General features: G+C 68.9%; 50 protein-coding genes, 1 tRNA gene and 1 riboswitch. Of the genes, 26 read left to right on the top strand and 25 right to left on the bottom strand.

Features of this window, described 5'->3' with window-relative positions:
- Positions 1-85: 85 nt before the first annotated feature.
- Positions 86-1,210, bottom strand: coding sequence for an NDMA-dependent alcohol dehydrogenase (locus GSI01S_RS17735; RefSeq protein WP_006898017.1), 1,125 nt, complete (start codon positions 1,208-1,210; stop codon positions 86-88).
- Positions 1,211-1,401: 191 nt separating this feature from the next.
- On the opposite strand from GSI01S_RS17735, the gene GSI01S_RS17730 reads away from it, so the two are divergent.
- The 3 genes from GSI01S_RS17730 (at position 1,402) to GSI01S_RS17720 (ending at position 5,937) form a co-directional block, all read left to right on the top strand.
- Entirely contained in the window at positions 1,402-2,397 is a 996-nt protein-coding gene (locus GSI01S_RS17730) for an alpha/beta hydrolase family protein (RefSeq protein ID WP_006898016.1), read from the top strand.
- 73 nt (positions 2,398-2,470) lie between these two features.
- Positions 2,471-4,621 carry an acyltransferase family protein gene (locus GSI01S_RS17725; protein ID WP_006898015.1) on the top strand — a complete coding sequence of 717 codons (2,151 nt, stop codon included), beginning with the start codon at positions 2,471-2,473 and terminating at the stop codon, positions 4,619-4,621.
- Between the two features lie 101 nt (positions 4,622-4,722).
- Positions 4,723-5,937, top strand: coding sequence for an acyltransferase (locus GSI01S_RS17720; RefSeq protein ID WP_006898014.1), 1,215 nt, complete (start codon positions 4,723-4,725; stop codon positions 5,935-5,937).
- Between the two features lie 32 nt (positions 5,938-5,969).
- Here the strand turns inward: GSI01S_RS17720 and GSI01S_RS17715 are convergent, their stop codons facing one another.
- Positions 5,970-6,671, bottom strand: a complete 702-nt coding sequence (locus tag GSI01S_RS17715) for a hypothetical protein (RefSeq protein WP_006898013.1) — start codon at positions 6,669-6,671, stop codon at positions 5,970-5,972.
- A gap of 64 nt (positions 6,672-6,735) precedes the next feature.
- Positions 6,736-7,362, bottom strand: a complete 627-nt coding sequence (locus tag GSI01S_RS17710; protein WP_006898012.1) for a SanA/YdcF family protein — start codon at positions 7,360-7,362, stop codon at positions 6,736-6,738.
- 134 nt (positions 7,363-7,496) lie between these two features.
- Between GSI01S_RS17710 and GSI01S_RS17705 the strand changes: the two genes are divergently transcribed.
- Positions 7,497-8,906, top strand: coding sequence for a WS/DGAT/MGAT family O-acyltransferase (locus GSI01S_RS17705; protein WP_006898011.1), 1,410 nt, complete (start codon positions 7,497-7,499; stop codon positions 8,904-8,906).
- A gap of 237 nt (positions 8,907-9,143) precedes the next feature.
- Here GSI01S_RS17705 and GSI01S_RS17700 read toward each other — a convergent pair whose 3' ends face one another.
- A complete protein-coding gene (locus tag GSI01S_RS17700) occupies positions 9,144-10,556 on the bottom strand; it encodes a hypothetical protein (protein ID WP_006898010.1) in 1,413 nt (470 codons plus the stop codon).
- Between the two features lie 424 nt (positions 10,557-10,980).
- On the opposite strand from GSI01S_RS17700, the gene GSI01S_RS17695 reads away from it, so the two are divergent.
- Positions 10,981-14,235 (top strand): (Fe-S)-binding protein, encoded by a 3,255-nt coding sequence (locus GSI01S_RS17695; protein ID WP_006898009.1) that lies wholly within the window; start codon positions 10,981-10,983, stop codon positions 14,233-14,235.
- Positions 14,236-14,357: 122 nt separating this feature from the next.
- Here GSI01S_RS17695 and GSI01S_RS17690 read toward each other — a convergent pair whose 3' ends face one another.
- Positions 14,358-14,951 carry a hypothetical protein gene (locus tag GSI01S_RS17690; protein WP_006898008.1) on the bottom strand — a complete coding sequence of 198 codons (594 nt, stop codon included), beginning with the start codon at positions 14,949-14,951 and terminating at the stop codon, positions 14,358-14,360.
- 156 nt (positions 14,952-15,107) lie between these two features.
- Positions 15,108-15,527: a hypothetical protein gene (locus GSI01S_RS17685; protein WP_006898007.1), complete on the bottom strand. Its 420-nt coding sequence runs from the start codon at positions 15,525-15,527 to the stop codon at positions 15,108-15,110.
- A gap of 83 nt (positions 15,528-15,610) precedes the next feature.
- Here GSI01S_RS17685 and GSI01S_RS17680 point away from each other — a divergent pair, with 83 nt between their 5' ends.
- The 6 genes from GSI01S_RS17680 to mnhG are packed head-to-tail and all read left to right on the top strand — an operon-like array spanning position 15,611 to position 22,163.
- A complete protein-coding gene (locus tag GSI01S_RS17680) occupies positions 15,611-18,502 on the top strand; it encodes a Na+/H+ antiporter subunit A (RefSeq protein ID WP_006898006.1) in 2,892 nt (963 codons plus the stop codon).
- Positions 18,502-19,161: a Na(+)/H(+) antiporter subunit C gene (locus GSI01S_RS17675; RefSeq protein ID WP_006898005.1), complete on the top strand. Its 660-nt coding sequence runs from the start codon at positions 18,502-18,504 to the stop codon at positions 19,159-19,161. The genes GSI01S_RS17680 and GSI01S_RS17675 overlap by 1 nt, the downstream gene beginning before the upstream one ends.
- The gene (locus GSI01S_RS17670) at positions 19,158-20,795 is read left to right on the top strand and encodes a Na+/H+ antiporter subunit D (protein WP_006898004.1); all 1,638 of its coding nucleotides are present in this window, start codon (positions 19,158-19,160) and stop codon (positions 20,793-20,795) included. The genes GSI01S_RS17675 and GSI01S_RS17670 overlap by 4 nt, the downstream gene beginning before the upstream one ends.
- Positions 20,792-21,577, top strand: a complete 786-nt coding sequence (locus GSI01S_RS17665) for a Na+/H+ antiporter subunit E (RefSeq protein WP_006898003.1) — start codon at positions 20,792-20,794, stop codon at positions 21,575-21,577. Before GSI01S_RS17670 ends, GSI01S_RS17665 begins: the two co-directional genes overlap by 4 nt.
- Complete coding sequence (locus tag GSI01S_RS17660; protein WP_006898002.1) at positions 21,574-21,834, top strand: monovalent cation/H+ antiporter complex subunit F; 261 nt, start codon at positions 21,574-21,576, stop codon at positions 21,832-21,834. The genes GSI01S_RS17665 and GSI01S_RS17660 overlap by 4 nt, the downstream gene beginning before the upstream one ends.
- Positions 21,831-22,163, top strand: coding sequence for a monovalent cation/H(+) antiporter subunit G (gene mnhG, locus GSI01S_RS17655; protein ID WP_006898001.1), 333 nt, complete (start codon positions 21,831-21,833; stop codon positions 22,161-22,163). Before GSI01S_RS17660 ends, mnhG begins: the two co-directional genes overlap by 4 nt.
- Before the next feature lie 26 nt (positions 22,164-22,189).
- On the opposite strand, the gene GSI01S_RS17650 is transcribed toward mnhG, so the two are convergent.
- The 4 genes from GSI01S_RS17650 to napA form a co-directional block, all read right to left on the bottom strand.
- The gene (locus tag GSI01S_RS17650) at positions 22,190-23,320 is read right to left on the bottom strand and encodes a glutamate--cysteine ligase (RefSeq protein ID WP_006898000.1); all 1,131 of its coding nucleotides are present in this window, start codon (positions 23,318-23,320) and stop codon (positions 22,190-22,192) included.
- 25 nt (positions 23,321-23,345) lie between these two features.
- The gene (locus GSI01S_RS17645; RefSeq protein WP_006897998.1) at positions 23,346-23,948 is read right to left on the bottom strand and encodes a superoxide dismutase family protein; all 603 of its coding nucleotides are present in this window, start codon (positions 23,946-23,948) and stop codon (positions 23,346-23,348) included.
- A gap of 136 nt (positions 23,949-24,084) precedes the next feature.
- Positions 24,085-24,606, bottom strand: a complete 522-nt coding sequence (locus tag GSI01S_RS17640) for a LytR C-terminal domain-containing protein (RefSeq protein ID WP_006897997.1) — start codon at positions 24,604-24,606, stop codon at positions 24,085-24,087.
- 57 nt (positions 24,607-24,663) lie between these two features.
- Positions 24,664-25,020 carry a nucleoid-associated protein NapA gene (gene napA / locus GSI01S_RS17635; protein ID WP_006897996.1) on the bottom strand — a complete coding sequence of 119 codons (357 nt, stop codon included), beginning with the start codon at positions 25,018-25,020 and terminating at the stop codon, positions 24,664-24,666.
- A 168-nt stretch (positions 25,021-25,188) separates the two neighbouring features.
- On the opposite strand from napA, the gene GSI01S_RS17630 reads away from it, so the two are divergent.
- Genes GSI01S_RS17630 through GSI01S_RS17610 form a run of 5 tightly spaced genes read left to right on the top strand, consistent with a single transcriptional unit; the run spans position 25,189 to position 28,318 of the window.
- Positions 25,189-25,779: a peptide deformylase gene (locus GSI01S_RS17630; protein ID WP_006897995.1), complete on the top strand. Its 591-nt coding sequence runs from the start codon at positions 25,189-25,191 to the stop codon at positions 25,777-25,779.
- Between the two features lie 10 nt (positions 25,780-25,789).
- Positions 25,790-26,506 carry a GNAT family N-acetyltransferase, cg3035/Rv0428c family gene (locus GSI01S_RS17625; protein ID WP_101841518.1) on the top strand — a complete coding sequence of 239 codons (717 nt, stop codon included), beginning with the start codon at positions 25,790-25,792 and terminating at the stop codon, positions 26,504-26,506.
- Between the two features lie 30 nt (positions 26,507-26,536).
- Positions 26,537-27,049 carry a guanyl-specific ribonuclease gene (locus GSI01S_RS17620; RefSeq protein WP_006897993.1) on the top strand — a complete coding sequence of 171 codons (513 nt, stop codon included), beginning with the start codon at positions 26,537-26,539 and terminating at the stop codon, positions 27,047-27,049.
- Positions 27,046-27,531 carry a barstar family protein gene (locus GSI01S_RS17615; protein WP_006897992.1) on the top strand — a complete coding sequence of 162 codons (486 nt, stop codon included), beginning with the start codon at positions 27,046-27,048 and terminating at the stop codon, positions 27,529-27,531. Before GSI01S_RS17620 ends, GSI01S_RS17615 begins: the two co-directional genes overlap by 4 nt.
- A 4-nt stretch (positions 27,532-27,535) precedes the next feature.
- The gene (locus GSI01S_RS17610) at positions 27,536-28,318 is read left to right on the top strand and encodes an exodeoxyribonuclease III (protein ID WP_006897991.1); all 783 of its coding nucleotides are present in this window, start codon (positions 27,536-27,538) and stop codon (positions 28,316-28,318) included.
- 28 nt (positions 28,319-28,346) lie between these two features.
- Here GSI01S_RS17610 and GSI01S_RS17605 read toward each other — a convergent pair whose 3' ends face one another.
- On the bottom strand, positions 28,347-28,697 hold the full coding sequence (locus GSI01S_RS17605) for a GNAT family N-acetyltransferase (protein WP_006897990.1): 351 nt from the start codon (positions 28,695-28,697) through the stop codon (positions 28,347-28,349).
- A 126-nt stretch (positions 28,698-28,823) separates the two neighbouring features.
- A riboswitch (TPP riboswitch) is annotated at positions 28,824-28,937 on the top strand.
- On the opposite strand from GSI01S_RS17605, the gene thiC reads away from it, so the two are divergent.
- Together thiC and thiD are read left to right on the top strand one after the other, a co-directional pair.
- A complete protein-coding gene (gene thiC, locus GSI01S_RS17600; protein WP_006897989.1) occupies positions 28,929-30,620 on the top strand; it encodes a phosphomethylpyrimidine synthase ThiC in 1,692 nt (563 codons plus the stop codon). Its footprint overlaps the riboswitch before it by 9 nt.
- Positions 30,621-30,667: 47 nt before the next feature.
- Complete coding sequence (thiD, locus tag GSI01S_RS17595; RefSeq protein ID WP_051999700.1) at positions 30,668-31,480, top strand: bifunctional hydroxymethylpyrimidine kinase/phosphomethylpyrimidine kinase; 813 nt, start codon at positions 30,668-30,670, stop codon at positions 31,478-31,480.
- Positions 31,481-31,498: 18 nt separating this feature from the next.
- Here the strand turns inward: thiD and GSI01S_RS17590 are convergent, their stop codons facing one another.
- On the bottom strand, positions 31,499-32,569 hold the full coding sequence (locus GSI01S_RS17590; protein ID WP_006897987.1) for a helix-turn-helix domain-containing protein: 1,071 nt from the start codon (positions 32,567-32,569) through the stop codon (positions 31,499-31,501).
- A gap of 302 nt (positions 32,570-32,871) precedes the next feature.
- On the opposite strand from GSI01S_RS17590, the gene GSI01S_RS19640 reads away from it, so the two are divergent.
- Complete coding sequence (locus GSI01S_RS19640; protein WP_006897986.1) at positions 32,872-33,363, top strand: hypothetical protein; 492 nt, start codon at positions 32,872-32,874, stop codon at positions 33,361-33,363.
- Here the strand turns inward: GSI01S_RS19640 and GSI01S_RS17580 are convergent.
- The 7 genes from GSI01S_RS17580 to fgd all read right to left on the bottom strand — a co-directional run bounded on the left by GSI01S_RS17580 (position 33,360) and on the right by fgd (position 41,661).
- Positions 33,360-34,358, bottom strand: a complete 999-nt coding sequence (locus GSI01S_RS17580; protein WP_006897985.1) for a helix-turn-helix domain-containing protein — start codon at positions 34,356-34,358, stop codon at positions 33,360-33,362. The two genes, GSI01S_RS19640 and GSI01S_RS17580, sit on opposite strands and share 4 nt — an antisense overlap.
- Positions 34,355-35,020: a hypothetical protein gene (locus GSI01S_RS17575; protein WP_006897984.1), complete on the bottom strand. Its 666-nt coding sequence runs from the start codon at positions 35,018-35,020 to the stop codon at positions 34,355-34,357. Before GSI01S_RS17575 ends, GSI01S_RS17580 begins: the two co-directional genes overlap by 4 nt.
- Before the next feature lie 77 nt (positions 35,021-35,097).
- The gene (gene gad, locus GSI01S_RS17570) at positions 35,098-36,480 is read right to left on the bottom strand and encodes a glutamate decarboxylase (RefSeq protein WP_006897983.1); all 1,383 of its coding nucleotides are present in this window, start codon (positions 36,478-36,480) and stop codon (positions 35,098-35,100) included.
- Between the two features lie 48 nt (positions 36,481-36,528).
- Positions 36,529-38,409, bottom strand: coding sequence for a YhgE/Pip domain-containing protein (locus GSI01S_RS17565; protein ID WP_006897982.1), 1,881 nt, complete (start codon positions 38,407-38,409; stop codon positions 36,529-36,531).
- A gap of 1 nt (position 38,410) precedes the next feature.
- Entirely contained in the window at positions 38,411-39,145 is a 735-nt protein-coding gene (locus GSI01S_RS17560; protein ID WP_006897981.1) for an ATP-binding cassette domain-containing protein, read from the bottom strand.
- Between the two features lie 8 nt (positions 39,146-39,153).
- Positions 39,154-40,431, bottom strand: a complete 1,278-nt coding sequence (locus tag GSI01S_RS17555; RefSeq protein WP_006897980.1) for a metal-dependent hydrolase family protein — start codon at positions 40,429-40,431, stop codon at positions 39,154-39,156.
- Positions 40,432-40,647: 216 nt separating this feature from the next.
- Positions 40,648-41,661 (bottom strand): glucose-6-phosphate dehydrogenase (coenzyme-F420), encoded by a 1,014-nt coding sequence (gene fgd / locus GSI01S_RS17550; protein WP_006897979.1) that lies wholly within the window; start codon positions 41,659-41,661, stop codon positions 40,648-40,650.
- Between the two features lie 234 nt (positions 41,662-41,895).
- Between fgd and GSI01S_RS17545 the strand changes: the two genes are divergently transcribed.
- Positions 41,896-45,774: a Pls/PosA family non-ribosomal peptide synthetase gene (locus GSI01S_RS17545; protein WP_006897978.1), complete on the top strand. Its 3,879-nt coding sequence runs from the start codon at positions 41,896-41,898 to the stop codon at positions 45,772-45,774.
- A 75-nt stretch (positions 45,775-45,849) separates the two neighbouring features.
- Positions 45,850-47,208, top strand: a complete 1,359-nt coding sequence (locus GSI01S_RS17540) for a M1 family metallopeptidase (protein ID WP_006897977.1) — start codon at positions 45,850-45,852, stop codon at positions 47,206-47,208.
- Between the two features lie 73 nt (positions 47,209-47,281).
- On the opposite strand, the gene GSI01S_RS17535 is transcribed toward GSI01S_RS17540, so the two are convergent.
- Both GSI01S_RS17535 and rfbA read right to left on the bottom strand, forming a co-directional pair.
- Positions 47,282-47,890, bottom strand: a complete 609-nt coding sequence (locus tag GSI01S_RS17535) for a dTDP-4-dehydrorhamnose 3,5-epimerase family protein (RefSeq protein WP_006897976.1) — start codon at positions 47,888-47,890, stop codon at positions 47,282-47,284.
- Between the two features lie 2 nt (positions 47,891-47,892).
- On the bottom strand, positions 47,893-48,768 hold the full coding sequence (gene rfbA / locus GSI01S_RS17530; protein WP_006897975.1) for a glucose-1-phosphate thymidylyltransferase RfbA: 876 nt from the start codon (positions 48,766-48,768) through the stop codon (positions 47,893-47,895).
- 80 nt (positions 48,769-48,848) lie between these two features.
- Between rfbA and rfbB the strand changes: the two genes are divergently transcribed.
- On the top strand, positions 48,849-49,853 hold the full coding sequence (gene rfbB / locus GSI01S_RS17525) for a dTDP-glucose 4,6-dehydratase (RefSeq protein WP_006897974.1): 1,005 nt from the start codon (positions 48,849-48,851) through the stop codon (positions 49,851-49,853).
- Between the two features lie 17 nt (positions 49,854-49,870).
- Complete coding sequence (gene galE / locus GSI01S_RS17520) at positions 49,871-50,890, top strand: UDP-glucose 4-epimerase GalE (protein ID WP_006897973.1); 1,020 nt, start codon at positions 49,871-49,873, stop codon at positions 50,888-50,890.
- On the opposite strand, the gene GSI01S_RS17515 is transcribed toward galE, so the two are convergent.
- From GSI01S_RS17515 to GSI01S_RS17505, 3 genes are read right to left on the bottom strand one after another with little or no spacing between them, the layout of a single operon-like run.
- Positions 50,875-51,729 (bottom strand): YihY/virulence factor BrkB family protein, encoded by an 855-nt coding sequence (locus tag GSI01S_RS17515; protein ID WP_006897972.1) that lies wholly within the window; start codon positions 51,727-51,729, stop codon positions 50,875-50,877. The two genes, galE and GSI01S_RS17515, sit on opposite strands and share 16 nt — an antisense overlap.
- Positions 51,730-51,777: 48 nt before the next feature.
- Positions 51,778-53,037 (bottom strand): MFS transporter, encoded by a 1,260-nt coding sequence (locus GSI01S_RS17510; protein WP_006897971.1) that lies wholly within the window; start codon positions 53,035-53,037, stop codon positions 51,778-51,780.
- Positions 53,034-53,672: a GntR family transcriptional regulator gene (locus GSI01S_RS17505; protein WP_006897970.1), complete on the bottom strand. Its 639-nt coding sequence runs from the start codon at positions 53,670-53,672 to the stop codon at positions 53,034-53,036. The genes GSI01S_RS17510 and GSI01S_RS17505 overlap by 4 nt, the downstream gene beginning before the upstream one ends.
- 393 nt (positions 53,673-54,065) lie before the next feature.
- On the opposite strand from GSI01S_RS17505, the gene GSI01S_RS17500 reads away from it, so the two are divergent.
- From GSI01S_RS17500 to GSI01S_RS17490, 3 genes are all read left to right on the top strand, one after another.
- Positions 54,066-55,223 carry an NAD(P)-dependent malic enzyme gene (locus tag GSI01S_RS17500; protein WP_233500182.1) on the top strand — a complete coding sequence of 386 codons (1,158 nt, stop codon included), beginning with the start codon at positions 54,066-54,068 and terminating at the stop codon, positions 55,221-55,223.
- Positions 55,224-55,270: 47 nt separating this feature from the next.
- Complete coding sequence (locus GSI01S_RS17495; RefSeq protein ID WP_006897968.1) at positions 55,271-56,128, top strand: arylamine N-acetyltransferase family protein; 858 nt, start codon at positions 55,271-55,273, stop codon at positions 56,126-56,128.
- A 63-nt stretch (positions 56,129-56,191) separates the two neighbouring features.
- A tRNA-Thr gene (locus tag GSI01S_RS17490) sits at positions 56,192-56,264 on the top strand.
- A gap of 44 nt (positions 56,265-56,308) precedes the next feature.
- Here GSI01S_RS17490 and GSI01S_RS17485 read toward each other — a convergent pair.
- On the bottom strand, positions 56,309-56,827 hold a 519-nt coding region (locus GSI01S_RS17485; protein WP_006897967.1), incomplete at its 5' end, for an integrase core domain-containing protein.

Below are 56,827 nucleotides of genomic sequence, written 5' to 3'. Positions count from 1 at the left end.
CCAGCCTGAGAGGGCGCTCGCTCAACCAGCCTGAGAGGGCGCTCGCTCAACCGGCCTGAGAGGGTCCTCGCTCAACCAGCCGCGACTACCAGTCGGCCTCGTCGAAGACCACCATGCCGCGGATGTTGTGGCCCTCGAGCATGTCGTCGTAGGCCTTGTTGATCTCTTCGAGGCGGTAGGTCTGGGTGACGAGGTCGGCGAGGTTCAGCTTGCCCGCCCGGTACTCGTTGAGGAGCTTCGGCACCTGAGTGCGCGGGCCGGCGCCGCCGAAGATGGCCCCCTGCACCCGCTTCTGCATCAGCGTCAGATCGAAGAGGTTGAGTTTGACGTCCATCGCCTGGAAGTCGCCCATGCCGACCACCACGGTCTGGCCGCCCTTGGCGGTCATGGCCATCGCGGGCGCGATGTACTCGCCCTTGATCTCGCCGACGGTGAGGATGACCGTGTTCGCCATGGTTCCCCATGTCATCTCTCCGACCGCCGGGATCGCCTCCTCCATGCTCTCGAAGGTGTGCGTGGCGCCGAGCTTCTCGGCCATGTCTCGCTTGAACTTCACCGGGTCGACGGCGACGACGTGCCGGGCGCCGGCCGCACTGGCGCCCTGGACGGCGTTGATTCCGACTCCGCCGATGCCGACGACGACCACCGTGTCGCCGACCTTGGTTCCGCCGATCTCGGTGGCCGAACCCCAGCCCGTCGCGATGCCGCAGCCGAGGAGCGCGGCCTGCTGAAGCGGGATGTCGTCCTCGATCTTGACCAGTGACGCCTGATTGACGGTGATGTACGGAGAGAAGGTGCCGAGCAGACACATCTGGGTGAGGCCCTCACCGTTCATCGTCACCCGGTGGGTCTTGTCGGAGATCGCCTTGCCGGTGAGCAGGCCGGCTCCCTCGTCGCAGATGTTCTGCTGGCCCCGCGAACACGGTCCGCACACACCGCAGGCGGGGATGAAAGCGGTGACCACGTGGTCGCCCTCCGCGAAACGAGTGACGCCCTCTCCCACCTTCACGACGACGCCCGCACCCTCGTGGCCTCCGACCACCGGCATCGGCGCCGGACTCTGGCCGGTCCGCAGGTGATGGTCGGAGTGACACAGTCCCGAACTGACGAGCCGGACCTGGACTTCACCCGCGACGGGGTCGCCCAACTCGACTTCTTCGATCTTCCAGTCCTCGTTGACACCGTGCAGAACCGCGGCCTTCGTCTTCATCGCGTCACGCTTTCTTCTCGACTGTGCCGCGCGTCACCTGCGCGCGGCTGACTCCATGGTGCGTCGGACTCGGTGCCGTCAGGCGAGATTGGGCGTATCGGTGGTAACGACTGCGGATTCTTCCGCGATCTCCTGCGGGACGAGAGGTACTCGTCTGCGAACTGTCAGCGGCGACGCAGAGAATCGAGGCGATGAAGTTCAAGCGCGACCACCCCGTCATCGTCGGCGTGGTCTCCACTCTGCTCGCGGCGGCCGCGCTGCTCGGCGTTCTGCTGTGGCAAGCGGGGCCCGGCTCATCGCCGCACGGCGCACCGGCAGCGCACCGAAGCGACTCGACCATCACCCCGGCGGCGCATCGAGCCGTCGTCACGTCGGCCGAGCCCTTCCTCCAGCGCATCGCGTATCCGGCCGCGCACGCCGACCCCACTCAGAACTACGCCGACCTCTATCTGCCGACCGTCTCACCTGCCCACCCGAGGCTTCCGCTGGTGGTGCTGGTTCACGGAGGCGCCTGGGCGCGCGGTGTCGGTGCGCACAGCTTCGACCGTCTGGCACGCGACCTCACCGCCCGCGGCCTGGCCGTCTACAACGTGGAGTATCGGCGCCTGGGGAGCGGCGGCGGCTGGCCCGCCACGTTCACCGACGTCGCTGCCGCTCTCGACGATCTGCCCGCCGTGATCCGCGCGCATCCGCAGATCACTCTGCGGAACTCGGTGCTCGCCGGCCACAGCGCCGGCGGCCAACTCGCGGTGTGGTCCGCACTCCGCACTGCCGACGATCCCGGTCTCGGTCTCGGCCCTCCGCGCTGGCGGCCGTCGACGGTCATCAGCGTGTCCGGGCCGCTCGACATGGTGTTCTCCGCCACGCACGGCGACTCCCGTGTGATCCGCGCCCTCGGCGGACCGCCCAGCGCGGTCGCCGACCGCTACCGCGCCGTGGACCCGCTGGAACTGGCCGCTGATGGCGACGAGGCGTCCGCGCCCGAGATCGTAGCGGTGCACGGCACTGCCGACCGACTCGTGTCGGCGGTCAACTCCGAACGATTCGTCGCCGAGTACCTGCTGCACCGGGGGCACGGTCGACTGCAACTGCTGCCCGGTGCGACGCACACATCGATGTTCGAGGCGCATTCGGCTGCCTACCGTTCACTGATCGACTTGATCGCCGCAGAAGCGCTTCGTCCATGACTGCTGGCGCAGCCGGCCGCCGCCGCGCGTTGCGAATGGAAATCGCCGGGACGATCCCAGTAGCATCCGGCGTGTGAAGTCTGCTGGAACCGACGTTACGGCGGGACCGCCGACTCGACACAACGAAGACGCCGCCACCGGGAACACCTCCGGTTACCGGCCCGACCTCGACGGGTTGCGCGGCATCGCGATCTTCCTCGTCGCCGTCTTCCACGTCTGGTTCGGCCGCGTGTCCGGCGGCGTGGACGTCTTCCTCACGCTGTCCGGCTACTTCTTCGTCGCCTCGCTGCTCAAGCACGTGATCCGAACCCAGCCGGCCGATGTCTCCTGGCGCGCGGCGGTGGATCCGTGGCCCCGGCTGAGCCGGCTGCTGCGGCGCCTGCTTCCGGCGATGTTCCTGCTGCTCGCCTTCATCGCGGCAGGCGTCTGGTGGCTCATGCCGAGCACCCGCTGGGGTCCGCTCGGCGAGGAGATCATCGCCTCGGCCTTCTACTACCAGAACTATCACCTGGCCTTCCTCTCGCAGGACTACGGCGCCGCAGACTCCGCGATCAGCCCGATGCAGCATCTGTGGTCGATGTCGATGCAGGGCCAGTTCTTCGTTCTGACCCTCCTCACCGCGCTCGCCCTGGGCGGCCTCCTCAAATGGGGTGCCGCACGCTGGGAGGCACTGGCCCGCCCGAACGTGATCCGCGCGATCGTCGGGACGTCGCTGCTCGCGGTGACGCTCGTGTCCTTCGCGTGGGCCAACTACCGGCACGGGATCAACCAGCCGTTCAATTACTACGACACCGTGGCCCGCATGTGGGAGCCGCTGGCCGGCGGTCTGCTCGCCGTCTGGATGCCCAGGCTGCGCCTGACGAACTGGCTGCGCACGCTGCTGACGGTGTTCGCCGTCGCGATGATCGCCTCGTCCGGATTCTGGATCGCGGGCGTCCAGGAGTACCCGGCCGTCATGGCGCTGGTGCCGGTCGGATCGACGCTCCTGCTGATCTGGGTCGGTTCGTCGGCCACCGCGACGCGGGCGGTCCCCGGCAACGACCTGAGCCCCGGCGGCCTGGTCCTGGCCCACCCGTGGATCGTCTGGCTCGGTTCCATCGCGTACTCGCTGTACCTGATTCACTGGCCGCTGCTGATCTTCTACATGAACTGGCGATTCGTCGACGCTGTGAACTTCGCCGAGGGCACCGCGATCCTGGTGGTCTCGGTGATTCTCGCCTGGTTGATGACGAAGTTCGTCGAGACGCCGCTGCGCGCGGGACGCGGCGGCGGCTTCTCGGCGGGCTACCGGCGCGGGCTCACCGCGATCCTCGTCGTCGCCTCGGTCTTCGCCGTGGCTAGTGCCGGTTACTGGCAGCACCGCCAGAGTCAGATGATCGTCGACACCACCAATCTCGACCCCCGCGAGTATCCCGGTGCCCGGGCCCTCCTGGAGGGTGCGCCGAGTCCGGCCGTGCCGGTGGCGCCGTCGCCGGAGGCCGCCGCGGAGGACTGGCCGCTGAGCCACTGGGACCACTTCTCCAACTTCGGCGATCCCGCGATCAAGGTCGGCGTGTACGGCGATCCGCAGGGCGCGCACACCGTCGCCGTGGTCGGCGGCTCGCATTCCGAGCACTGGATGACCGCGCTCGACAAGATCGGCAAGAACCGCGGTTTCCGCGTCACGACGTACATGAAAGCGGGCTGCGCGCTCTCGACCGAGGCCGAGGTGGAACTCGACGGCCGCACCCTCACCGAATGCAACGAGTGGTCGCGGGCGGTGGTCGACAAGCTGGCCGTCGACCGGCCCGACGTCGTCTTCACCACCGCCACCCGGCCCGCCCCCACCGGGCAGAACGGCGACGTGGTGCCGCGCGGCTACGTCGACTACTTCAAGGAGTTCCGCGACCGCGGGCAGAAGGTGGTCGCCGTACGCGACACCCCGTGGGCGCACGGACCGCTCTCGCCTCCGGAGTGCATCGCTTCCGGCAAGCTGCCGCGTGTGTGCGGCGTGGAGCGGTCACGGGCGCTGTCGCCGGTGAACCCGGCCGACGCGCTGATCCCGGATTTCCCGAACATGACCTTCCTGGACTACAGCGACGGTTTCTGCAACGACACCTACTGCCCGGCTGTGGTCGGCAACATCCTGGTGTGGCACGACTACCACCACGTCTCCACCGCCTTCATGCGCAGCCTGGCGCCGTTCCTCGACCGTGACCTGCAGAAAGCCACCGGCTGGTGGTAGCGGGACCGACACCGGCCCGGCAGCGGGCACACAGTGAGTGCACAGGGTGGGCTGTTAGCGTGTCCGATTGATCCGCTCCCCCGCAACCGTGAGGTCACCCGATGTCGTCCACAGCTGTCCTCCCCGAGGCGGCTACCCCGACCGTTCCCGCCGTAGGCTCCGCGCCGCCGGCGCCGGCGCCGGCCAAACGCCCTTACCTGCATCACGTCGACCTGGTGCGCACGATGACCTTCGCCCTGGTCATCTTCGTGCACACGCTCACGTCGACGACCGCCGAGTTCACCAGCATGGGCACCAACGGGACCGCGCTGCTGTTCCACTCCACCCGGAACATCTTCTTCGCGCTCACCGGCTTCGTGCTGATGTACCAGTACCTCGACCGTCCCGACTTCCGCGCCACGTCGTTCTGGCGGCGCCGGATCAAGCTGGTCATCGTGCCCTACCTGGTGTGGTCGGTGCTGTACTGGACCATCGAGGGAATGTGGGCGAGCGGACGCCTCGGTGACGTCCCGGGCAGCCTGGACGAGTTGTTCGACCGCATCAAATGGGGGACGGCCGCCTACCACCTGTACTTCCTGTTCGTGATGCTGCAGGTGTACCTGTTGTTCCCGCTGATCCGCCGGCTGGTGGCGCGCACCCACGGCCGGCACTGGTGGCTGCTCGGCGCGAGCGCGGCGCTCCAGATCACCGTCTTCGGTCTCATCTGCTACTGGACTCCGCCGACCGGGATGGCCGAGCTGTGGAGCCATCTGTACGCCACCGTGGTGCCCTACCAGCTGCTCATCATCCTCGGTGCGCTGGCCGCCGACCACCGGGAACGCGTCGGGCAGTGGCTGCGAGGGCGCGGCGAACTGCTCGGCTGGCTCCTGCTGGGCACGGGTCTGCTCGCCGTCGGCGCCTACGTGCACCGGGTGCTGTTCTCCGGTGCGCCGATCAACGATCCGGGCAGTCCGTTCGAGCTCACCTTGCTCCCGTTCATCGTGGTCGCGGCCATCAGCGTGTACGCGACAGGACTGCACTGGGCCACGTTCCACCGTGAGCGGACGCCGATCATGGCGAAAGTGGTCGCCTACGCGTCCAACCGGTCGTTCCCGGTGTTCCTGGTACACGTGATGGTGCTGTTCTTCCTGCTGCGCCCGGTCACAGACGACGGCCAGAAGTGGCTCGTCGCCCACATCCCGCAGCCGCTCGCGACGTTCACGGTGTACGTCAGCACACTGGCGATCTCGCTCGCCGTCGTCGAAGTGCTGCGCCGACTCCCGGGGTCGCTGTACCTCACCGGACGCCCGCGGCTTCCGTTCCGGCCGACGATCTGACCCGCCGGGTCGACCTTCGGCGCGGCTCGGACTCAGTCGCGCAACCGGCACACCACGGCGGCAGCGTGGCCCGACCCGTTCGCGGTCACCAGCACCACCTCGGAGTGCCCGCCGGCGCGCGCGTCGATGAGCCCCTCGATCGGTGCGGCGGCGTGCGTCGACAGGCTCGTCGCCACGAAGCGACGGCCGGCCGCGAGCCGGATGCCTCCGGGCGCCACGGCCACGATCGGCAGATCGTCGCCGACCGCGGTCAACACCCGCTCGACTGCGGCATGCGTGCCGTCCGAGTCGGCGCTCGACCGCAGAGCCGAACCGTTCCGGTCGCCGCGGCGGTGTCCCGGCTGCGGGGTGCCGGTCAGCACCGCGGCCGCTCCCGCGACCACCACCAGCACCGCGCCGTGCGTCTGCGCCAGCATCGACGATCCCACCGCGATCGACGACGGCACCCCGCAGCCGTCGTCGACCACATCGAGTGCGCGCACCGCAGGGGCTCCCCCGAGTCCCAGTTCGTCGCGCACCCGCTCGGCCGACCAGGTGTCGCCGGCCGGCGGCCTCACGTGGATCACCGCGACCACGTCGCGGACCTCGAGCCCCGCGTCGCCGAGCGCGGCGTGCGCCGGTCCGAGACGGCGGTCGTGCGACGCGCCGGTCGCGACCGCCAGACCCGAGACCCGGACCTGGCCGGCCGATGCGGCGGCCGCACTCGCGCCGTTGCGGGCGGGGTTGTCAGGCATGGACTCACGCTACGGCCGGCGACGGCGGCGATACGCCGTCCGAATGACCGCCGCAGCCCGCGGCTCAGCGGCGTGCGCGGACGGTGTCGATCACCGCGCGCGGCCGCGAGCCGAGCGCCTCGCGGAGCTGGTTGCGGACCAGGCTCAGCGGCGAGCAACGGTCGCACGGCGCCACCACGCCCAGCGCGTCGACATCCCACGCGCGGCACAGCGTCACCGCGCGCGCCACGTGGAAGTTCTGCGTCACGATCATCGCGGAGCGGACGTCGTACATCGTCGCGGCCCGGCGGCATGTGGCGTTGGTGTTCACCCCGAGCGGATCGTCGACGATCCTCGTCGACGGCACTCCGTGGGCCTGGAGGTACGCGCGCATCACCCGTACCTCGTTGCCCGCGGAGTCGGCGTCGTTGCCGGATACGACGATGCGGTCCACGCGGCCGGACCGGTAGGCGTCCACCGCCACGTCGAGCCGCGGCCCGACGTAGTCGCCGACCTGCCCGTCGCGGACCTTGGCTCCGAGCACGATCATGGTGCGGGGCGCGTCGTCCGGGATCTCGGAGGCCTGCACCACTCGTCCCCGCGCACCCACTGCCATCCACACCGACGCGATCGTGACGACCGCTTCGACGGCGATCACTGACAGCAGAATCACCGGAATCAGACGCCGGATCGCGGGGGAACGCAGGGGCACCGGTCCAACCTAGACGCAGCGCCGGCCACCCGGGCACACCGACCCGGTCCCGGGTCCCCCGGTCATCCCGACCGGAAGGCTGTCACAATCTCTCGCAAGCGGGACGCGCGGTCGCGCAGGGAGGGGAGACACCGATGCAGTACATGCCGGTGACCGAATCGATGTTCCTGATCGCCGAGACGCGAGATCAGCCGATGCACGTGGGCGGGCTGCAACTGTTCGTACCCCGCGAAGGCCAGTCGGCCGAGGATCTGGCCGACGAGATATCCGAACGCTTCCACGCCGCGACCGACGTCTCGCCGATGTTCCTCAAGCGCCCGGCCACACCCGCCCAGATCGCCGGATACACCGCGTGGACGCAGGACGACGAGGTCGACTTCGACTATCACATCAGACACATCGTTCTGCCCCGTCCGGGTGAGATCAAAGACCTGCTCCGCTACGTGTCGCTGAATCACGGCGCCCTCCTCGACCGCCGTCGCCCGATGTGGGAGATCCACATCATCGAGGGCTTGGCGGACGGCCGCGTGGCGCTCTACACGAAGATCCATCATTCGATCGTCGACGGCGTCTCCGCCCTGCGCTTGCTGCAGCGCTCCCTCTCCACCGATCCCGACGACCGTTCCGGTACCGCCTTCTGGGATATGGAGCTGGTGCGTCGACGGCGCCGCCGGCGGCGGGAGCAACGGCCGCCGAAGGGCTCGTCGCGGTTGCTCGGTGCGGTGACGGGCGTGGCCGGAGCGATCGCCGACACCGCGGGCCAGGTGGTCGGCATGGCGCCGGCCGCCGCCCGGATCGCCGCCGCGGGCGTCTTCGACAAGGACTACGTCGCCCCGATGCAGATGGCGCCGTCGACGATCCTGAACCAGTCGATAGGCTCGGCGCGCCGCTTCGCCGCGCAGGACTGGCCGGTCACCAGGCTTCGCGCGGTGGCTCGGACGCAGCAGATGACGCTCAACGACGTCATCCTCGCCATGTGCTCCGGAGCACTCCGCCGCTACCTGAGCGATCACGACGGTCTGCCCGACGAGTCACTGGTGGCGATGATGCCGGTGTCGCTGCACAGTGACGGAGACTCCGACGGGAACGCGGTCACCGCGATCACCGTGCGGTTGGCGACCGACATCGAGTCGCCCGCCGACCGGGTGGCTGCCATCAAGGCGTCCACCCACGGCGCCAAGAACGTGGTGCGCGGGCTCAAACCGCTGCAGGCTCTCGCCCTGGGCGCCGCGACCATCTGGCCGCTGGCCTTCGCGACGGTCCCCGGGTTCGTCGAGTACACACCGCGCGCGTTCAATCTGATCATCTCGAACGTGCCCGGACCGGAGGAGCCGCTGTACTGGAACGGCGCCCGGCTGGACGGCTCGTACCCGGTCTCCATTCCAATGGAGGGGCAGGCCATGAACATCACCGTCACGACGATCGGCGGCAAGGCCGGGTTCGGCGTCATCGGTGCGCGGGCCCAGCTGCCGAGCCTCCAGCGCATACTGGCCCACCTGGAGACGTCGCTGGCCGAGTTGGAGGCACTGCCTCCGGCACGGTGACCGGCAGCACGAAGCCCGCCCCGCAGTGGCGGGGCGGGCTGTTGATCGCGCTACCGAGTCAGGTCAGTCCGCTGGTGATCAGTGCGACAGCCGATCCCGTCGCGAAGTACTCGGCGAGGCTCCGGCGGATTCTGCTCCAGCTGTTCATCATCGGACTGCTCCCTCCAACGCGGACGGTTTGCGACACCGTCATGCTAGTTCGCAGTGACGGTGGTCACAGCAAATCGTCCGAATCGGTCACGCCGCGGGCGCCTCGGCGGCCGGAGCGGAATCCGCGGTGTCAGCGACGCTCTGGTTCGCGGACGGCTCAGCGGCAGGCTCCGACGACTGGTCGTCGGAGGGCTGCTCGGCCGCTGAATCCTGCGACGGCTCGGCGGCGGGCTCGTCGGTGACGGCCGGCGCCTCGGCGGTCGGCGCAGGCTCGGGCGCGGCGTCGGCCGCCGGGGCGGGCTCGGTGGCCGAGGACTCCCCGGACGGTGCCGTGGTCTCAGCGGAGGTGTTCTCAGTCGCGTCCGAACCAACGGTCGTCTGCGCCGAGTCGGCTGCCGCGGAGGTGCTCGTCGCCTGCACATCGGCGACCCGTGTCGCGGTCGACGCGGTGGACGGCTCGGTCGCCGGCGGCGTGGGAGCCGGCTTCTTGGCGAACAGGTCGGTCTCGATCCGCGGCCCATGGTCGGTCATCACGATACGGATGAGGTCTTGCGAGAAGGTCGGGATCACATTGCCGGTGAGGATGCCGGTCACCGAGTCCGGGAAGGGCGCCGGAATGCCGAGCGCACCCACCATGTCGAGCAGGGTCGTCATCGGCGCCAGCGGAGAGCCGAGCGTCAGCGAGAACGGATTCTTGATCGAGTAGACCACCGGGCCGTCGCCCTGCTGCGACTTCTGGAAGATGAACGCGACGCTGGTGCACGACGAGTAGTTCTTTCCGGTCTCCCCGTCTGTGACCTGAGCCTTTCCGTACAGCGCCGTGCATATCACCGAACTCTTGGTCGGGTCCGGCGCGTTCGCGATGCCGTCGAGGAAGCCGGTCGCCACCGCGACGCCGCCGAGCGCCGTGGCGGTCGCGTTCTCGCCCAGCCCCATCGCGATCGCGACGCCGAGCGGGAGTGCCCGGACCGAGGTCTCCGACACTCCCGCTCCGATCGACAGCCCCAGGCCGCCGGTGGCCCGCGAATCGGAGACCGCGCCGAGGCTGCCGACCGAGATGGCGCCGGACAGGAAGGCGTCGGCCTGCGCGTTGGCGGTGCCGCCGACGGCGAGCGCCGACGCCAGACCGGTGCCCGCGATCGTCGCGGCGCCCGGGTACGAGGTGCCGAACAGCGGCGCCAGGCTGATGGCAGTGGCCGAATTCATATCGGCGAGGTTCAGGCCCAGATCGGGCAGCACCAGGCCGATCAGGCCGTCGCCGATTTTCGCGAGCACCGCGGGGCGGGCAGCCCCGCAGTCGACGGTGTCGCCGACGGGGCTGGGCGCGGTCTGCTGCCCCGGCGCACACTTGTACGAGGGGAAATCCGGCAGGCCGTTCGCGGCGTTCGCCGGCGCGGCGCCGACTCCGCCCGCGAGGAGTGCGGCCGACGCCGCGACCGCGGTGAGGCCCGTCGTCAGACGGGTGCGTCGCTGCCGACGGCTTCGAGATCGGGTATCCATCGAGGTCACCTGGGACTCTTCTCTAATCGAAGGGAATGGCTCACACAGGAGCCCGGCACCCCCGTCGCGCGGGGCTGCCGCCTCCCGCCGCCGGACTCGTACCGAACGGTAACTTTCGAGTGATAAGCACCACTTTCAACCGATCAGGTGACACAGATTCACGGCACGAATTCGGCGTGTCGACTCAGATTCGTGCGCCTCAGCACACTCTCGATACGGACTGGACCCTCTTATTACTCGCGAGTAACATACCGGTGAACGGTAACCGTGACGGCCGATCTGCAGGCGAAGTTAGGCAAACCTTGGCAGACCCGAGCAGGGTCGAACCTTTACGGTAACCAGGGAATAAAGGTTGACGCGGAGTGCTATGACCCGAGCGCTTTGACGTCTTGGTACGACCTGGACAGAAAGGCCGGTACTTCCAGTGACGACGACTACCGCCGTGATCGGAACCATCGCCGTATTACTCAGCCTCGTATGCTGGGCGCTCTTCCTTCGCGGCGTGGGCACGATGGTCCGATCCATCGCCCAGGGCCAGAAGGTGGAGCCCTCGCGGTTCGCCTACCCCGGGAAGCGTTTCGCGACGATGATGAAGGAATTCGTCGCGCACACCCGCATGGTCAAGTTCCGCACCGTCGGCTGGGCCCACTGGCTGGTGATGTTCGGCTTCCTGATCGGCTTCGTCTTCTGGTTCGAGGCGTACGGTCAGATCTTCGATCCCGAATTCCACTGGCCCGTCATCGGCGCCTGGAACATCTACATCTTCGCCGACGAGGTCCTGGGTCTGGCCACCGTCATCGGCATCGTGGTGTTGATGGTCATCCGTCAGCTGAACCATCCCCGCGTCCCGGCCCGGCTGTCGCGCTTCTCGGGCTCGCGGTTCGGCGCCGCCTACTTCGTCGAGGCAGTGGTCCTGATCGAGGGCCTCGGCATGATCTTCGTGAAGACCTTCAAGATCTCGTCGGGCATCGAGAACCCGCCGGTCTGGACCTCGTTCTTCACGCACTACTTCGCCCAGCTCTTCGAGGGCAGCTCCGTCTACTGGGTCACCGCCGCGGCCGTCGTCAAGCTGATGAGCGGCATGGTCTGGCTCGCCGTCGTCGGCCTCAACATCGACTGGGGTGTGGCCTGGCACCGCTTCGCGGCCTTCTTCAACATCTACTTCAAGCGTGAGAGCGACGGCGGCGTCGCACTGGGTGCGGCCAAGCCGATGATGAGCCAGGGCAAGGTCCTGGACATGGAGACCGCCGACCCGGACGTGGACGCGTTCGGCGCGGGCAAGATCGAGGACTTCAGCTGGAAGGGCTGGCTGGACTTCACCACCTGCACCGAGTGCGGTCGCTGCCAGAGCCAGTGCCCGGCCTGGAACACCGGCAAGCCGCTGTCGCCGAAGCTGATGATCATGTCGCTGCGCGACCACGGCCAGGCCAAGGCGCCGTACCTGTTCGCCGGCGGCCGCAAGGACATGGGCGGCGACGAGGTCGGCATCGTCGACGCCGACGGCAACGTCGACGAGGCCCGCCTGAACAAGGTCCCCGCGGCCGCTCGCGCCGAGGCCGAGCGCAAGCTGGTCGGCGAGTCCGAGGGCACCACCGGTGCCGTCATCGACGCCGAGGCTCTGTGGAGCTGCACCACCTGCGGCGCCTGCGTGGAGCAGTGCCCGGTGGACATCGAGCACGTCGACCACTTCATCGACATGCGCCGGTACCAGGTCCTCATCGAGTCGGACTTCCCGTCCGAGCTCGCGGGCATGTTCAAGAACCTTGAGAACAAGGGCAACCCGTGGGGCCAGAACGCCTCGCAGCGCACTGCCTGGATCGACGAGATGGACATCCACATCCCGGTCTACGGCCAGGACGTCGACTCGTTCGAGGGCTACGAGTACCTCTTCTGGGTCGGTTGCGCAGGCGCCTACGAGGACCGCGCGAAGAAGACCACCAAGGCCGTTGCCGAACTCCTCGACATCGCGGCCGTCGACTTCATGGTGCTGGGCCAGGGAGAGACCTGCACGGGTGACTCCGCTCGTCGTGCGGGCAACGAGTTCCTGTTCCAGATGCTGGCACAGCAGAACATCGACACCTTCGACGAGGTGTTCGCGACCGCGCCCGAGCAGCGCAAGAAGATCGTGGTGACCTGTGCGCATTGCTTCAACGCCATCGGCAACGAGTACCCGCAGGTGGGCGGCAAGTACGAGGTCGTCCACCACACCCAGCTGCTGAACCGGCTGGTCCGTGAGAAGCGTCTGGTGCCGGTCGCCGCACCGGCGGGCGAGCAGGTCACCTACCACGATCCCTGCTACCTGGGCCGCCACAACAAGGTCTACGACGCTCCGCGCGAACTGATGGAGTCCTCGGGCTCCACGCTCACCGAGATGCCTCGCCACGGCGAACGCTCCATGTGCTGTGGCGCCGGCGGCGCCCGGATGTGGATGGAGGAGCAGATCGGCAAGCGCATCAACGTCGACCGCGTCGACGAGGCGCTCAGCACGCTGAACTCCCGGCCGACCGACGCGGACGGCAACAAGCAGGTCCGCAAGATCGCGACCGGCTGCCCGTTCTGCCGCGTGATGCTCACCGACGGCGTGACCGCTCAGACCTCGGGCACCGAGGACGAGGGGCAGGTCGAGGTCGTGGACGTCAGCCAGCTGATCCTGGAGGGCGTCAAGCGCGGCCGTCCGGAGGTCAAGCGCGGCGGCAACTTCCTCGGGCCGATTCAGACCGAGCGCGCCCCCGAGCCCGAGCCCGAGCCGGTCGCCGCTGCGGCGAAGCCCGCAGCTCCCGCCGCCACCGCGGCCCCGGCCGAAGCGAAGCCCGCGGTGGGTCTTGCACCGAAGAGCGGCGGGCTCAAGAAGCCGGGCGGACTCAAGAAGCCCGGCGGTGCCCCCAAGCCCGGCGGTGCCACGGCCCCGGCCGAACCCGCGGCCGAGACCACCCAGGCAGCTCCCGCCAAGGGACTGGCCATGGGCGGCGGACTGAAGAAGCCGGGCGGACTCAAGAAGCCCGGCGGCGCTCCCAAGCCGGGCGCGGCCAAGCCCGCGGCAGCGGCATCGGCGGCACCCGCGACCGACGACGCTGCGACCGAGTCAGCGGCAACCGAGTCAGCGACGAGCGGGGCAGCGGCGCCGGTCGAGACCACGGCCACCGAGGGCAAGGCCAAGGGCTTCGGCATGGCCGGCGGGCTCAAAAAGCCCGGAGCCAAGAAGCCGGGCGCGGCCAAGCCCGCAGCCGCAGCACCGGCCGAGCCCACGGCTCCCGCGGCGACCGAGTCGGCTGCGACCGAGCCGGCCGACGAGGCCCCGGCCGATGCAACCGCCGCCGACACCGGCACGGCGGCCCCCGCTGCCGCTGCCACCACGTCGGGCACCGAGGGCAAGGCCAAGGGGTTCGGCATGGCCGCAGGCCTGAAGAAGCCGGGCGCCAAGAAGCCCGGCGCCCCGAAGGCTGCAGCGACGGCGGCGGAGCCCTCGGCCCCCGCGGAGACCGCACCCGCACCGGAGCCTGCTGCGCCGGAAGAGCCCGCCGCGCCGGCGGCCGGCGAGACCGCCGCTCAGACCGACGAGCCCGCCGAGGCTCCGGCTCCGGCGGCCGGCTCGTCCGACAGCCGGACGATCACCGAGACCGGTGCGTCGAAGGCCAAGGGCTTCGGTCTGGCCGCCGGGAAGAAGCGCCCCGGCAAGTAATTCCGGCAGGAGTCGCCGAGGCGACGACCGCAGAACGATGGCGGCATCGGCCACCCCGAGGGGTGCCGACGCCGCCATCGTCGTCTGTGCGGTCTCGCCGCGGGCCCGTGCGGGCCGTCGGTTCAGCTGGAGGTTCCCGGCGTCGTGGTCGCCGATCCCGACTGGCCCGGCGTCTGCTGCCCGGGAGTCTGGTTCTGATCGGGGGTCTGGTTCTGCTGCCCCGGCGTCTGGCCGTCGCCGTTGGCCGATCCCGGCGGCATCATGCGCCACCGCTGACCACCGAGACCGTTGCGCTCCTGCCCCATGAATCCGCGCATGGTCGCGCCGCGCTCGTATCGCGCCTCGTTCTGCCTGTGGTGGCCGCCGGTGTGGTCACCCGTGACGTAGCCGGCACCGAAGGCGAGTCCCAGACACGCGATGGCTCCGACAACCGCTCCCCCGACGAGCCACTTGCGCCGCACCTCGACGGTCTGCGGGCCGGTGGATGCCGGAGCCGCGACCAGAGGCGGCCGGTGATGGGCCGCCCCGGGCTGTCCCGGCGCGGCCGCCGGGTCGGCGGGCGGCGTTCCGGCGACCGGTGCGATCGGCTCGGTCGGGGCCGTGGTGCTCGTGGGGTCCGGTCCGGCCTGCGGGTCGGGCTGGTGGTCGGATTGGGGCTCGGTCTGCCCGCCGGGGGCCTCCGAGTCGTCGTGCTGGGGTCGGTTGGGGTCAGTCATCCTGGTCGATCCTCGTGTCCGGTGGCGACGCAGTCGTCGCCGTCGACCATCGAGGGAACCCGCCGAATCTGTGAGGTCGCTGGGACGCCCGTACCGGTTCGCTTCGGGTTCGGCGAGGCGCGGCCCGCACCGATACCGCTCTCACCCGCACGGCGCTCAGCCGGCGAAGCTCACCTGATAGATCACTGTCGAGGCCCCGGCCGATGCCGTCGACGACAGTCCCACGTTGACCCACAGTTGCCTGCCGTCGACGTCCTTGCTCAGCAGCACCGACTTCGACTGGGGGTCGTCGACCCGGGAGGACTCCGCGAAACCGGCATCGGTGAGCTTCGTGACGGCGTTGGTCAACGGGTTGCCGTCGGAGGCGTGCGCTTGCACCGTGACCTGCCACTGGGGCGATTCGCCCGATGCGGTGAGCACCGCTCCGTCGACCATCGGCACGTCTGATTCGGGGAAGTCGGACGGCAGCGCGACACCCGGCCGCGACGGCTCGTCATCGGAACCGCATGCGACGAACAGCGCACCCGCACACACCATGATCAGCGCTGCTGCCAGCAGTCTGCGAAAATCCTTCATATCGAAAACGGTAAGGTAGACCTCAAGTTCTCGTCACCACGACACCCCGCCCGCCCGTCCTCGACACAAGTCGGAGTGCCATTTTGATCCTGGTATTGATCGCCCTGGCCGTCAGTGCGCTCATTTCACCACCGATCATCAAGACTCTCGGCTCCCGCGGTTTCTACGTCCTGGCGCTCGCTCCGGCGGCCGGGCTGGCATGGGTGGTCGCCAACTGGCCGGCCCCGGGCGCACCGCCCCGCGTGGAGACGATCGAGTGGATCCCCAGCCTGCAGATGGACATCGTGCTGCGGTTCGACACTCTGTCGGCCGTCATGTCGGTGCTGATCCTGGGCGTCGGCGCACTGGTGCTGATCTACTGCGCCAACTACTTCCAGCAGATGCGCCGGAGAGTCGCGGTCTTCGGCGGCGAACTCGTGGCCTTCGCAGGCGCGATGTTCGGCCTCGTCGTCAGCGACAACACGCTGGTCATGTACGTGTTCTGGGAGGCGACGACGGTCCTGTCGTTCATGCTCGTCGGATTCAACACGGTTCGCGCCACCTCGCGCCGCGCCGCGACCCAGGCCCTGCTGGTCACCACCTTCGGCGGGCTGGCGATGCTCGTCGGCATCATCATGCTGGGCGAGCGGACCGGAAGCTACCTGCTGTCGGACCTCGTCGCCCATCCGCCGGCCGGCAGCGTCTACATCGACGTCGCCGTGATCCTGGTGCTGATCGGCGCCCTCTCGAAGTCGGCCATCGTCCCGTTCCACTTCTGGCTTCCCGGCGCGATGGCCGCTCCCACCCCGGTCAGCGCGTACCTGCACGCCGCGGCCATGGTGAAGGCGGGCGTGTACCTCGTGGCCCGGCTCGCACCGGCCTTCGCACCCCTTCTGAGCTGGCAGATACCGGTCATCGGACTCGGTCTGCTCACGATGGTGCTCGGCGGATGGCGATCGTTGCGCGAACTGGACCTCAAACTCGTCCTCGCCTTCGGCACGGTGTCGCAGCTCGGTTTCATCACCGTGCTGGTGGGTGTGGGCGACGCCAACGTCGCCATGGCCGGCCTGGCCATGGTGGTGGCGCACGCGATGTTCAAAGCGTGCCTGTTCATGGTGGTCGGCATCATCGACAAGTCCACCGGAACCCGCGACATCCGCAAGCTCGCACGCCTCGGCGCACGACTGCCCGGGCTCGCCGCGGTCGCCGCGGTGGCCGGCGCCAGCATGGCCGGCCTGCCGTTCACCTTCGGCTTCGTCGGCAAGGAGACCGCCTTCGGCAGCGTCTGGGACACCGGCGCGCTCTCCCCTATGCAGCGGCACGCAGTCGACGTGGTGCTGCTGGTGGGTTCGGTCATCACGTTCGCGTACACCACGCGCTTCCTGTGGGGCGCGTTCGGACGCAAGGTCCGCCGCCTGCCGACCAGGGCCGTCGCACAGCTCGACCAGCCCGCCGTCATGTTCCTCGTCCCTCCGGCACTGCTGTCGGCGGCCGGCGTGGTCGCGGCGTTCGCGTCGGGATGGATCGGCTCGCTGTTCGAGCCCTATGCGCAGTCGCTGCCCGCCTACGGCGAGGAGATCGAGCATCTCGCGCAGTGGCACGGCTTCGGTCTCCCGGTCGTCTTCTCGATCATCGTGGTCGCCGGCGGCGCCGGCCTGTTCCTGTTCCTGCGTGCGCGCCGCGCGCACGTCTTCGTTCATCCGCCGCGGCTCAACGCCGACCGGATCTACGACGGCGCGCTGCGCACCGCCGACACCGTCTCCCTCTGGGTCACCCGCAACACCCAGCGCGGTTCACTGCCCATCACCCAGGGCGTGATCCTCTCGACCGCGGTGATCCTGCCCGTCAGCGTGTTGTTCCTGGGACGCAGGCAGTCGCTGCACCTGGCGGGATTCGACACCGTCGAAGAGATCGTCATCGGCTTCGTGATGGTCGCCGCGGCGATCGCAACGGCCGTGCTGCGCAACCGCCTCGCCGGCCTACTGACCCTCGGCATCACCGGATACGGCTGCGGCGCCCTGTTCGCCATGTACGGCGCCCCGGATCTCGCACTGACCCAGTTTCTGGTGGAGAGCCTGACACTGGTCGTGTTCGTGCTGGTCCTGCGCAAACTTCCGTCGGAGGCGACCCCGAAGCTGCGCACCGGTCATCGCCCCATCCGCATCGCGATCTCCGTCGCCTTCGGTGCGATGCTGGTGGTGATCGGGCTGTTCGCCGCAGCGGCACGGTCCACCGAGCCACTGCACGTCTACCTCGGCGACGCCGCGTACGAGTTCGGTCACGGAGCCAACGCGGTCAACGTCCTGCTCGTCGACATCCGCGCCTGGGACACCCTCGGCGAGATCTCCGTCCTGATCGTCGCGGCGACCGGAGTGGCCTCGATGGTGTTCCGGAGCCGCCGGTTCGGCGCCGTCCCCCGGGTCACCGACTCGGCACTCGCTCAGCGCCGCAACGGGGACGACGCCGCACACGGGCGCACCACGTGGCTGCGCGGCAGCGAGATGCGTGATCCGGCGCAGCGGTCGCTGATCCTCGAGGCCACCACGCGGCTCGTCTTCCCGACCCTGGTGGTGCTCTCGGTCTACTTCTTCTTCGCCGGACACAACGCACCGGGAGGCGGGTTCGCCGGCGGTCTGGTGATGGGCCTGGCCCTGGTGCTCCGCTACCTCGCGGGCGGACGCTACGAACTCGGCGAGGCGATGAGAGTGGAGGCAGGCACCATCCTCGGCGCCGGGCTCGCGGTCTCGGCGACCACCGCGGCGGTGTCCCTGGCGCTCGGTGCTCCGGCGCTCTCGTCCGCCGTCATCGATCTGAGCCTGCCGGTCTTCGGCGAGTTCCACATCGTCACCGCCCTGTTCTTCGACCTCGGCATCTACCTGATCGTGGTGGGGCTGGTCCTGGACATCCTCCGGAGCCTCGGCGCCCGGCTCGACGTGGCCGACGCCCCGCCGGAGCCCGCCGAACCGGCCGCTCCCGAGCCCGAGGAGGTGAGGTGATGTCGGTGAACCTGGGCCTGTTGATCGTGGCCGGAGCCATGGCCGCCGCGGGCGTCTACCTGCTGACCGAGCGCAGCCTCATCCGCATGCTGTTCGGCCTGCTGCTGGCGGGCAACGCGTTGAATCTGATGATCCTCGTCCTCGCCGGTCCGCCCGGCCATCCGCCGATCCGCGGGCGCGAATCCGATGGGGCGAGCTTCGACACCGACCCGCTGGCGCAGGGAATGATCCTGACCGCGATCGTCATCACCTTGGGCATCGCGGCCTTCGTCCTGGCCGTCACCTACCGGCTCTTCAAGATCAATCAGGCCGCCGAGGAGGAGAAGCTGCCGCCGGGTGCGGAGGCAGCGACCGACGACGAACTCGGCGACGACGAGGAAGACATCAAGATCCTCACGGGAACACCCGAGTCCCAGCCCGATCGCGATCTCAGCGACGATCCGGCCACCGGCGCCGACACCGTCGCCGGCGACCTGTTCGACAAGTACGGCAACCCGCTGACGCCGGAGGAGTTCATCGCGGCGCACATCAACGTCCACGAGCCGGACCTGATGCCCGAGGACGCCGAGGTCCTGGAGTACCTGCCTTACGACGGCGACGAGATGCCGCGGGACGCGGACGAACCGAACGACGACGGGCACGCGAAGGGGGCACGATGACGCCGCAGACGTCCTGGATCCCGGTCCTCATCGTGCTGCCGACGATGGTTCCGCTGCTGGCGGCCGCCGTGACGCTGCTGGCCGGCCGGAGCCCCACCATCCAGCGCGCGGTCTCGGTGTCCGCCATCGGCGTCGCGCTGATCGCGTCCGGCCTGATGCTCTACCTCACCAGCGCACACGGGACCTTCGCGGTCAACGTCGGCGGCTGGGACGGCCGCGGCATCGCGGGTACGCCGCTCGGCATCACCTTGGTGGTCGACCGCCTCGCGGCACTGATGCTGGTCATCTCGCTGACCGTGCTGCTGTGCGTCGTGGTCTACGCGATCGGGCAGGGCATCAGGGACGGAACCACCGAGCAGCCGGTGTCGATCTTCCTGCCGACCTATCTCATCCTGACCGCGGGCGTCTGCAATTCGTTCCTCGCGGGCGACCTGTTCAACCTGTACGTCTCGTTCGAGGTGCTCCTCGCGGCGAGCTTCGTCCTGCTCACCCTGGGCGCCAGCGCCGAGCGCGTGCGAGCCGGCGCGTCGTACATCATGGTGTCGATGGTGTCGTCGCTGATCTTCCTGGCCGGCATCGCCTTCGCCTATGCGACCACCGGAACCCTCAATCTCGCCGAGATGGCCGTCCGGCTCGACGACGTGCCCGACGGCACCCGCAACGCGCTGTACGCGGTCCTGCTGGTGGCCTTCGGCATCAAAGCGGCCGTGTTCCCCCTCTCGACGTGGCTTCCCGACTCCTATCCGACCGCTCCGGCCCCGGTGACCGCGGTGTTCGCGGGTCTGCTGACGAAGGTCGGCGTGTACGCGCTGATCCGCACGCACACCCTGCTGTTCCCCGGCGGATCGATGGACAACGTGCTCATGATCGCGGGACTGCTGACCATGCTCGTCGGCATCTTCGGCGCCATAGCGCAGTCGGACATCAAGCGACTGCTGTCGTTCACGCTGGTGAGCCACATCGGCTACATGGTGTTCGGCATCGCCGTCGGTTCCGAGCTGTCCACCTCGGCGGCGATCTTCTACGTCGCCCACCACATCCTCGTGCAGACCACGCTGTTCCTGGTGGTGGGACTGATCGAACGGCAGGCGGGGTCGGCGTCGCTGCGGCGCCTCGGCGGACTCATCGCGAGTCCGCTGCTGGCCGGGCTGTTCATGATCCCGGCGCTGAATCTCGGCGGCATTCCACCGTTCTCGGGATTCATCGGCAAGGTCGCGCTGCTGGAGGCCGGTGCCCAGGACGGATCGGTGCTGGCGTGGGTGCTGGTCGCCGGGTCGGTCGTCACCAGCCTGCTCACCCTGTACGTGATGGCCCGTATCTGGACCAAGGCGTTCTGGCGGGCCCGCGCCGACGCGCCCGACGGCGCCATGGCGTCGAGCACCGCGTCCGCGCTCATCGAAGAGGGCACCGACGTCCTGCTCGAGGAACGCGAGGACGTGGGCCGGATGCCGGTGGCCATGGTGCTGCCCACGATGGCGATGGTGGCCGCCGGTCTGGCGCTGACGCTGTGGGGCGGGCCCATCTTCCACTTCACCGACGACGCCGCACACGGCGTCCTCGACCGCAGCGAGTACATCTCGACGGTTCTGCACGGGCCCGACCCCGCGCACGCCACCGACGGAGGCCGGCCATGAGCAACACGCCGTTCCCAGACAAGCCGCACGCGAAACCCGTCGGAAAGCGCCCGGTGGCCGCATTCTTCGGCAACCTGTGGCGGGTCACCCTGGTGCACCTGGCCTGGCCCGCGGTCCGGACCTACGTCTGGCTGAACGAGAACCTGCACGCACCGGCCTGGGCCGGCGGCTCGCTGCGCGAGTTCGGCCTGCGACTGTGGGGCTTCGCCTGGCTCACCTTCGTCTGGGTGCTTCTCTGGGGCGACGTCACCTGGGCCAACATCGTGGTCGGCGCGTTGATCGCCCTGCTGGTGATGGTCCTGCTGCCGCTGCCGCGGGTGCCGGTGGAGGGTCGGTTTCACCCGCTCTCGGCGCTCAAGCTCGTCGGCACGATGATCTACAACTTCTTCCTCTCCAGCGCTCAGGTGGCGTGGGCCGCGGTGAAGCCGGGCGATCCGCCGCTCGGTGCGGTGGTCCGCGTGCACATGGCCATCAAATCCGACCTCACGCTCACGCTGGCCGTCGACTACATCAACCTGGTGCCCGGCACCATGGTGGTCGAGATCGATCAAGACCAGCGGATGCTGTACATCCACGTCTTCGACGTGCGCAAACAGAAGTACATCGACGAGTTCCTGAAGCAGATGGCCTACGTGGAGCGACAGTTCATCAAGACCTTCGAGCGCGACGACGAGTGGCATCCGAGTCCGTTCCACGGAATCGACGACGATTACCATCACGTCCCGTTCGCCGACCGCCGTCGGGTGGTCGAGCAGGAGCGCTCACGGAAGGAGAAGGCATGACCGTCGTCTGGATCATCAGTGCCGCGATGCTGCTCACCGCCGTGCTCCTGACCGTCTATCGCACGCTTCGCGGGCCCTCGACCCTCGATCGGCTCGTCGGCGTGGACGCGCTGGTCGCCATCGCGATCTCCGGTCTGTCGGTGTGGGTGGCCTACACCACCGACACCACCGTGGTCCCGGGCATCGTGGCGCTGAGCCTGGTGGGTTTCATCGGGTCGATCGCCGTGGCCCGTTTCCGAGTGAGGGACGACCAGTGATCCTCGACGTCGTGGCCGCGGCGCTGATCCTGCTCGGCTCGCTGCTGGCCCTCACCGCCGCCATCGGGATCGTCCGATTCCCCGACACGCTGAGCCGGATGCACGCCGCGACCAAGCCTCAGACGTTCGGCATGATCCTGGTGCTCGCGGGCACCTTCATCAGGCTCGACAGCCACCCGGACGGCGGAATGCTGGTCCTGACCGGCTTGTTCGCACTCATCACCGCGCCGGTGGTCGCCCAGCGCGTCGGCCGCCTCGTGTATCGCGAGCAGGCCCTGGGGGAGGACGTTCTGGACGAGGACGAACTGTCCTCGCGAAACGGCGGGTAGCGCCACCGCGGTCGCGGACGCGTCCGCTAACCGAGTTCGGCGACCACCGAGTCGACCACCTTGCGCATGTCGCCGGTCTCGGAGAGGACCCGGCGCTGCCGCTGGTAGCTGGCGCCGCCGGCGATGATGTCGGCGACCGTACCCAGTTCCTCGAGGCAGCCCAGCGACGCCGCCACCGGTTCCAGACGCACCAGCAGTTCGGCGAGGTCCTCGGTCACGAGGCGCTCCGAGCATTCGGCGTCTTGGATGATGATCGCATCGAGCCCGTAGCGGGCGGCGCGCCACTTGTTCTCCTGCACCAGCCACGGAGCCATCTGCGGCAGCGTCTGTCCCGCCGACAGGCGCCGGTCGAGGTCGACGATCAAGCAATGGGTCAGGGCGACGATCGCCGCGAGTTCACGCCGGTTCGACACTCCGTCGCAGACCCGCACCTCGATGGTTCCCAGATGGGGCGACGGCCGGATGTCCCAGCGGATCTCGTTGAGGTGGTCGATGATCCCGGTGGTCTTCTGGTCCTGTGCGAAGCCCTCGAACTCCGACCACGACTCGAATTGGAACGGCAGCCCCGCCGTCGGCAACTGCTGGAACATCATCGCGCGGTTGCTCGCATACCCCGTCGAGCGTCCGGCCCACATCGGCGACGACGCGGACAGCGCGAGCAGATGCGGATAGAACTTCAGCAGCGACGACAGGATCGGCAGCACCTTGTCGCGGCTGTCGATGCCCACGTGCACGTGCACGCCCCAGATCAGCATCTGCCTGCCCCACCACTGCGTCCGCTCGATCAACTCGGCGTATCGGTGGCCTTCGGTGAGTTGCTGCGCGGACCACTCCGCGAAGGGGTGGGTTCCCGCCCCGTACAGATCGATGCCGATCTCGTCGCACAGCCCGCGCACCACGTCGAGCGACCCGCCGAGATCGTCCATGGCCTCGCCGACGGTGGTGCAGATGCCGGTGACCAATTCCACCGTGTTGCGCAGCAGTTCGCGATGGATCTTGTCGCGTTGATCGCCGGCGCGCGCGTCGACGAGCTCGAAGAGCCGGTCTGCGGCGTTCGACAGGTCGCGACTCGACTTGTCGACCAGGGCGAGTTCCCACTCGACCCCGAGCGTCGGCTTCGGCGACCCGTGGAACGGGATCGCCGCCGGAGTGGTCACCGCGGCTCCTTGCCTCGGGTCGGCGCTAGCTGGTCTGCGAGATCACGCCGCAGGCCAGGCGCGGTGCCTCAGAGCCGCCGTCGGCGAGATCGTGGAGGATGACGGCCTTGCCGCGGATGTCCTGGACGGTGAACGCGTCGGTGGTGGTGCTGGCGCTGGCGGTGCCGTCCTTGAGGACGTTCAGCGTGGCCAGATCGCCCGACTCCGGCTTGCCGGTGTGACCGTCGGCCTGGAAGTGACCGCCGGCGGTGGAGAACCCGGTCGCGGGCTCGCACTTACCGACCGTGTGGATGTGGATGCCGTGCTCGCCCGGCTTCACACCGGCCACCCGCATCGACACCTTCACGGCCTCGCCCTCCTGCGAGAAGCTGACGAAGCCCACGCGGTTGCCGTCCTTGTTGACCAGAGTGGTTGACGCGGACTGCGCGCTCGCCGGGATGCCGTCGGCGTTCACGACGTCGCCGGGAGCCACCTGGTCGCCGGTAACGACCGCGGGGGTGGTGCCGGGCACGTCACTCGGCTGCTCGTTCGGGGTGCAGGCCGAGAGTGCCAGGGCCGCGCCGCCCGCGGCGGCCACGGCCGCCATGACCCGGACGGTCGAAGCGCGATTGGTGCTACGGACGGTCATGTGTGCTCCTTAGTCGTCGGCGCTGTGGTCGGCTGGGCGGATCTCCATCCGCTTCGCGTGCACGTTGGGGCTGTTGCCGTGTTCGCTGATGTTTACTGTTCGCCAATGATTATGACGGGTGCGTCCGGTCCGCGTGCTACCGGCTCACCACCACGACCGGCAGGCCCTCCGGGCAACGCGTGAAAGCCGTCGGCCGGGGGTTCAGGGCGGCACCGCCCGGCACGGCCGCGGCCACCTTCTTGGCGGCCTCCTCCTGCTCGGGGGAGTAGAAGATGGTGTTCTCGCTGACGCTGGACGTACTCAGGTTCGCCGTCTCACCGACCTTGAATCCGGCGGCCGTGAGCTCCTTGCTGACCGAACCGGCCAGACCGGTCACGTTGCCGGCATTGAGGACGCACAGTTCGGGCACGCCTTCGGTGTCCGCGGCGGGCGCGGTGCTGCTGGACGGAGACTTGCTCGACGTCGCCTGCTCCTGCTGCTTCTCCGACTCGGCGGCGGCCTGTGCGCTCTGCCCGGCGGCCTTGAGGCCGGCGTCGGGATCTTCACCGCTGGTCGTCAACTGATGGATGCCGAGGCCGAGGCAGACGACCGCGATCGCCAACAGCAGCATGGCACCCGCACGCAGCGGAAGTCGGTTGTTCTCTCGCTCAGCATTCATCACGGCAACTCTAACCCACCGGCCACCCGCGCAGCCCGTGCGCAGGCCGTGCCCGCGTCAGGTGATCTCGAACCCGAGCCGTCGTGCCGCGCGGGCCTTCTGGCGCGAGGCGCGGAGCCGACGCAGACGCTTCACCAGCATCGGATCGGCGGCGAGCGCCTCCGGGCGGTCCACCAGTGCCCCCAGCACCTGGTAGTAGCGGGTCGCGGACAGGTTGAACAGTTCCTTGATCGCGTCTTCCTTGGATCCCGCGTACTTCCACCACTGCCGCTCGAAGTTCAGGATCTCCCGCTCACGCCGGGTCAGTCCGTCGGGACCCACCTCGTGGGGGTCGAGGTTCGCAGCCTGGTCGCGGGCTCCGTCGATCGCCGAGGGGTCGTCGCCCTGCGGGCTACTCGCCGTTGCGCCGTTCATCTCGCTCCTCAAACAGCTGGACCGTGCATTCACACCGGCTCGCACGCCGCCTCGGCGCACGAATGACATCAGTGTGGTTCCGTCGAACATCTAACCACGATCGCGGCCGCCGTCCGTGCCGACGCACCGCAGCGAAACCGGACCTCTCGCGCAGTAGACTGCTCTGTCATGGCAATTCTCCCGATCTGCATCATCGGCGAACCCGTGCTGCACCAGCCGACCACCCCGGTCGAGCTCGACGCCGACTCGAAGCCCTCGGCCGAGATCGTCGCTCTGCTCGACGACATGTACGAGACCATGGACGCCGCCAACGGCGTCGGACTCGCGGCGAATCAAGTGGGCCGGCCGCTCCGGATGTTCGTCTACGACTGCCCCGATGCCGGCGCGCGCCGGCGCGGCGAGGTGATCAATCCGATCCTGGAGACCTCCGAGATCCCCGAGACGATGCCCGATCCCGACGACAACGACGAAGGCTGTCTCTCGGTGCCCGGTGAGGGCTTTCCGACGGGGCGGGCCGACTGGGCCAAGGTGGTCGGCACCGACCGCAACGGCGACCGCGTCGAGATCGAGGGCACCGGATTCTTCGCCCGGATGCTGCAGCACGAGACCGGACACCTCGACGGATTCCTGTACGTCGACGTGCTGATCGGGCGCAACGCGCGGGCGGCCAAGAAGGCGATCAAGCGCAACGGCTGGGGCGTGCCCGGCCTCACCTGGCTGCCGGGCACCGTCACCGATCCGTTCGGCCACGACGACTGACCCGCCCGCCGTGCCGTCGCCGGACCCGTCGCCCGTCTCTCGCGGACCGCAGCCCGCGGTCGGCGATCGAGTGGTGGTCCGGTACCGGCTCGGCGCCGACGCGCCCGCCGATTGGCGGGCCTCACCCAATCCCCCGACCGATCGCTCCCCCAGCCTGTCGGACATCACCGGGCTGCTCCGGGAGCGGACCGGCGAGGCGATCGTCGTCGAGCGCGACGGCGTCCGCCACCGCATCCGCACCGATGCGATCACGTCGGTGCGACTGCTCTCGCGACGGGTGGTGCGCAACTCCGAGATCCGCGGCGTGGAGCGAGCGCTGATGCGCGCCGCACCGGCCGCCGAGCGAACCGAGACCGACGGTTGGCTCGTCAACGGCGCCGGCGACTCTCTGCGGTCGGGAGCCGCGGCACCGGTCGACTTCGGCTCCACCGCGGCCGGTCTGCCCGCGGCGCTGCGCTGGCTCGACGGCCGGGGGCTGCCGCGCCGCGTGATCGTCGCCGACCGGCTGATGCGCGTCGCCTCGCTGGGTGCGGCGATCGCGAGTTCGGCCGATTACGAGGTGCTGATCGGCCCCGAGCCGACGGGCCCCACCCCGCCCGGCGACTGGGCGCCGATCGCCGACGGGGTGGTCGCGGTGACGGTGGCGGCGTCCGACGACTCGGCCCGCGCGGCGTGGCGAGCACTGGACTTCGAACTGCACCACACGTGCCGCCTGCTGGCTCTGTAGCGGCGGCGCGATGAATTACGGTGGACGGCGATGCCGAACTCCACCGACCCCGACCTGACCAGGCGACGAATCATCGCTTCGGCGCTCGCCGTCATCGCGCTGCTCGCCATCGCGGCGTTCACGTGGTGGATCGACGGCCGCGACAGCCCCGACGACGCGTCGTCCGCACCGACGTCCACGGCCGCCGGCCCGCTCCTCGGCACGTCCACGGCTGCGCCCGGCCCGGCGACGGTCGAGGCGAGGGGCGGCGACGCTCCCACCCGGGTCACCAAGACGCTGAACGAGATCGATTCGGGCCGGTGGCCGGAGGCGGCGAACGCCCCGGGCACCCACGGCGGCGACACCTTCCGGAACAACGAGCGCAAGCTGCCGGTCAAGTCCGCAGACGGGCGGCGCATCGTCTACAAGGAATGGGACGTCAACCCCAAGAAGCCGGGACGCGGACGTGACGCCGAACGCATCGTGACCGGCAGCGACGGGTCCGCCTGGTACACCCTCGACCACTATCGGACCTTCGTCCAGATCCGGGGGCCGTCGGCGTGACCACCGCTTCCCTGACCGAATTCCTCGCCGGCGAGGGCCCGGCGACAGCGCTCGCGGTCGGCGACGTCACCACGTACCGCACCGGCGCAGCGGTCCGGCGGTTGCCGGGCGACCGGATGCGCACGCTGGACGGACTGTACGATCTCTTCGCCGCCGCATGGGACTTCCCCGGCCACTTCGGGCACAACAAAGACGCGTTCGACGACTGCATGGGCGACCTCCCCACCGGTCTGCGGACCCCCACCGGCGCGCGGGCGACGGCATTGCTGACCGTCGTCTCCGATGCCGGCCGACTCCTGGCCGACGCTCCGGAAGGCGACTTCGAGTGGTTCGCCACCTCCCCCGCGCACTGGCGGGAGCGGCTGCGCCGATCGGGCCGCCGCTTCGGACTCGTCCTGCTCACGTCCGCCGACGACGCGGCCGCCGTCGCAGGCCGGTGGGAGGGCGCCGGTGCGCCCCTGATGCGGTTGCGGCAGGATTGACGCCATGCGCCTGGCGACGTGGAACGTGAACTCGATCCGCGCCCGATCCGAGCAGGTCGTGGCATGGATGAATCGGCATGCGATCGATGTGCTCGCGATGCAGGAGACCAAGTGCACCGACGATCAGTTCCCGGTGATGAGTTTTCTGGCCCACGGCTACGACGTCGCGTTCCACGGGTCGAGCGGATACAACGGCGTCGCGATCGCGTCCCGGATCGGGGTGCACGACATCCACATCGGATTCGACGGGCAGCCGCTCTACGCCGGTGAACGGGAGGCGCGAGCCATCTCGGCGACCTGCGGAGGCGTGCGCGTCTGGAGCCTGTACGCCCCCAACGGGCGCGAGCCGGGACACGATCACGTCCAGTACAAACTCGACTGGCTCAGCGCCCTCGCCGATGTCACATCGCTGGAACTGTCGCACGATCCCGCCGCCCAGGTCGCTCTCGCCGGAGACTGGAATGTGGCGCCGACCGACGAGGACGTGTGGGACCCCGAGTACTTCGCGTCCCGCACGCACACCTCCGACGAGGAGCGCGCCGCCTTCCGCCGCTTCGTCGAAGGCGGATTCGTCGACAGCGCGGCCCCCTTCACCCCCGGTCCGGGGACCTACACCTTCTGGGACTACCAGGCCGGGCGCTTCGCCCGCAACGAGGGCATGCGCATCGACTTCGCGCTCTGCTCCCCCGCCTTGGACGACCGTATCCACGACGCCTTCATCGACCGCGACGCCCGCGCCGCGGAGGGCGCCAGCGATCACGCCCCCCTCGTGTTCGACCTGAGCTGATCCCGGCAGGTGCGCCGGTCGGTCCGCCTCAGGCGGAGGCCATCGCCACCATGCCGGGATGGGCGTCGAGGAAGTGCTTGGTGAAGGTGCACAGCGGCCGCACCTTGAGCTGGTTGTCGCGCATGTACTGCATGGCGCCGCCGGTGAGCCGAGTGGCCAGCCCGTGGCCGCTGTACTCGTCGTAGAGGACCGTGTGGAGGATCGTCACCACCTCGCCGTCGGGACCGTCGTCGATGCGATAGCCGAGCACGCCGACCAGGTCGCCGCCCACCCGCAACTCGAAGCGCTCCCGCTCCGGATTGTGGGAGACCTCGGAGATCTGGTGCAGCAGCGAGCGCGCCGACTGCGGCGGATGCGAGTGACGGACTTTGCGATGCATTCGTTGACCTCCTGTGACCAGCGTCACAAGATTACGTTCGTTCGACCGGGAGACGCAAGTCACATCTGTCACATCTGCATCACGATGCGACGCGACCGGACGACGTGAGTATGGTGGGCACCGCACAACTTCACACGCGGGGGCTCCCACGGAACCGGGGGCTGAGATGGCGACAGGCGGTCGTCGACCGCCTGAACCTGTCCGGATAATGCCGGCGTAGGGAGGATCATCATGGGCACATCCATGCCTGGAACCACACGTGACGACGCCACCGCCGAGGTGACCTGCGGCCCCATCGAGGGCAGCAGCAAGGTCTACCTCGACGTCGACGGCATGGCCGTTCCCCAGCGTCGAGTGCATCTGACGAACGGCGAGCACCTCGACCTCTACGACACCTCCGGTCCGTACACCGACTCGTCGGCGACCATCGACCTCGAGAAGGGGCTGGCGAAGACGCGCGACTCCTGGGAACGGCCGGCACCGGTGCCCGTGGGCGGACACGACGCGGCCACCCAGCTGGCCTGGGCACGCGCCGGGATCGTGACGCCGGAGATGAGATACATCGCCGCGCGCGAGGGCGTCGACGCCGAGCTGGTCCGCAGCGAAGTGGCCGCCGGACGCGCGGTGATTCCGGTCAATCACCGCCACCCCGAGTCGGAGCCGATGATCATCGGCAAGGCCTTCGCGGTGAAGGTGAACGCGAACATCGGCAACTCTGCCGTCACCTCGTCCATCGCCGAAGAGGTGGAGAAGATGGTCTGGGCCACCCGGTGGGGCGCCGACACCATCATGGATCTCTCGACCGGCAAGGACATCCACCTCACTCGCGAATGGATCCTGCGCAACTCCCCCGTCCCGGTCGGAACCGTGCCGATCTACCAGGCGCTCGAGAAGGTGAACGGCGATCCCACGCGCCTGACCTGGGAGATCTACCGCGACACCGTAATCGAACAGGCCGAACAGGGCGTCGACTACATGACCGTGCACGCCGGCGTGCTCCTGCGTTACGTCCCGCTGACCGCCAAGCGGGTGACCGGCATCGTCTCGCGCGGCGGCTCCATCATGGCCGCATGGTGTCTGGCCCACCACACCGAGTCGTTCCTGTACACGCACTTCGACGAGCTGTGCGAGATCTTCGCGCGGTACGACATCACCTTCTCGCTCGGCGACGGCCTGCGCCCCGGGTCCATCGCCGATGCGAACGACGAGGCGCAGTTCGCCGAACTGCGGACCCTGGGCGAGCTGACGAAGATCGCCAAGAGCCACGGCGTACAGGTGATGATCGAGGGCCCCGGGCACGTCCCGATGCACAAGATCGCCGAGAACGTCCGGCTCGAGGAAGAGCTGTGTGAGGAGGCCCCCTTCTACACGCTCGGCCCGCTCGCCACCGACATCGCGCCGGCCTACGACCACATCACCTCCGCGATCGGCGCTGCGATGATCGCGCAGGCCGGCACGGCGATGCTCTGCTACGTGACGCCGAAGGAGCACCTGGGGCTGCCGAACCGGGACGACGTGAAGGTCGGCGTCATCACCTACAAGATCGCGGCACACTCGGCCGACCTCGCCAAGGGGCATCCGCGCGCCCAGGAACGCGACGACGCCCTCAGCAGGGCGCGCTTCGAGTTCCGCTGGACCGATCAGTTCAACCTCGCGCTCGATCCCGACACGGCACGCGAGTACCACGATGAGACGATGCCCGCCGAGCCGGCGAAGACCGCGCACTTCTGCTCCATGTGCGGCCCCAAGTTCTGCTCCATGCGGATCTCGGCCGACGTCCGCACCTATGCACAGGAGAACGGGCTCGTCACGCAGGAGGACATCGACGCGCGGCTGGCACAGGACATGGCGGCCAAATCGGCCGAGTTCGCGGCGGCGGGAAACCAGGTGTACCTGCCGATCTCCGAGGCCGCCGCGCCGTGACCCTGCGGCTTCCGCAGGCCGGCCCCGGCGTCACCCCGGTCCGGGTGATGACCGTGGCCGGCTCCGATTCCGGCGGCGGCGCGGGCATTCAGGCCGATATGCGCACCTTCGCGATGCTCGGCCTGCACGCCTGCGTCGCGGTCACCGCGGTGACCGTGCAGAACTCCACCGGGGTCACCGGAATCCAGGAGATCGATCCGGCGGTGGTCGCGGCGCAGATGCACTCGGTGGTTCCCGACATCGGCGTCTGTGCGGTCAAGACGGGGATGCTGGCCTCCGATCCGATCATCACGGCGATCGCCGAGGCCGCGACGCAGCTCGGCATCGGCGGTGACACGGGAGTGCCGCTGGTGGTCGATCCCGTCTGCGCGTCGATGCACGGCGATCCCCTGCTGGCGTCCGACGCCCTCGGTGCGCTCACCGAGCGGTTGATGCCGCTCGCCACGGTCGTCACGCCGAACCTGGACGAGGTGCGCCTACTGACCGGGATCGACGTCGTGGACGGTGCGAGCCAACGGGCGGCCGCCGCGGCACTGCGCGAGTCGGGCGCCCGGTGGGCCCTGGTGAAGGGCGGCCACCTGCGGGGCAGCGAACACAGCCCCGACATCCTGTACGACGGCCGAGAGTTCCTGGAGTTCCCGGGCAGACGCATCGACACCCCGCACGACCACGGTGCGGGTGACACCCTGGCCGCGGCGATCACCGGCGCGCTGGGCCACGGCTACCGCGTGCCCGACGCCGTGGCCTTCGCGAAGCGGTGGGTCACCCGCGGCCTGGCCGCCGCCTATCCGCTCGGCGCCGGCCACGGCCCGGTGAACCCGCTGTGGCGGCTCGATCCGGCGGCCGAATCTCCGCCGTGACCGGTGCCGGCCCCGCCGCTATCCGCGCACGCGGTGGCGATACTCCACCGGTCCGACGCCGTAGCGCTGCTTGAACCGGTTCCGGAAGGTCGCGACCGTCGGGAAGCCCGATGAGAGCGCGATGGTGCTGATCGAGGCGCCCGCGTTCTGCATGAGCATCTCGTGGGCGGTCTGCAGCCGGCGATCGGCGATCCGGCTCGCCAGCGAGGTGTCGCAGTTCTCGAAGTAGCGGTACAGCTGGCGGCGCGAGAGGTGCAGCCGCTCGGCGATCGCGTCCGGGGAGAAGCTGGGATCGCGGTGGTGGCGGTCGATGAGGTCGCGAGCGGCCTCCTGGACGAACAGGGCGTTGTCCTCGGTGCCGGTCGGAGAACCGTCGAGTTCCGACAGCGCGGCGACGATCAGATCGACGGCGGCCTGCTCCGAGACGGTGCCCGTCGCCTGCCCCGCATTGAGCGCCGAGGTCTCGGCGGCGAATCGGCGGACGAAGACCGCGGCCGCGCGGGCCAGCGGGGTGTTGGCCGCGATGGGACGCTGCAGCCGCTCGGCGATGTGGCGGTGCTTGCCGAGCCGATTGAACGGGATGAGCAGTCCGGACGGGTCGGCCACGGCGTTGGTCACCAGGCTGTACGGGGTCGCGTTGCTGACGAACACCAGGTCGCCGGGGCCGTAGACGAACTCCCGGCCGTTCTGCCGGATGAGTGACTGTCCGCGCATACCGCTGACACTGACCACCAGAGAGTCCGACGGCTCGTTCCGCACCCGCTCCGCCGTGCGCTCCATCGTCATCGCGGGCTGCAGTGCGCAGTAGGTCACGATCGACGACAGACTCTGTGCGAAGCGCATCGCATGAAAGGTCTCCGGTTCCGCGATGCGGACGTCGACCGTCGGGCTGTAGGCGGTGGTGCCGGAATGGCCGGTGAACCGGTCCGGACGCGGGCGCGTCGGGACACTGCCGACGCCGAGCCGCGCTTCCCATTCGGCGACGGTGCGCGGAGTGAGCCGGGTCGCCAGTCCGGGACGTGCCGCCTGAGGGAACGAAGCGCGCGTATTGGACAGACTTGTCTTGGGCAGGGTTGCACTATGGGGCATGAGGAGACCTTCTACGCATGGGGGACATGGCGAGATGGGCCTGGCTTTGGGAGGGAGCCTTGCTTTCTCATCTGACATACTTGCACACCCAATTATCAGTGTCGAGCGAATCACCAAAAGCGCCAAGGTGATATTCGGGTCACATCGGGCGGGTCCGATCGGCAAACTTGCGTCGCAACTGTCACTACCTGGGGGTAACTGCTAGCAGGCCGGCATCGCGGCATACCCGGCGCGGTACTGTTCTGGGAGACCGCGGCGCGTCGACCCGCCGCGGCCCGCATCGTCTCGTCCTAGGAGCGCCCGTGACCCAGCCGCCGAACGACGGCCCCACGACACCCCCGTCGAGCGAGCCGCAGTACCCGGCGTCCGCGGGACAGACCGCCTACAGCAACCAGCCCGCGGGGTACGGCCCGCCGACCGGCCCTCCGGAACCCGTGACGGCCGCCGCCGCGGAGACCGCGGCCGTCCGGCGTTGGCGGATCATCACCGCGGTCGCCTGCCTCGCCGCCGCTCTCGTCATCGTCAGCTTCTTCCTCGTCGGCCAGAGCCGATCGTCCGACAGCCAGGCTCCGGTCACCGAGACCGTCGTCGACACCACCACGGTGATCTCGACGACCACCGGCAGCGCCGCCACGCGCACCGCGACCGACACCGTGACCGAGACCGCGACCGAGACAGCGACGTCGAACGCCACGGCCACGCGCACCGTGACCGACACGGTCACCAGGACCCGGACCGAGACCGACACCAAGACGGTGACCGAAACCGTCGCCCCGCCTGCGAAGTCGGGTTAGCCCACCGGACGCGAGGTCTCCGCGGACGCGGGCGCCCCTCCCGCCCTCGACTGCGCCAGCCGATCACGGAACTCATTGGGGCCCAGACCGTAGGCGCGGCGGAACCGGAAGCGGAAGGCGCCCAGCGACGCGAACCCGCACGCTCGTGCCACCGAGGCGATCGACGCCGCCGGGTTCGATATCAGCAGCACCCGCGCGGCCTGCAGTCGCCGGTCGGCGATCATCTCGGCGACGCTCCGGTCGCAGTCCTCGAAGTGGCGGTAGAACTGGCGCCGGGACAGGTGAAGGCGCCCGGCCAACACCGCCGATGACAGCGACGGATCGCGGAAGTGCCGCTCGATGAGTTCGTGAGTCTGCTCCCGGACGTAGGCGGTGGTGCCGGACACGTCACCGGTCCGGCAGCCCGTCTCGGCGACCACAGCGGAGAGCATGTCGATCATCGCGATCTCGGCGGCCAGGGTCGGCGTCCGCACATCGCGCGCGATGACCGATGAGACGAACCCGCGGACACTGCGCGCCGCGACCGCCGCCAACAGGGTGTCGGGAATGAGTACACCGGCCGTGGCGAGCGTCCTCGCCCCGACTCCCAGTTCGTCGGCCGGGATCCGCAGCGCGGCCACGTCCGCCAGGTCACCGGACGACGGCGGTTCCGGCGAGCCGCCGGTCACGACCACGACGTGGTCGCCGGACGATCCCGCGGCGTCGGGCATCGCGATCAACAGGAAGTCGCCGTCCGGTGGGGGTTCGGAAACCTCCGCGTGCCACGTCAGCGGTGTGCGCAGCGCCCGTGTGGCCGTCACCACCGACAGCCTGCGCTGGTGGATCGCTGCGCCGAAAGTCTCCGGGTCAGCGCTCGCGAGCCGGTCGACGCCCACCATGTCCCGGTAGGCCGCCAGTCCCTGCCGCCCGCCGAGAACGAGCGGCGGATCGTCGTCGCACACGCCGACCGACCGGCTCCAGTCCCTGATCTCGTCCGGGGCGGGCCGGGCAGTCATCGTGCCGCCGATGCCCGTGGGAGGACGACGGCCGAGGCCAGGAAGAAGCAGATCGCGCCGACGAAGGTGCCCACGTTGGCGGCCACGGCATCGACGGTGATGCCGCCGACCGTGATGTAGGAGGCGACGGCGGAGACGCCGAATGCCACGCACCCGATGAAGTTGATCTGGCCCGACCACCAGTTCCGGTCACCGGGCGCCCACATCCGTCCCGTGGCGTGGGAGAAGGCGACGAGGACGAAGAACCCGCTCACCAGGAACGCCACCGAGCCGGCCGCGTCCGGAGTCCAGACGAGATGCTTCTCGCCGCGGATGGTGTGCGTCATGAGCGCCCCGCCGGTGCTGACGTTGAACAGCAGTGTGCCGAAGAACTGCGTCGCCGCCGCGAACCACTCGGCGCGAACCATCACCCCCGGCGCATACGAGACGGGGACGGTGGGACTGCCGCTGAGCACCAGTTGGATGAACGCCGCACCGGTGAAGAACCAGGAGCCGGCGAAATAGCAGATGTTCACGACGGACGCGCCGGCCCAGTTCCCGAAACCGGGAGCCGAGCCGATCGCGAACAGCGCAGAGCCGATCATGAAGCCGATGCACTGATGAACCACCGAGGGTGTCAGGATCCGGCTCGTCAGCGCCGTGGTGGCGTTGCGATTGGTCATGGACGGTACGTGTCTCCTGAGCGACTCCCCGCCGCTCGCCTCCCACATTGAGGAGACGAGCAGCGGACCACGGACGTCTAGTGGTGGAAGTGCGAGTTGTTGCCCTCACGCGGCATCGGCGCGTCGAGCTTCTCGAGGAAGTCGACCTCCGCGCGCAGATCGTCGAGCAACTTGTCGGCGAGATCGTGACTGAGCCCGGCCCGCACCACGATCCGTTGCACCGTCATGTCGGCGAGATCGTCGGCCAGCGGGTAGGCGGGCACCTGCCAGCCCTTCATCCGAAGCCGGTCCTGAAGGTCGTACAGGTTCCAGTTCGGGTTCGCGTCCTTCGTGAGCCGCCACGCGAACACCGGGATGGTGTCGCCCTTGCTGATCAACTCGAACGGGCCCATCTCCGCGATCGCCGACGACAGGTACTGCGCCACGTCGAGCGAACCCTGCTGGACGGCGGCATAGCCCGCCCGCCCCAGCCGCAGGAACTGGTAGTACTGCAGCAGCACCTGGGCGCCCGGCCGCGAGAAGTTCAGCGCGAGCGTCGGCATGTCTCCCCCCAGGTAACTGCAGTGGAAGATCATGCTCTCCGGGAGCGCCTCGGCGTCGCGCCAGACGATCCAGCCCACGCCCGGATACACCAGACCGAACTTGTGGCCGGAGGTGCTGACCGATGCGACACGGTCGACGCGGAAGTCCCACTCCAGATCCGGCTGGCAGAACGGCGCGATCATCGCACCCGAGGCACCGTCGACGTGGATGTGCACGTCGAGGCCGGTGTCCTTCTGGATCTGGTCGAGCTTGGCGGAGATCTCCTTCACCGGCTCGTACGCGCCCGTGTACGTCTGGCCCATGATCGCCACCACGCCGATCGTGTTCTCGTCGACGTACTTCTCGAGTTCATAGCCGTCGAGGAACAGATGCTCCTCGGTGATCGGCACCCAGCGAGGCTCCACCTCGAAGTAATTGCAGAACTTCTCCCAGCACACCTGCACCGCTGTCGACATCACCAGGTTCGGCTTCTCGATCGACTCACCCGCGGCCTTGCGCTTGGCCTGCCACCGGCGTTTGAGCGCCAGGCCGCCGAGCATGCAGGCCTCCGACGACCCGATGGTCGAGGTGCCGATCGCCTGGTCGACGTCGGGGTTGTGCCAGAGGTTGCCGAGGATCCGCCAGCAGCGGTCCTCGATCGCCGCCGTCGCCGGGTACTCGTCCTTGTCGATCATGTTCTTGTCGACCGTCTGCATGTACAGGAGTTGCGCCTCCTTGTCCATGTAGGTCGAGACGAAGGTCGCCAGGTTGAGCCGGGCGTTTCCGTCGAGCATCGCCTCGTCGTGCACGATCTGATACGCCGTCTCCGGCAGCATCATCTCGTCGGGCATCTCGAACCGAGGCAGTTCGGTCGCCTCTCCCCCGCGGGTGAACACGGGACTGACGATCATCGAGTCGGTCGAACGCGAGTTGGGCATCTCTTCTCCTTCAACAGCGGTGGGTACAGCGCGGGAACTCGGCGCCGGTCAGACCTCGACTGGCGGATACAAGCGGTCCATCGTGTATTGGCGGTTGCGGTGTGCCGCCCATGTGGACCCTGCCATGAACAGCGCGGTCAGGCCCGCCACCACGGCGATCGCGATCCACAGTCGATGGTCGATTCCGCCGAGCGTCAGCTGGCGCAGACCGTTGACCGTGTAGGTCATCGGGTCCACCCAGTGGATGTACTGGAACGGGAGGGTCGTCGTCGGCACCGGATAGATGCCGCCCGCGGACGTCAGCTGGATCATCAGGAACGCGAGCGTGACCACCCGCCCGACGGCCGGCCCGAACAGCGCGTTGAACATCTGGATCATCGCCAGGAACATCGCGACGATCAGCAGCATGAAGCCGAATGTGGCCACCGGATACGCCGGGCGCATCCCGATCGCGAAGACGACCACCGCGTACAGGATCGCCGCCTGGAGGAAACCGACGGCGAAGGTCGGCGCATAGGATGCGAGCACCACCCGCAGCGAGTCGAGTCCCTGCGCCACCGGCCGAGCTTGGATCGGGGTGAACAGCATCCAGGCGATGATGCAGCCGACGAACAGCGCGAGCGAGAAGAAGAACGGTGCGAAACCGGTACCGAAGGTCGCGGCCTCGTGCTCGGTGTTCTCGGTGAGCTTGACCGGCTGCCCGAGGGTGTCGGCCAGTTCCTTCTTCTGCGCGGCGGACCAGTGCGGTATCGCTTCGACGCCCTGGTTCAGGCCCGACGCCAGTTCCTTGGAGCCGGAGGACAGTTCGACGAGACCGGCGGTGAGCTGGTCGGCGCCGGAACTGAGTTCGGCCGATCCGGCGCGGACCTTCACGAGATCGTCGTGCATGACGCCCGGCTCGAGAAGAGTCATCGCCATGCGCACCGGACTCGACGGATCGGCGAGCTCGCGGCTGACCGCGGCGGTGTCGGTGCTCAACTGCGCCAGCTCAGCCGAGCTCGGCAGATCGGGTCGCTGCGGAGTCGCCAGCTGGCGGCGCACGCCCTCGAGCGCCTGACCTGCAGCGCGGACCGCGGGGTCGGGATGTCCCTTCAGTTGCGCGGTGACGCGGGCGAGAGCCTGCGAGGCGTCGCTCTCCGCGGTGGCCGCGCCGCCGCTGATCGTGCTCAGTCCGGCCGCCGTCCGACTCATCCGGTCGGCCGCCGCGCTCAACTCGGCCGCGCTCATTCCGCGGCCCGGCGATTCCGAGAGCGCCATCAGCGGATCGGTCGCCTCGACGATCGCGTCGTTGAGTTCGTTCAACGCCGACGACAGCTTCGCCGAGCCGTCGTGCGCGGTAACCAGTCCGGCGCTCAGCTCGTTGGCCCCGTCGGCCGCCTGGGTCAGTTTCCCGACCATCGACCCCGCGTCGTTCAGAACGATCTCGAAGGTCTGGGAACCGACCTGCGCCGACACTTTGTTGACCACCTGCTGCGCGGCGTCCTGGCCCATGATGGTCGCGAGGTAGTTGTTCGCGTCGTTGTAGGTGAAGATCAGCTCGGCCGAGCCGGGCTCGCTCGACGTCGGCGAGGCCACCTTGGCGCTGAAGTCCTCGGGCAGGGTGATCGAGAAGTAGTACTTGCCGTCGGCGACACCCTGGGCGCCCTCCTCCTCGGACACCACGTGCAGGTCGAGCTGCTTCGAGTCGATGAGCCCCTGCACCACTTGGTCGCCGGCGTCGAGCTTGTTCCCCATCACTTCGGCGCCCTTGTCCAGGTTCACCAGAGCCACCGGGATCTTGTCGACGGCGTTGAACGGGTTCCAGAACGCCCACAGGTAGAGCGCACCGTAGAGCAGCGGCATCAGGATGATGACGGCCAGCGCGAGCCGTGGCATCCGCCCGCGGTAGTAACGCTTGAAATCGCTTCCCGGCGAAAAGGCGGCGAGCATGTCAGATGTTCCGATCTGCCGGCTCGAGCCGGACGAATTCGCGGTCCGTCAGATTGTCGACTCGCTCCACTCGGACGAGTCCCCGGTGCGCCGGCGCGCCGTTCACGTCGGCCGTCACCACCGTCTGTTCGCGCCCGAGCGCGACGAGCCGGTCGAGCAACAGGTTCGAGTTCTCCACCCGCGTCAGGTTGTCGACCCCGCCCACCACGAGCAGCTCCGACCTCCCGATGTTCGCGACCGCGATCCGGAAGAGCGCCGCGGTCAGCTCGGGCAGTTCCTCGACGTACGACATCAGCGGCGGCAGTTGCAGATCGTCCCCGAACACCGGACGGCAGATCCGTTCCAGGTCGTCTTCACGCGCCTGTTTCACCCAGCGGTACCAGGGCGCGTGCCAGCGCAGCTGTTCGGTGAGCACGTCCCGGACGCGAATCGTCTGCTCGATGCCGTCGACCTCGTCGATGAACGCCATCGCGGAGTGATTGAACAGATGGTGGGCGTCGTCGGTGCGGCCGAAGGCCGTCAGCGTTCCCTTCGTCGGGCGCATCCGCCCGCACAGCGTCAGCAGCAACGCCGTCCGGCCGCGGCCGCCCGACCCCTGCAGAACGGTGACGCCGCCGCGTGGCACCGTCACTTCGACGGGACCGTAGATGTGTCCCCACGACGCGTCGACCCCCAGGTCGATGCCGTGCAGCAGCGGATCGGTGTCGAACGCCGCGGTCTCGTACTGGATCGTCACGTCCGTCCTCACACCGCGTTCTTGACGACGACGCCGTCTTTGACGATCAGGACGAACTTCTCGTCGGGCTGTGCGATCACCGAGAGGTCGGCGATCGGATCGCCGTCGATCAACAGCAGGTCGGCCCACGCGCCCTCGGCGATCACGCCGAGCCGGGCCGACGCGTACGGATTGCGCGGACCGGCCATCTCGAACAGGGCGGCGTTGCCGGAGGTGAGCATCTTCAGCGCCTCGACATTCGAGTAGTAGTCGCCCAGCCGCGCGGCCATCACGCTCTGCCGGGGCGCCGCTTCGGGCTCCAGCAGCAGATCGGTGCCGAAGGCCACCTGCACACCGTGCTTGCGCGCCCAGCCGTACACCGCTTCGGTGCCCGCGCAGATCTGTGTGTTCTTCGCTGCTCTCGCGGGGTCCGGATAGTGGTGATCGGCCTCGGCGAAGGGCTGCATCGACAGCCACAAACCCTTTTCCCCGATGAGCGCGACGGTCGCCTCATCCGCCAGGTGACCGTGCTCGATGGACCGCACACCGGCCTCGATCGCCCGGCGCACTCCGTCGACGGTGTAGACGTGGGTCGCCACATAGGTGCCGTAATCGGCGGCCGCGGCGACGGCGGCGCGGATCTCGTCCGGCGTGAACTGCAGGGTGTACAGCGGGTCGTACATCGACGCGGCGCCACCTCCGACGGTGAGCTTGATCTGGCTCGCGCCTTTGCGGAGTTGCTCGCGCACCGCGGCCAGCACCCGGTCGACGCCGTCGGCCACCCGCGTGAAGCCGATCTCATCGGTCCGCGAGGGGCCGCCCCCGAACTCCTGCGGAGTCTGATAGACGAACGCGAAGTCGGCGTGACCGGAGGTCTGCGAGATCATCGCCTGGCTGGGGAAGATCCGCGGGCCCTCGAAGTCGCCGCGGTCGATGGAGGTCTTGATCGGCGCCACGTCGCCGCCCATGTCGCGGACGGTGGTGAACCCTCGGTGCAGCATGCGCCTCGCCTCGGCGAGGGTGTTCGTGTACAGGCTGCCGGTGGGCCCGGCCACGAAGTCCAGGTAGCCGTTCGCATTGCCCATCAGATGCACGTGCGCGTCGGACAGACCGGGCATCAGGAACTTGCCGCCCGCGTCGATCACCGTGGCGTCGGCCGACTGCGCATCGATCGGATCGGTGGACACCGCGGCGATCGTGCGTCCGTCGATCAGGACGTCGACTCCGTCCGCGGCTCGGTCGGCGAGACCGTCGAACACCCGTGCATTCTTGATAAGAGTTCTACGAGAATCCTTCGCATTGCCCATATTTCGGAACGCTATCCGAGAGCCTTGCCCCGCGGGAGGCAATGCACTTTCTCAAATCGGACCTCCAACGAGAACCGTCGGCCCCGGAAAAATCCTCCTACCTGCAAACATTCATCGTCGCCACAGGTCCGACCAAGCGGGAGTATCGGACCAGTGGCACGAAACGGGACACAGACGGCACGGTTCGGCGTCTGTGCCCCGGAACGCCTCGGCCGGTCAGGCCAGCGCGCGCAGCTTCGGCACCACGTCGGCGGTGAACGACTCGAGGAACCGGCGCTGGTCGTGCCCGGGGTTGTGGAAGACCAGATGGTTGAGCCCGGCGTCGAGATAGGGCTTGATCTGCGCGATCGCGTCGTCCGGATCCGACGCGACGATCCACCGCTTGGCGACCTGTTCGATCGGGAGTTCGCCGGCGAGCCGCTCCATCTCCACCGAGCTGTTCACGCTGTGCTTCTGCTCCGGGGTCAGTGACAGCGGCGCCCAGAAGCGGGTGTTCTCGAGGGCCGTCTCCGGGTCGCGGTCGTAGGAGATCTTGATCTCGATCATCCGGTCGATGTCGGTGAACTCCCGCTCGGCCTTGGCGGCGCCCTCCTTCACCGCCGGGATGAGCTTCTCGGTGTACAGCTCCATACCCTTGCCGGAGGTGCAGATGAAACCGTCGCCGGCCCGTCCGGCGTACCGGGCCACCACCGGACCGCCCGCCGCGATGTACACCGGCACCGGCTCGGCGGGGATGTCGTACATGTAGGCGCCCTGGGTGCGGTAGTAATCGCCGTCGAAGTCGACCTTCTCGCCGGTCCACAGCTCGCGCATCAGGCGGACCGACTCCCTCAGGCGCGCGAAGCGCTCCTTGAACTCCGGCCAGTCGCCCTGGAACCCGGTGGCGTACTCGTTCAGCGCCTCACCGGTGCCGACGCCGAGCATCACCCGGCCGGGGTACAGGCACGCCATCGTCGCGAACGCCTGGGCGATCACAGCGGGGTTGTAGCGGAAGGTCGGGGTGAGCACCGAGGTGCCCATCTGCAGTCGCTGCGTCCGTTCGCCGACCGCGGCCATCCACGCGAGGGAGAACGGGGCGTGTCCGCCGTTGTGCCGCCACGGCTGGAAGTGGTCGCTGACCGTCACCGAGTCCAGACCGAACTCCTCCGCCATCACGCCGACCTCGACCAGTTCGCGCGGGTCGAACTGCTCCGCCGACGCCTTCAGTCCGAGTTTGAGCGGTGCCGCCATGTTTCATCTCCTGAGCGCTGGTGATACAAGCATCGATACGTGCCGGTGATCGAGCGTCGCCGGCCCGACGTGATCCAGCTTACGGTCCGCTCCGGTGAGCTCGTCGAGCAGGCGAAACCGGCTCGGACCCGCAGTGTGCCGCCCAGCGCGACCGTTCGCCCTGTTGCACAATTACCTCGACGTGCCGTGGTGGCCCGTTGCTCGTTCGCGTCGCCTCCCGGAGGTCCATCACCCGTGCCGATCCCGCCCGAGTACCTGCTCTCGTCCCAGGCACCGGCTCCGCGCACCCTGTGCGAGATCCTCGCCGCCACCGCCGAGCGGTACCCGGACGCGCCGGCCGTCGACGACGGCGACCGCATGGTCTCGTACTCCGAACTCGCCGTCCTGGTGCGTCGAGTGGCCCGCAGGCTCGCGTCGATCGGCATCGGACGCGGGCACCGGGTGGGTATCCGGATGCCCTCGGGCGATCGCCATCTGTACATCGCGATTCTCGCGACCCTGTACGCGGGCGCGGCCTACGTGCCGGTGGACGCCGACGACCCCGACGAACGCGCGCGACTGGTCTTCGGCGAGGCCGACGTCGACGCGATCATCGACGCCGACGGCGTCCATCGGCGCACCGACCGCGAGACCCGCACCGATCACGACCCCGCACTCCTGTCGTCCCCGGCGACCACCGCCGACGACGCGTGGATCATCTTCACCTCCGGCTCCACCGGGAAGCCGAAGGGCGTGGCGGTGACCCACCGCAACGCCGCCGCGTTCGTCGACGCGGAGGCCCAGCTGTTCCTGCAGGACGAACCGCTCGGACCCGGCGACCGCGTGCTCGCCGGCCTCTCGGTCGCCTTCGACGCGTCCTGCGAGGAGATGTGGCTGGCGTGGCGCAACGGCGCCTGCCTCGTACCCGCGCCGCGGGCGCTCGTCCGTTCCGGAATGGACCTCGGTCCGTGGCTGGTGAAGCGCGACATCAACGTCGTCTCGACCGTCCCCACCCTGGCGGCGATGTGGCCGGCCGAGGCCCTCGAAGCCGTCCGTCTGCTGATCTTCGGGGGTGAGGCGTGCCCTCCCGAACTGGCCGACCGTCTCGCGACGGACGACCGGGAACTGTGGAACACCTACGGGCCCACCGAGGCCACCGTGGTGGCCTGCGCCGCGCAGATGCACCGGGGACGGCCGGTGCGGATCGGTCTGCCGCTGCGCGGCTGGGACCTCGCGGTGGTGGGAGCCGACCAACAGCCGGTGGAGCCGGGGCAGACTGGCGAACTCGTGATCGGCGGCGTGGGGCTGGCCCGCTACCTCGACCCGGTCAAGGACGCGGAGAAGTATTCGCCGATGCCCTCGCTCGGCTGGGATCGCGTCTATCGCAGCGGCGACCTGGTGCGGATGTGCGACGACGGTCTCGACTTCGTCGGCCGGGCGGACGATCAGGTCAAGATCGGCGGTCGGCGCATCGAACTCGGCGAAGTCGACAACGCGCTCCAGAATCTCCCCGGGGTCAGCGGTGCGGCGGCCGCCGTCCGCAAGACAGCCACCGGGAACGCCCTGCTGGTGGGCTATCTCGCGTCGGCCGACCCGAGTTTCGACGTCGCGGCCGCGCAAGCGCTGCTGCGCGAGGACCTGCCCGCCGCGCTGGTGCCCCGGCTGGTCCTCATGGACGAGCTGCCCACCCGCACCTCGGGCAAGGTCGACCGCGACGCGCTGCCCTGGCCGGTGCCGGGCACGGACTCCTCGGACGGCGGCGGCGATCTCACACCCACCGAGGCGTGGCTCGCCGAACAGTGGACGGCGGTGCTGGGCGTCGGTGTCGACTCGGCCGAAGCCGACTTCTTCGCCGAGGGCGGCGGATCGCTCTCCGCGGCTCAACTGGTGACGGCACTGCGCGCCCGTTACCCCGAGATCACCGTCGCCGACCTCTACGACCACCCCCGGCTCGGCTCGCTGGCCGAGCTCCTCGACTCCCTGGCACCCGGGGCCACCGTCGCACCGCGGTCGGTGACGCCGGTGCCGCGGTCCACCGGATTCGCGCAGGCGGCCGCATCCATCCCACTCGCCACGCTCACCGGCATCCAGTGGATCACCTGGCTGGGCGTCGCGAACAACGTCGGTCGCGCCGCCGCCGACGCCCTCGGCTACTCCGCGCCGTGGCTGGCGTCGGTGAACTGGTGGCTGCTGATCGTCGCGTTCCTGGTGTTCGTGACTCCCTTCGGCCGGTTGGTGATCGCCGCCGCCGGAGCTCGCGCCCTGCTCGCGGGGGTCGGTCCCGGCACGTATCCGCGCGGCGGATCCGTCCACGTGCGCCTGTGGGCCGCCGAACGCTTGATGCAGGCCAGCGGTGCCCACAATCTCTCGGGAGCCCCGTGGCTCCCGACGCTGGCCCGGGCGCTCGGTGCGAGCATCGGCCGCGGCGTCGACCTGCACTCGCTGCCGCCGGTCACCGGGCTGCTGGAGATCGGCGACGGCGCCGCCGTGGAGCCGGAGGTCGACCTCGCGGGCTGGTGGATCGACGGAGACGAGCTCGTGATCGGCGAGATCGCGATCAAGCCCGGCGCCACCGTGGGATCGCGCTCGACGCTGTTCCCGGGCGCCACCGTGGGACGCGACGCGATCGTCGACCCGGGATCGGCGGTGCGCGGGAAGGTGAAGTCGCGACAGCGATGGGCGGGCTCGCCGGCCGCCAAAGTCGGCAAAGCGAAAGCCGACTGGCCCGAGCACCGGCCCCCGCGGCGTCGCCGGTGGGTGCCGGTATATGCGTGCAGCGCCTTCCTCATCTCCGGGATACCGCTGGTGTCGCTGGCCGTCGGGCTCACCGTGATCGGCTCCTGGGCGCTGCCCGCGGACTCGATGGGCGCCGCCGCGGCACGCGGCCTGGCGATGGCGCCGGTCGCCGCCGTGGCCGCGATGGCCGCGTTCGCGCTGCTCATCCTGGTGGCGGTGCGGCTGCTGTCGATCGGAATGCGCGCCGGGGTGTACCCCGTCCGGTCGCGCATCGGGTGGCAGGTGTGGGCCACCGAACGGCTCATGGACTCGGCGCGAACCTACCTGTTCCCGCTGTACGCGAGCCTGCTCACCCCCTGGTGGTTCCGCGCCCTGGGCGCCCGGATCGGCCGGGGGACGGAGATCTCCACCGCGCTGGTGATCCCGAAGTTCACCAGTGTCGGCGACGACTCGTTCCTCGCCGACGACACGCTGATGGCGTCGTACGAACTCGGGGGCGGCTGGATGCGCGTCGGCGAGGCCAAGGTCGGCAAGCGAGCCTTCCTCGGCAACTCCGGCATGGTGGCGCCCTCGCGCAAGCTGCCGAAGAATTCGCTGGTGGCGGTGCTGTCGTCCGCGCCGACGAAGTCCAAGAGCGGGTCGAGTTGGCTCGGCAGCCCGCCGGTGCGGTTGCGGCGGACGGCGTCGGAGTCCGACACGTCACGGACCTTCGCCCCGCCCACCCGGCTCCGCGTGGCGCGCGGGGTGGTCGAGACTCTGCGGATCATCGCGGTGATGGTCTCGTTCGGTATCGGGGTCGGGGTGCTGTTCGCGCTGCAGTCGCTGGCCGTGACGACGAACGTGCTGGTGGCCGCCGCATGCAGCGGGCTGATCCTGCTGGCGGCGGGAGCGGTCGCGGGCGTGATCGCGGCGATCGCCAAATGGACGGTCGTGGGGCGCATTCGCGCATCGGAGCATCCGCTGTGGAGTTCGTTCGTCTGGCGCAACGAACTCTCCGACGCCTTCGTCGAGACGGTCGCCGCCCCCTGGTTCGCCAACGCCGCGGCCGGCACCCCGGTGCTCAACCTGTGGCTGCGGGCGCTGGGCGCGCGCATCGGCCGCGGCGTGTGGTGCGAGTCGTACTGGCTGCCCGAAGCCGACCTGGTGACGCTCGGCGACGGCGCGACCGTCCAGCGCGGCTGCGTGGTGCAGACGCATCTGTTCCACGACCGCGTGATGGCGATCGACTCGGTGACCCTCGCGGCGGGTGCCACACTCGGCCCGCACTGCGTGGCGCTGCCGGCCTCCGGCATCGAGACGTCGGCGACGGTCGGGCCCGCGTCGCTCGTGATGCGCGGCGACGTGGTTCCGGCGCACACGCGCTGGCAGGGCAATCCGATCACGCCGTGGCCGCGCTGACCGTCGTCACGCGGCGTCGCAGGTTCAGCGGTAGGCTCGAACTGCCGCGCCAATCGACCAACGGAAAGGCTGTCTGTGCCAGGCAAGATCGAGAAGTCCGCGTGGCACACCCCCAAACTCAGTGCGGCTTCCCATGAGTTGGATCCGTACCTTCCCCGCAACGGCAACCTCGGGTACCGCGTCTCCCGCTACGATCTGCACCTCGAGTACCGGGTCAGCAGCAACAGGCTGTCCGGGACCGCGGTCATCACCGCGTCGTCGTACCAGCAGCTGAGCCGTTTCAGCCTCGACCTCGCGACGGGCATGCGCGTGGACCGCGTGACGGTCAACGACCGGCGCGCACGCTTCTCCCACCGGCTCGGCAAGCTGTCGATCACGCCGCCGGCGCCGGTGCCGCCGGGCGGTGCGCTGACGGTGGAGGTGCGCTACCGCGGCAGTCCCCGGCCGATACGGGGTCCCTTCGGCGACGTCGGATGGGAGGAACTCGACAACGGCTCGCTGTGCGCCAATCAGCCGAACGGCGCGCCGTCGTGGTTCCCCTGCGACGACCATCCCGAGGCCAAGGCGCCGTTCCGCATCGAGATCACCACCGACAGCCCGTACTTTGCACTCGCGAACGGCCGGCTCGCGTCCAAACGCCGCCGCGCCGCGCAGACCACCTGGGTGTACGAACAGGTGGAGCCGATGGCGACCTACCTGGCCGCTATTCAGATCGGACAGTACGAACACCGGACGATGGCGGAGGAACCGGTGCCGGTGCATGCGCTGGTCCCGCCCGCGCTCCGCGCTCGGTTCGACGTGAGCTTCGCCAGGCAGCCGCAGATGATGCGCGCCTTCATCGAGATGTTCGGCCCGTATCCGTTCCGCGAATACACTGCCGTCGTGACCGAGGACGACCTCGACATCCCCCTCGAATCTCAGGGCCTCTCCACCTTCGGCGCCAACCACTGCGACGGCACTCGGGAACACGAGCGCCTCGTCGCGCACGAGCTCGCGCACCAGTGGTTCGGCAACTCGGTGACGGTCGCGCGCTGGCGCGACATCTGGCTGCACGAGGGCTTCGCCTGCTACGCCGAGTGGCTGTGGAGCCAGCACTCCGGCGGCAGGTCGGCCGACGAGTGGGCGCGGCACTACTACGCCAAGCTCGCCGCCGCGCCGGTCCGCGTCCCGCTCGCCGACCCCGGCGCCGAGGAGATGTTCGAGGACTGGGTCTACAAGCGCGGCGCGATGACCTTGCACGCGCTGCGTCTGCGGATCGGCGACGGCGAGTTCTTCGCTCTCCTCCGCCGGTGGACGGAGAAGTACGCCTACGGCTGCGTGACCACCGAGGACTTCATCGCGCTCGCCTCCACTTTCTCCACATCGTCGCTGAACGACATCTGGCAGGACTGGCTCTTCACCCCCGCGCTCCCGCCATTCCCGTCCCTGGGCTGACCTCCGCCGAAAATTTTGGCTCCCGGAACGGTCTCTCAGACCCTTCCGGGAGCCAAAACTTCCTGACTCGAGCTCAGTCCGTCAGGAACTCGCGCACGTCATCGAGACTCGGCAGCAATCCCGACTCCCGAGCCTGCGACAGGCCCGGCGCGGCGGAGTCCTTCTCCGACAGCACGTACTCCAGCGGAGAGCCGTCGCGCGCGATCTTCGGCCATTCGATGCCGAGTTCGGGGTCCATCGGGTCGATGCCGTGCTCGCTGCCCGGCCGATATCCGGTGGAGCACAGATACGTGACGACCGATCCGTCCTGCAGGGAGCAGAAGGCGTGGCCCAATCCCTCCGACAGGTAGACGGCGCGGCGGTCGTTGTCGTCGAGCAGCACCGCGTCCCAGCGGCCGAAGGTCGGCGAGCCGACGCGGATGTCGACGACCACGTCGAGCACCGCCCCCGCAGAGCAGGTCACGTACTTGGCCTGACTCGGCGGCACATCGGAGAAGTGGATGCCCCGGACCACGCCCGCCGCCGACACCGAGGTGTTGACCTGGGCGAGCTGGAACGGTCGGCCGATGGTCTCGGCGACCACGTCGGCTTTGAAGGCTTCCAGGAACACTCCGCGATCGTCGCCGTGAAGCACGGGGGTGAAGGCCCACGCGCCGTCGATGCTCAGCGGTCGTACATCCACGCTCACAACTCCCGTCCGCGCTCGAGCAGGTCGAGCAGATAACTTCCGTAACCGGATTTCACAAGGGGTACGGCGGTCGCGCGGAGCCGCTCGTCGTCGAGGTATCCCAGCCGCCAAGCGATCTCTTCGGGCACCGCGATCTTGAGCCCCTGCCGCTGCTCCACCGTCCGGACGAAGTTCCCCGCGTCGAGCAGACCGTCGAAGGTGCCGGTGTCGAGCCAGGCCGTGCCGCGCGGCAGCACCGTGACCCGGAGCTTTCCGCGCCGCAGGTACTCCGCGTTGACGTCGGTGATCTCGTATTCGCCGCGCGCGGAGGGCCGTAGGCCGGCGGCGATGTCGACCACGTCGTTGTCGTAGAAGTACAGCCCCGGCACCGCGTAGCGCGATTTCGGCCTCGCGGGCTTCTCCTCCAACGACACCGCGTTCCCCGCCGAGTCGAACTCGACGACACCGTACGCGCTGGGATCGGCGACCCGGTAGGCGAAGATCGCACCGCCCTCGAGCCCATCGAACCCCTTGAGCTGCGAACCCAGCCCCGGACCGTAGAAGATGTTGTCGCCGAGGACCAGCGCGACGGAATCGTCGCCGATGTGATCGGCACCGAGCAGGAAGGCCTGCGCGAGGCCCTCCGGTTCGGGCTGAACGGTGTAGCTGATCGAGACGCCGAACCGCTCGCCGTCGCCGAGGAGATGTTCGAAGGCGGCGCGGTCGCCGGGCGTGGTGATGACCAGGATGTCCCGGATCCCGGCGAGCATCAGCGTCGAGAGCGGGTAGTAGATCATCGGCTTGTCGTACACCGGGACCAGCTGTTTGCTCACACCCAGCGTGATCGGGTGAAGCCTGCTCCCGGTGCCGCCGGCGAGGATGATTCCGCGCATGCGATCAGCCTATCGGTACAGTTGGCCGCGACAGATTTCGAAGCCACGGGGCAGCGATGCCCGGATCCGGGGGAACCCGTATGCGAGTGCTGGTGACCGGCGGAGCCGGTTTCATCGGAGCCAACTTCGTGCTGCGGACACTGGCCACCCGGCCCGACGCCCAGCTGACCGTTCTCGACAAGTTCACCTACGCCGCGAACCCGTCGACGCTGCAACCGGTGGCCGACCGGATCCGCGTGGTCCGCGGCGACATCGCCGACGCCGCGACCGTCGATCCGCTCGTCGCCGAATCGGATCTCGTGGTGAACTTCGCGGCCGAATCGCACAACGACAATTCGCTCGCCGACCCGTCGGCATTCGTCCAGACCAACCTCGTCGGCACGTACACGCTGCTCGAAGCAGTCCGTAGGCATGACGTGCGCCTCCACCACATCAGCACCGACGAGGTCTACGGCGACCTCGATCTCGACGATCCGACGCGTTTCACCGAGGAGACGGCCTACAACCCGTCGAGCCCGTACAGCTCCACGAAGGCCGGCAGCGACATGCTGGTCCGCGCGTGGGTCCGGTCGTTCGGCATCGCCGCCACCATCTCGAACTGCTCGAACAACTACGGGCCGTATCAGCACATCGAGAAGTTCATTCCGCGCCAGATCACGAACGTGCTGACCGGGGTGCGGCCCAAGCTCTACGGCGACGGGCGCAACGTCCGCGACTGGATCCACGTCGACGACCACAACGACGCCGTCTGGGCCGTCGTCGACCGCGGTCGGATCGGTGAGACCTATCTGATCGGCGCCGACGGCGAGGTCGACAACCGCACGGTGGTCGAGGCGATTCTGACCGCGCTCGGACAGCCCGCCGACGCCTTCGACTTCGTCACCGACCGCGCCGGCCACGACCGCCGGTACGCGATCGACTCCCACCGCCTCCGCACCGAACTCGGGTGGCGGCCGGCGTACACCGATTTCGCCTCCGGCCTCGCCGCGACGATCGCGTGGTACCGCGAGAACCGCGACTGGTGGGCGCCGCACAAGGAGGGCGTGGAAGCCGCCTACGCCCGGACTCAGCAGATCCTCGATTGATCGGAGACCCGACACTCATGCGCGTACTCGTCACCGGCGGCGCCGGCTACATCGGTTCGCACACCGTCCTGCAACTACTGGCGGCGGGGCACGACGTCCTGATCGCCGATGATTTCAGCAACGCCAAGCCCGCGGTGATCGACCGGCTCGAGGAACTGAGCGGACAGTCGATCAAGGTGCACCGCGTGGACCTGACCGACGAGGCGGCCACCGCCGCGATCTTCGCCGCCGAGGACATCGACGCCGTCATCCATTTCGCGGGATTCAAGGCGGTCGGGGAATCGGTCTCCGAGCCGCTGAAGTACTACCGGAACAACCTCGACACCGCGTTCAGCGTGCTCCGCGCGATGGACGCCCGCGGCGTGCGGAAGTTCGTCTTCTCCTCCTCCGCCACGGTGTACGGCGAGAACCCGGTGCTCCAGCGCACCGAGGACATGCCGACGTCGGCGAACAATCCGTACGGCTGGACCAAGGTGATGATCGAGCAGGTGCTGCGCGATCTCGCCGTCGCCGACGACTCCTGGCGGATCGCCCTGTTGCGCTACTTCAATCCGGTCGGCGCGCACGCCAGCGGCCGCATCGGTGAGGACCCGAACGGGCTGCCGAACAATCTGATGCCCTTCGTCGCACAGGTGGCTGTCGGACGCAGGGAGAAGCTGTCGGTGTTCGGCGACGACTACGACACCGTCGACGGCACCGGCGTCCGCGACTACATCCACGTCGAGGACCTGGCCGCCGGCCACATCGCCGCGCTCGACCGGCTCGGTGAGACCGCCGACGCGCTGTCGGTGTGGAACCTGGGCAGCGGTGAGCCGGTGTCGGTGCTGCAGTTGGTCGCGGCCTTCGAGCGCGCCAGCGGCCGGACGATTCCGTACGAGGTGGTCGCACGCCGGCCGGGCGATCTGGCGGCGAACTGGGCCGATCCGTCGAAAGCGAATCGGGAACTCGGCTGGCACGCCGGCCGCGGCATCGACGACATGTGCGCCGACGTCTGGCGCTGGCAGTCGCAGAATCCGAACGGTTATCCGGACGCGTAGTCGGAGCGCAGCTCCACCGGTTCCTCGACCAAGGCGTCGTCCGCGTCGTTCGGCGTGCGGATCACCTGTGCCAGAACTGTCGCGACGACGACGATCGCGGTGAACACGAACAGCCAGCCGATGGCCGCGAAGACCATGCCCAGCGATCCGAACGAGGCGCGCGCGGAGTGGAAGACCTGCGCGTAGCCGATCTGCGTGATCGCCATGAAGACCGTCAGTCCGGCGCCGGCCAGGGCGCCGATGCTCCACAGGTCGGGTGCGGCCAGCTGTCGCACCGTCAGAATCCGCGGGACCGCGGTCCACGCCAGCATCCAGATGACGAAGGTCCAGATCAGCGCGAACACCATGCGTCCGCCGTCCTCGTTGTAGTCGAGGACGACGACCGCCTGCGCCGTGGTCGCGAGGGCGAGTACCGCGACCACGGTGAGCCACCGCCACCAGCCGCGCAGCCCGGTGGACCGCACACCCCAGACGCCGACGTACATGCGGTCGAGGGCGCGGGCGAGCGAAGTCGCGGACACGATGGTCATGAAGGCGCCCGCGATGCCGAACGACGCGTACGACCCCGGCGAATCCGGGTGTCCCAGGACGAGTCCGTCGAGGCTGAACATCATGATCGTTCGGTCCAGGACGCCGTCTCCGGGAATCGTGGTCAGCAGCAACAGCACCGGGAGGATGGAGGTGAACGCCTGCGCCGCGAGGGTCATCGCACGGTCGCTGACATTGCTGACCGCTATCGCGCGGACCATCCGGTACCCGAGGACGAGGTGATCTGCGGCGCTCTCCGGCAGACGCGCGAGCACCGCGTTCAGCGGTCCGGTGATCTTGGTCGGAACCATGCGCGAAATCATGTCACCCCTCTCCCGGGGGCGGGTACGGGAGCCGGCTCAGACGCGTTCGAGGTCCACGGTCTGCTCGGCCGGCTCCACGGTGTGCGGACCGGCCGCTCGCGTGCGGTTCGCGAGGGAGACCACCGCGGCCCCGAGTGCGGTCATCGCGATTCCCGCTCCGAACATCTCGGGGTAGCTGATCGACGGGAAACGCTCGACGACCCAAGCCATCACAGCCGGCGAGGCGAATCCCAGATAGGTCAGGGTGTAGAAGACGGCGGTGAGCCCGGCGAGATCGTCGGGTCCGGCGAGACGCTGGACCTCCATGAGGCACGAGATGAGCGCCATGCCGTAGCCGCAGCCCAGGACGATGGCGGTCACCACCGCCAGCGCGATCGACGGGTGCAGCACGACGACGATCGCCAGCGCCATCCCCACCGCCACCAGACCCAGTGCCACGAGCAGGGTGCGCACCGACCCCGGGCGGTCGATCCGCTTGCCGAGGGTCTGGATGAAGAAGCCCGCCGTGAGTCCCGCGACGCAGCAGAGACCGGCGAACGCGATCGCGGTGCCGGGCGTGTGTTCGGTCATCATCGCGGGAATCACCGCATAAGCCATCGCGCAGGCGCCGAAGACCCACGGCGCCACCGGCGCCACGAGCAGCCAGAACCGCGGCTTCATCGCCGAGGGAATGCGCATCGCGTCCCGCAGCCGACCGTCCGAGGCACGCGGCCGGGTCTCCGGCGTCCGCAGGATCAGACCGAGCGAGGCCACCGCGAGTGCGACGTTGACCAGGTACGACAATTGTCCCGGCAGCGGAGCCCACTGCGCGAGCACGGCCGCCAGGCCCGCACCGACCCCGAAGCCCGCGGTCAGGCTCAACGCGGCGCGTCGGGCACCGGCCGACGGCGGATCGCCCGCCCGGTCCGACAGTTCCTTGATCCACGTTCCGCCGACCGCCATCGCCAGACCCAGCGCCACACCGCTCAGGACGCGGCCGGCGGCCAACAGCGGAACCGAGTGCTCGCCGAGCGCCAGGAGGATGGACCCGGCCGCCGCGATCACCGGCGACGGCAGCATCAGCGCGCGGCGGCCGAGCCGATCCGACAGTGGTCCGCCGACCAGCAGTGCCGGGACGATGCCCAACACGTACAGGAACAGCAGGGCGTCCACCACCACCGCCGACATCTGCGATGCGGTCCGATACATGACCAGCAGCGGTGTGAACTCATTGCCGCCCCATGCCGCGGTGAAGACCGCCAGCGAGACCGCGGGCCACCCGGCGACCGCGCCGCGGGCGCGTTCGGCCGCGCTCATGCCGCGCTTCCGTCCGTGCCGTGGACACCGGTGAGGTGTGCGGTCAGCAGCGACGCGAAACGGGCGGCGTCGGCCGCTCCGACCACCTGCGCGAGGTCGGCGTGATCGGCCACGATGCGTTCGGTGATTCCGGGATCGTGACGCAGTCGCTCGGCCGTCATCCGACGATGCCGTTCGCCCAGCGAGACGTAGAAGTCGGCCAACAGCCCGTTGCGCCCGGCGGCGACGATCAGCTGGTGGAACTCGGCGTCGAGCCGCGCGAACTCCGACGCGTCGGCCGGATCCACCAGCCGGTGCTGCGAGAGGTTGTCCTCCAGTCGGCCGACCAGTGCGGCGATGGCCACGGTGTCGCCCGACACTGACTCCATCGCGTGGGTCTCGAGCAGCACACGGGCGTCGAGGACGTCCCGGGCCTCGCCTTCGCCGATCGGGACGATGAGCGCGCCGCGCTTCGGGTACAGACGCATCCAGCCCTCGGCGGCCAGCCGTAGGAAGGCCTCGCGGACCGGTGTGCGACTCACCTCGAACCGAGTGGCGACCTCGCCCTCGCTGATCATCTCCCCGCCGGGAAGGTCGCAGGTCAGGATCAATTCCTTGACCTCGTCGTACACTCGGTCCGCAGATGAATACGTCATAGACACAAGTTGTATGTTAGCGCTCGGCGGCCTCGACGGCCGCATCGGGGAGGCGACCCCGCAGGCGCGTGCACCGGTCGTGCGCGCCGATGGCACAATCTCATCCGTGCCGCGTCGGCTCCATCCTCTTCGACGCGGGCGTCACCGCCACCGTCGACGGCCGAGCGACCCTCCCCGCGATGTGACTTGCGCGACGACGCGACTGTTCGGCGCCACCGTGCCGCCGAGACGAATACGCTGCACACACTCCGCGGCGCCCTTCACCTCTGCGCGTGTCGGCAGCATCCGCGGAGCAGATCTGACAACGGACAACGGCGTCCGCATCGAGGAGAGACAGTGACCAGTACGGCAGACGAGACGATCGCTGCACCGAGCGAGCCGGAGACCACCGACATGCCCATCACCGACGACGAGATCTTCGACGCGCACCGCGGCGGCAAACTGTCCGTCGAACTGAGCGCCCCCATCGCCACCCAGCGCGATCTCTCGATCGCCTACACACCCGGCGTGGCGCAGGTATCGCGCGCGATCCACCGGGAACCCGAACTCGTCAACGACTACACCTGGACCGACCGGTTGGTGGCGGTGGTGTCGGACGGCACCGCCGTCCTGGGGCTGGGCGACATCGGCCCGCGCGCCTCGCTGCCGGTCATGGAGGGCAAGGCCGCCCTGTTCCGCACCTTCGCGGGCCTGAACTCCATCCCCCTGGTTCTCGACACCACCGACCCCGACGAGATCGTCGAGACGCTCGTCCGGCTGCGGCCCAGCTTCGGCGCGGTGAACCTCGAGGACATCTCCGCGCCGCGCTGCTTCGAGATCGAGCGCCGCGTCATCGAGGCGCTCGACTGCCCGGTGATGCACGACGACCAGCACGGCACGGCGATCGTCGTCCTCGCCGCCCTCAAGGGCGCGGTCCGGTTCCTGGGCCGTGAGCTCGCCGGACTCAAGGTGGTCGTCTCGGGCGCCGGCGCGGCCGGGGTGGCGTGCGCCAAGATCCTCAAGGCCGCGGGCGTGGATGACATCGTGGTGCTCGACTCCAAGGGCATCGTCGGCACCGACCGCACCGACATGGTCGAGTACAAGAACGAGGTCGCCGCATGGAGCAATCCGCGCGGGCTCACCGGCGGTGTCGCCGAAGCCCTCGACGGCGCCGACGTCTTCCTCGGCGTCTCCGCGGGGACCGTCGACGAGAAGCTCATCGCCTCGATGGCCGACGACGCGATCGTCTTCGCGATGTCGAATCCCGACCCGGAGATCCATCCGGACGTGGCCGCCAAGTATGCGGCGATCGTCGCGACCGGACGCAGCGACTTCCCGAATCAGATCAACAACGTCCTCGCCTTCCCCGGCGTCTTCGCCGGAGCGCTGGACGCCGGCGCCCGCCGTATCACCGAGGGCATGAAGATCGCCGCCGCCGAGGCGATCCTCTCGGTGGTAGGCGACGATCTGGCCGCTGACCGCATCGTGCCCAGCCCACTCGACGAGCGGGTGGCTCCCGCTGTGGCCGCGGCCGTCGCCGCCGCGGCCCGCGCCGAGGGCGTCGCCGGATAGCGAAATCCACTGGCCGAGGCCGTCGCCGCACCGGCAGACTGGGACGCATGTCCCTCTGGTGCAGCGACGGCCTCGACTTCACGGCGTATCTGGACAGGATCGGTGCGGCCGCACCGCCCGTACCGACGCTCGACGCGCTGCGCGAGCTCCATCGCGCCCACGTCACGTCCATCCCGTTCGAGAACCTCGAGATCATCGTCGGCCGACCGATTCCGCTCGACATCGCTGCCGTCCAGCGCAAGCTGGTCGAGCAAGTGCGCGGCGGTTACTGCTTCGAGCACGTCGCGCTGTTCGCCGCCGCACTCGAACGCCTCGGGTTTCGCTTCACAGCCCTGTCCGGGCGGGTGATTCTCGGCGGCGACCCCGAGACGCGGCCTGCGACGCATGCGCTCCTCGCCGTCGAGTTCGACGACGGCAGTCGATACCTGTGTGACGTCGGCTTCGGCCGCGGCCCCCTCGAGCCGATCCCGTTGGCGAACGGCGCGGAGGTGGAGCAGGACGGCTGGGGTTTCCGCCTCACCTCTTCACCGGTCGGCGACCTGTTCGGTACCGCACGCTGGGTCCTCGCCCAGCGGGCCGAAGAGTGGATCCCTCGCAACGCGTTCACGTTCGATCCGCAGTTCCCGATCGACTACGCGGTCGGCAATCACTTCGTCTCCACTTCACCCCGGTCACCGTTCGTCACCCGATCCTTCGTTCAGCGCTTCGACGAACGCACACACGAGACCCTCGACGGGGTCACCTGGACCACGGAGAAACCGGACGGCCTCTCACAGGTCCGCGACGTCGAACCCGCGGAGCTCCCGGTCCTGCTCGCGGACGTCTTCGGCGTGGTCCTGGACCCGGACGATTGTCGCGCGGTGATCGCAGCGGAGACCCGACGCATCGCGGAATCGGCCTCCTAGCACCCGTTTTGCCTGCGAGGCTGACGACTCGGTACCATCATGAGCGCTGTCGTCAGACGGCACGCCGCCTTAGCTCAGTCGGCAGAGCGATTCACTCGTAATGAATAGGTCGGGGGTTCGATTCCCCCAGGCGGCTCCGCTGTGATGAGTCGCGACATCGTTTACACACGATGTCGCGACTCATTGCTTTTCCGGGGGTTCGCGGGTTGTCGGTGTGTTCTTGTCTGGCGGCTGGTAGTCGCGGGTGTCGTCGATGTGGTGGGTGGCGATGATTGTGCCGGTCTCTGCGTGGGTGGTGATGACGTCGTGGTCGTGGATCAGCATGAGTACTGGCTGGCCGATGTTGGCTCGGCCCATTCCGAGGTGTCGTAGGCGGCCGGCGTAGCGGAGGCTGACTTTGCCGTGGTTGTCGATCCGGTCGGTCCGGGTACGCCACTCTGGTTCAGTGGTGGTCTGCGGATGTGCCTTCGCCAGCGCGGTGTAGGCCTGGCAGGGTGTGCGGCGGCCTAGCGAACGGTGCGGACGGTCGGTGTTGTACCAGGTGCGGAAGTCGTTGAGATGTGCTTGTAGGTCCTCGATGGTGGTGGGTCGGGGGCGGGCGCGGAGCCACCGTTTGAGGGTTTGGTGGAAGCGTTCGATCTTGCCTTGTGTCTGCGGGTGTCCGGGTGAGCCGTTCTTCTGGGTGATGTGGTGGGCTTC

Source organism: Gordonia sihwensis NBRC 108236, from assembly GCF_000333035.1.
Classification (GTDB): Bacteria; Actinomycetota; Actinomycetes; order Mycobacteriales; family Mycobacteriaceae; genus Gordonia; species Gordonia sihwensis.
The sequence above is the reverse complement of the archived record's forward strand: the minus strand, read 5'-3'. Positions and strand labels throughout refer to the sequence as shown.

Coding starts and splice junctions, on each gene's coding strand:
- GSI01S_RS17735 (WP_006898017.1), bottom strand. CDS start 1,210: ATGAAGACGAAGGCCGCGGTTCTGCACGGTGTCAACGAGGACTGGAAG.
- GSI01S_RS17730 (WP_006898016.1), top strand. CDS start 1,402: ATGAAGTTCAAGCGCGACCACCCCGTCATCGTCGGCGTGGTCTCCACT.
- GSI01S_RS17720 (WP_006898014.1), top strand. CDS start 4,723: ATGTCGTCCACAGCTGTCCTCCCCGAGGCGGCTACCCCGACCGTTCCC.
- GSI01S_RS17715 (WP_006898013.1), bottom strand. CDS start 6,671: ATGCCTGACAACCCCGCCCGCAACGGCGCGAGTGCGGCCGCCGCATCG.
- GSI01S_RS17705 (WP_006898011.1), top strand. CDS start 7,497: ATGCAGTACATGCCGGTGACCGAATCGATGTTCCTGATCGCCGAGACG.
- GSI01S_RS17700 (WP_006898010.1), bottom strand. CDS start 10,556: ATGGATACCCGATCTCGAAGCCGTCGGCAGCGACGCACCCGTCTGACG.
- GSI01S_RS17690 (WP_006898008.1), bottom strand. CDS start 14,951: ATGACTGACCCCAACCGACCCCAGCACGACGACTCGGAGGCCCCCGGC.
- GSI01S_RS17685 (WP_006898007.1), bottom strand. CDS start 15,527: ATGAAGGATTTTCGCAGACTGCTGGCAGCAGCGCTGATCATGGTGTGT.
- GSI01S_RS17675 (WP_006898005.1), top strand. CDS start 18,502: ATGTCGGTGAACCTGGGCCTGTTGATCGTGGCCGGAGCCATGGCCGCC.
- GSI01S_RS17670 (WP_006898004.1), top strand. CDS start 19,158: ATGACGCCGCAGACGTCCTGGATCCCGGTCCTCATCGTGCTGCCGACG.
- GSI01S_RS17665 (WP_006898003.1), top strand. CDS start 20,792: ATGAGCAACACGCCGTTCCCAGACAAGCCGCACGCGAAACCCGTCGGA.
- GSI01S_RS17660 (WP_006898002.1), top strand. CDS start 21,574: ATGACCGTCGTCTGGATCATCAGTGCCGCGATGCTGCTCACCGCCGTG.
- GSI01S_RS17645 (WP_006897998.1), bottom strand. CDS start 23,948: ATGACCGTCCGTAGCACCAATCGCGCTTCGACCGTCCGGGTCATGGCG.
- GSI01S_RS17640 (WP_006897997.1), bottom strand. CDS start 24,606: ATGAATGCTGAGCGAGAGAACAACCGACTTCCGCTGCGTGCGGGTGCC.
- napA (WP_006897996.1), bottom strand. CDS start 25,020: ATGAACGGCGCAACGGCGAGTAGCCCGCAGGGCGACGACCCCTCGGCG.
- GSI01S_RS17630 (WP_006897995.1), top strand. CDS start 25,189: ATGGCAATTCTCCCGATCTGCATCATCGGCGAACCCGTGCTGCACCAG.
- GSI01S_RS17620 (WP_006897993.1), top strand. CDS start 26,537: ATGCCGAACTCCACCGACCCCGACCTGACCAGGCGACGAATCATCGCT.
- GSI01S_RS17610 (WP_006897991.1), top strand. CDS start 27,536: ATGCGCCTGGCGACGTGGAACGTGAACTCGATCCGCGCCCGATCCGAG.
- GSI01S_RS17605 (WP_006897990.1), bottom strand. CDS start 28,697: ATGCATCGCAAAGTCCGTCACTCGCATCCGCCGCAGTCGGCGCGCTCG.
- thiC (WP_006897989.1), top strand. CDS start 28,929: ATGGGCACATCCATGCCTGGAACCACACGTGACGACGCCACCGCCGAG.
- thiD (WP_051999700.1), top strand. CDS start 30,668: ATGACCGTGGCCGGCTCCGATTCCGGCGGCGGCGCGGGCATTCAGGCC.
- GSI01S_RS17590 (WP_006897987.1), bottom strand. CDS start 32,569: ATGCCCCATAGTGCAACCCTGCCCAAGACAAGTCTGTCCAATACGCGC.
- GSI01S_RS17580 (WP_006897985.1), bottom strand. CDS start 34,358: ATGACTGCCCGGCCCGCCCCGGACGAGATCAGGGACTGGAGCCGGTCG.
- GSI01S_RS17575 (WP_006897984.1), bottom strand. CDS start 35,020: ATGACCAATCGCAACGCCACCACGGCGCTGACGAGCCGGATCCTGACA.
- gad (WP_006897983.1), bottom strand. CDS start 36,480: ATGCCCAACTCGCGTTCGACCGACTCGATGATCGTCAGTCCCGTGTTC.
- GSI01S_RS17565 (WP_006897982.1), bottom strand. CDS start 38,409: ATGCTCGCCGCCTTTTCGCCGGGAAGCGATTTCAAGCGTTACTACCGC.
- GSI01S_RS17555 (WP_006897980.1), bottom strand. CDS start 40,431: ATGGGCAATGCGAAGGATTCTCGTAGAACTCTTATCAAGAATGCACGG.
- fgd (WP_006897979.1), bottom strand. CDS start 41,661: ATGGCGGCACCGCTCAAACTCGGACTGAAGGCGTCGGCGGAGCAGTTC.
- rfbA (WP_006897975.1), bottom strand. CDS start 48,768: ATGCGCGGAATCATCCTCGCCGGCGGCACCGGGAGCAGGCTTCACCCG.
- rfbB (WP_006897974.1), top strand. CDS start 48,849: ATGCGAGTGCTGGTGACCGGCGGAGCCGGTTTCATCGGAGCCAACTTC.
- galE (WP_006897973.1), top strand. CDS start 49,871: ATGCGCGTACTCGTCACCGGCGGCGCCGGCTACATCGGTTCGCACACC.
- GSI01S_RS17515 (WP_006897972.1), bottom strand. CDS start 51,729: ATGGTTCCGACCAAGATCACCGGACCGCTGAACGCGGTGCTCGCGCGT.
- GSI01S_RS17510 (WP_006897971.1), bottom strand. CDS start 53,037: ATGAGCGCGGCCGAACGCGCCCGCGGCGCGGTCGCCGGGTGGCCCGCG.
- GSI01S_RS17505 (WP_006897970.1), bottom strand. CDS start 53,672: ATGACGTATTCATCTGCGGACCGAGTGTACGACGAGGTCAAGGAATTG.
- GSI01S_RS17500 (WP_233500182.1), top strand. CDS start 54,066: ATGCCCATCACCGACGACGAGATCTTCGACGCGCACCGCGGCGGCAAA.
- GSI01S_RS17495 (WP_006897968.1), top strand. CDS start 55,271: ATGTCCCTCTGGTGCAGCGACGGCCTCGACTTCACGGCGTATCTGGAC.